51 protein-coding genes and 1 pseudogene (1 of these 52 running past the window's edge) are annotated in these 57671 nt (G+C 69.7%); 12 read left to right on the forward strand and 40 right to left on the reverse strand.

The window, feature by feature from the left end; genetic code table 11:
* Positions 1-94, forward strand: a pseudogene (locus tag BO64_RS13770) (IS5/IS1182 family transposase); the annotation flags it as partial.
* Here the strand turns inward: BO64_RS13770 and BO64_RS13775 are convergent.
* The 21 genes from BO64_RS13775 to BO64_RS13875 form a co-directional block, all read right to left on the reverse strand.
* On the reverse strand, positions 91-1320 hold the full coding sequence (locus tag BO64_RS13775; RefSeq protein ID WP_496403880.1) for a M24 family metallopeptidase: 1230 nt from the start codon (positions 1318-1320) through the stop codon (positions 91-93). The pseudogene BO64_RS13770 and the gene BO64_RS13775 overlap by 4 nt on opposite strands.
* A 53-nt stretch (positions 1321-1373) precedes the next feature.
* Positions 1374-1847, reverse strand: a complete 474-nt coding sequence (locus tag BO64_RS13780; protein WP_496403881.1) for a RidA family protein — start codon at positions 1845-1847, stop codon at positions 1374-1376.
* Between the two features lie 331 nt (positions 1848-2178).
* Positions 2179-3468 carry a nucleotide sugar dehydrogenase gene (locus BO64_RS13785; protein WP_496403882.1) on the reverse strand — a complete coding sequence of 430 codons (1290 nt, stop codon included), beginning with the start codon at positions 3466-3468 and terminating at the stop codon, positions 2179-2181.
* 79 nt (positions 3469-3547) lie between these two features.
* On the reverse strand, positions 3548-5701 hold the full coding sequence (locus BO64_RS13790) for an AGE family epimerase/isomerase (protein WP_496403883.1): 2154 nt from the start codon (positions 5699-5701) through the stop codon (positions 3548-3550).
* A 24-nt stretch (positions 5702-5725) separates the two neighbouring features.
* On the reverse strand, positions 5726-6514 hold the full coding sequence (locus BO64_RS13795) for a glycosyltransferase family 2 protein (RefSeq protein ID WP_496403884.1): 789 nt from the start codon (positions 6512-6514) through the stop codon (positions 5726-5728).
* Positions 6511-6864, reverse strand: a complete 354-nt coding sequence (locus tag BO64_RS13800) for a hypothetical protein (RefSeq protein ID WP_496403885.1) — start codon at positions 6862-6864, stop codon at positions 6511-6513. Before BO64_RS13800 ends, BO64_RS13795 begins: the two co-directional genes overlap by 4 nt.
* A complete protein-coding gene (locus BO64_RS13805; RefSeq protein ID WP_496403886.1) occupies positions 6861-7667 on the reverse strand; it encodes a sugar phosphate isomerase/epimerase family protein in 807 nt (268 codons plus the stop codon). The genes BO64_RS13800 and BO64_RS13805 overlap by 4 nt, the downstream gene beginning before the upstream one ends.
* Positions 7668-8450: a Rossmann-fold NAD(P)-binding domain-containing protein gene (locus BO64_RS13810; protein ID WP_496403887.1), complete on the reverse strand. Its 783-nt coding sequence runs from the start codon at positions 8448-8450 to the stop codon at positions 7668-7670.
* Complete coding sequence (locus BO64_RS13815; RefSeq protein ID WP_496403888.1) at positions 8450-9529, reverse strand: NAD(P)/FAD-dependent oxidoreductase; 1080 nt, start codon at positions 9527-9529, stop codon at positions 8450-8452. Before BO64_RS13815 ends, BO64_RS13810 begins: the two co-directional genes overlap by 1 nt.
* Positions 9526-10533 carry a glycosyltransferase gene (locus BO64_RS13820; protein ID WP_496403889.1) on the reverse strand — a complete coding sequence of 336 codons (1008 nt, stop codon included), beginning with the start codon at positions 10531-10533 and terminating at the stop codon, positions 9526-9528. The genes BO64_RS13815 and BO64_RS13820 overlap by 4 nt, the downstream gene beginning before the upstream one ends.
* Before the next feature lie 68 nt (positions 10534-10601).
* Positions 10602-11021, reverse strand: coding sequence for a DUF4112 domain-containing protein (locus tag BO64_RS13825; RefSeq protein ID WP_496403890.1), 420 nt, complete (start codon positions 11019-11021; stop codon positions 10602-10604).
* A 36-nt stretch (positions 11022-11057) separates the two neighbouring features.
* Entirely contained in the window at positions 11058-13652 is a 2595-nt protein-coding gene (locus BO64_RS13830) for a polar localization protein TipN (RefSeq protein WP_496403891.1), read from the reverse strand.
* Positions 13653-13775: 123 nt separating this feature from the next.
* Entirely contained in the window at positions 13776-14009 is a 234-nt protein-coding gene (locus BO64_RS13835; protein ID WP_496403892.1) for a hypothetical protein, read from the reverse strand.
* A 97-nt stretch (positions 14010-14106) separates the two neighbouring features.
* The gene (locus BO64_RS13840; RefSeq protein WP_496403893.1) at positions 14107-14649 is read right to left on the reverse strand and encodes a methylated-DNA--[protein]-cysteine S-methyltransferase; all 543 of its coding nucleotides are present in this window, start codon (positions 14647-14649) and stop codon (positions 14107-14109) included.
* On the reverse strand, positions 14621-16135 hold the full coding sequence (locus BO64_RS13845) for an AlkA N-terminal domain-containing protein (protein ID WP_496403894.1): 1515 nt from the start codon (positions 16133-16135) through the stop codon (positions 14621-14623). The genes BO64_RS13840 and BO64_RS13845 overlap by 29 nt, the downstream gene beginning before the upstream one ends.
* A gap of 96 nt (positions 16136-16231) precedes the next feature.
* A complete protein-coding gene (locus BO64_RS13850) occupies positions 16232-16414 on the reverse strand; it encodes a hypothetical protein (RefSeq protein ID WP_496403895.1) in 183 nt (60 codons plus the stop codon).
* 92 nt (positions 16415-16506) lie between these two features.
* Complete coding sequence (locus BO64_RS13855; RefSeq protein ID WP_496403896.1) at positions 16507-17811, reverse strand: spinster family MFS transporter; 1305 nt, start codon at positions 17809-17811, stop codon at positions 16507-16509.
* A gap of 115 nt (positions 17812-17926) precedes the next feature.
* Positions 17927-20374 (reverse strand): response regulator, encoded by a 2448-nt coding sequence (locus BO64_RS13860; RefSeq protein WP_496403897.1) that lies wholly within the window; start codon positions 20372-20374, stop codon positions 17927-17929.
* The gene (locus tag BO64_RS13865) at positions 20367-20816 is read right to left on the reverse strand and encodes a response regulator (RefSeq protein ID WP_496403898.1); all 450 of its coding nucleotides are present in this window, start codon (positions 20814-20816) and stop codon (positions 20367-20369) included. Before BO64_RS13865 ends, BO64_RS13860 begins: the two co-directional genes overlap by 8 nt.
* On the reverse strand, positions 20809-23019 hold the full coding sequence (locus BO64_RS13870; protein ID WP_496403899.1) for an ATP-binding protein: 2211 nt from the start codon (positions 23017-23019) through the stop codon (positions 20809-20811). Before BO64_RS13870 ends, BO64_RS13865 begins: the two co-directional genes overlap by 8 nt.
* Positions 23016-23609 carry a biliverdin-producing heme oxygenase gene (locus BO64_RS13875; protein WP_496403900.1) on the reverse strand — a complete coding sequence of 198 codons (594 nt, stop codon included), beginning with the start codon at positions 23607-23609 and terminating at the stop codon, positions 23016-23018. Before BO64_RS13875 ends, BO64_RS13870 begins: the two co-directional genes overlap by 4 nt.
* 232 nt (positions 23610-23841) lie before the next feature.
* Here BO64_RS13875 and cysD point away from each other — a divergent pair, with 232 nt between their 5' ends.
* Together cysD and cysN are read left to right on the forward strand one after the other, a co-directional pair.
* Positions 23842-24795, forward strand: coding sequence for a sulfate adenylyltransferase subunit CysD (cysD, locus tag BO64_RS13880; protein ID WP_496403901.1), 954 nt, complete (start codon positions 23842-23844; stop codon positions 24793-24795).
* A complete protein-coding gene (gene cysN, locus BO64_RS13885; protein ID WP_496403902.1) occupies positions 24795-26699 on the forward strand; it encodes a sulfate adenylyltransferase subunit CysN in 1905 nt (634 codons plus the stop codon). The genes cysD and cysN overlap by 1 nt, the downstream gene beginning before the upstream one ends.
* Here cysN and BO64_RS13890 read toward each other — a convergent pair.
* The 5 genes from BO64_RS13890 to BO64_RS13910 all read right to left on the reverse strand — a co-directional run bounded on the left by BO64_RS13890 (position 26696) and on the right by BO64_RS13910 (position 30829).
* Entirely contained in the window at positions 26696-27265 is a 570-nt protein-coding gene (locus tag BO64_RS13890; protein WP_496403903.1) for a TetR/AcrR family transcriptional regulator, read from the reverse strand. The two genes, cysN and BO64_RS13890, sit on opposite strands and share 4 nt — an antisense overlap.
* A complete protein-coding gene (locus BO64_RS13895; RefSeq protein WP_496403904.1) occupies positions 27262-27681 on the reverse strand; it encodes an ester cyclase in 420 nt (139 codons plus the stop codon). Before BO64_RS13895 ends, BO64_RS13890 begins: the two co-directional genes overlap by 4 nt.
* An 83-nt stretch (positions 27682-27764) precedes the next feature.
* On the reverse strand, positions 27765-28784 hold the full coding sequence (locus BO64_RS13900; RefSeq protein ID WP_496403905.1) for a zinc-dependent alcohol dehydrogenase family protein: 1020 nt from the start codon (positions 28782-28784) through the stop codon (positions 27765-27767).
* A 66-nt stretch (positions 28785-28850) separates the two neighbouring features.
* On the reverse strand, positions 28851-29609 hold the full coding sequence (locus tag BO64_RS13905) for an N-acyl homoserine lactonase family protein (protein WP_496403906.1): 759 nt from the start codon (positions 29607-29609) through the stop codon (positions 28851-28853).
* Positions 29610-29668: 59 nt separating this feature from the next.
* Complete coding sequence (locus tag BO64_RS13910; RefSeq protein WP_496403907.1) at positions 29669-30829, reverse strand: MFS transporter; 1161 nt, start codon at positions 30827-30829, stop codon at positions 29669-29671.
* A 79-nt stretch (positions 30830-30908) separates the two neighbouring features.
* On the opposite strand from BO64_RS13910, the gene BO64_RS13915 reads away from it, so the two are divergent.
* Genes BO64_RS13915 through BO64_RS13925 form a run of 3 tightly spaced genes read left to right on the forward strand, consistent with a single transcriptional unit; the run spans position 30909 to position 33949 of the window.
* Positions 30909-32186, forward strand: a complete 1278-nt coding sequence (locus BO64_RS13915; protein ID WP_496403908.1) for an aminotransferase class III-fold pyridoxal phosphate-dependent enzyme — start codon at positions 30909-30911, stop codon at positions 32184-32186.
* A complete protein-coding gene (locus BO64_RS13920) occupies positions 32187-33608 on the forward strand; it encodes an amidase (RefSeq protein WP_496403909.1) in 1422 nt (473 codons plus the stop codon). It abuts the gene before it with no gap.
* Positions 33608-33949, forward strand: coding sequence for a DUF423 domain-containing protein (locus BO64_RS13925; protein ID WP_496403910.1), 342 nt, complete (start codon positions 33608-33610; stop codon positions 33947-33949). The genes BO64_RS13920 and BO64_RS13925 overlap by 1 nt, the downstream gene beginning before the upstream one ends.
* Here BO64_RS13925 and BO64_RS13930 read toward each other — a convergent pair.
* A complete protein-coding gene (locus tag BO64_RS13930; RefSeq protein ID WP_496403911.1) occupies positions 33940-35166 on the reverse strand; it encodes a multidrug effflux MFS transporter in 1227 nt (408 codons plus the stop codon). The genes BO64_RS13925 and BO64_RS13930 overlap by 10 nt on opposite strands.
* Positions 35167-35275: 109 nt before the next feature.
* Here BO64_RS13930 and BO64_RS13935 point away from each other — a divergent pair, with 109 nt between their 5' ends.
* The 4 genes from BO64_RS13935 (at position 35276) to BO64_RS13950 (ending at position 39163) form a co-directional block, all read left to right on the forward strand.
* Positions 35276-36235: an alpha/beta fold hydrolase gene (locus BO64_RS13935; RefSeq protein ID WP_496404028.1), complete on the forward strand. Its 960-nt coding sequence runs from the start codon at positions 35276-35278 to the stop codon at positions 36233-36235.
* A gap of 9 nt (positions 36236-36244) precedes the next feature.
* Positions 36245-37237 carry a prolyl aminopeptidase gene (pip, locus tag BO64_RS13940; RefSeq protein ID WP_496403912.1) on the forward strand — a complete coding sequence of 331 codons (993 nt, stop codon included), beginning with the start codon at positions 36245-36247 and terminating at the stop codon, positions 37235-37237.
* A gap of 7 nt (positions 37238-37244) precedes the next feature.
* Positions 37245-37628, forward strand: a complete 384-nt coding sequence (locus tag BO64_RS13945) for a nuclear transport factor 2 family protein (protein ID WP_496403913.1) — start codon at positions 37245-37247, stop codon at positions 37626-37628.
* A gap of 101 nt (positions 37629-37729) precedes the next feature.
* Entirely contained in the window at positions 37730-39163 is a 1434-nt protein-coding gene (locus BO64_RS13950) for a spinster family MFS transporter (protein WP_496403914.1), read from the forward strand.
* 21 nt (positions 39164-39184) lie between these two features.
* Here BO64_RS13950 and rodA read toward each other — a convergent pair whose 3' ends face one another.
* From rodA to BO64_RS14005, 11 genes are all read right to left on the reverse strand, one after another.
* A complete protein-coding gene (gene rodA / locus BO64_RS13955) occupies positions 39185-40336 on the reverse strand; it encodes a rod shape-determining protein RodA (RefSeq protein WP_496403915.1) in 1152 nt (383 codons plus the stop codon).
* Entirely contained in the window at positions 40333-42339 is a 2007-nt protein-coding gene (gene mrdA, locus BO64_RS13960; RefSeq protein WP_496403916.1) for a penicillin-binding protein 2, read from the reverse strand. The genes rodA and mrdA overlap by 4 nt, the downstream gene beginning before the upstream one ends.
* A gap of 4 nt (positions 42340-42343) precedes the next feature.
* The gene (locus BO64_RS13965; RefSeq protein ID WP_496403917.1) at positions 42344-42856 is read right to left on the reverse strand and encodes a hypothetical protein; all 513 of its coding nucleotides are present in this window, start codon (positions 42854-42856) and stop codon (positions 42344-42346) included.
* Positions 42853-43902 (reverse strand): rod shape-determining protein MreC, encoded by a 1050-nt coding sequence (gene mreC / locus BO64_RS13970; protein ID WP_496403918.1) that lies wholly within the window; start codon positions 43900-43902, stop codon positions 42853-42855. Before mreC ends, BO64_RS13965 begins: the two co-directional genes overlap by 4 nt.
* A gap of 53 nt (positions 43903-43955) precedes the next feature.
* Complete coding sequence (locus BO64_RS13975; RefSeq protein WP_496403919.1) at positions 43956-44999, reverse strand: rod shape-determining protein; 1044 nt, start codon at positions 44997-44999, stop codon at positions 43956-43958.
* A 256-nt stretch (positions 45000-45255) separates the two neighbouring features.
* The gene (gene modB / locus BO64_RS13980; RefSeq protein ID WP_496403920.1) at positions 45256-45936 is read right to left on the reverse strand and encodes a molybdate ABC transporter permease subunit; all 681 of its coding nucleotides are present in this window, start codon (positions 45934-45936) and stop codon (positions 45256-45258) included.
* Positions 45933-46679 carry a molybdate ABC transporter substrate-binding protein gene (gene modA / locus BO64_RS13985; protein WP_496403921.1) on the reverse strand — a complete coding sequence of 249 codons (747 nt, stop codon included), beginning with the start codon at positions 46677-46679 and terminating at the stop codon, positions 45933-45935. Before modA ends, modB begins: the two co-directional genes overlap by 4 nt.
* Positions 46680-46788: 109 nt before the next feature.
* The gene (locus tag BO64_RS13990; RefSeq protein WP_496403922.1) at positions 46789-47772 is read right to left on the reverse strand and encodes a Kelch repeat-containing protein; all 984 of its coding nucleotides are present in this window, start codon (positions 47770-47772) and stop codon (positions 46789-46791) included.
* A gap of 16 nt (positions 47773-47788) precedes the next feature.
* Complete coding sequence (locus BO64_RS13995) at positions 47789-48670, reverse strand: DMT family transporter (RefSeq protein WP_496403923.1); 882 nt, start codon at positions 48668-48670, stop codon at positions 47789-47791.
* A gap of 30 nt (positions 48671-48700) precedes the next feature.
* Entirely contained in the window at positions 48701-50263 is a 1563-nt protein-coding gene (locus tag BO64_RS14000) for a 2-isopropylmalate synthase (protein WP_496403924.1), read from the reverse strand.
* 295 nt (positions 50264-50558) lie between these two features.
* Positions 50559-51404 (reverse strand): IclR family transcriptional regulator, encoded by an 846-nt coding sequence (locus BO64_RS14005; protein ID WP_496403925.1) that lies wholly within the window; start codon positions 51402-51404, stop codon positions 50559-50561.
* A 314-nt stretch (positions 51405-51718) separates the two neighbouring features.
* On the opposite strand from BO64_RS14005, the gene BO64_RS14010 reads away from it, so the two are divergent.
* Both BO64_RS14010 and BO64_RS14015 read left to right on the forward strand, forming a co-directional pair.
* Positions 51719-54523, forward strand: coding sequence for a M14 family metallopeptidase (locus BO64_RS14010; RefSeq protein ID WP_496403926.1), 2805 nt, complete (start codon positions 51719-51721; stop codon positions 54521-54523).
* Positions 54524-54662: 139 nt separating this feature from the next.
* Positions 54663-55895 (forward strand): pyridoxal phosphate-dependent aminotransferase, encoded by a 1233-nt coding sequence (locus tag BO64_RS14015; protein WP_496403927.1) that lies wholly within the window; start codon positions 54663-54665, stop codon positions 55893-55895.
* A gap of 1 nt (position 55896) precedes the next feature.
* On the opposite strand, the gene BO64_RS14020 is transcribed toward BO64_RS14015, so the two are convergent.
* On the reverse strand, positions 55897-57186 hold the full coding sequence (locus tag BO64_RS14020) for an OprO/OprP family phosphate-selective porin (RefSeq protein WP_496403928.1): 1290 nt from the start codon (positions 57184-57186) through the stop codon (positions 55897-55899).
* 196 nt (positions 57187-57382) lie between these two features.
* Positions 57383-57671 carry the 3' portion of a M14 family metallopeptidase gene (locus tag BO64_RS14025; protein WP_496403929.1) on the reverse strand. Its footprint extends 2471 nt past the window's final position, so 289 of the gene's 2760 nt are visible here — the last part of the coding sequence; the start codon falls outside the window, past its right edge; its stop codon occupies positions 57383-57385.

Raw genomic sequence — 57671 nt, forward strand, 5'->3', positions numbered from 1 at the left:
AACGCGCTTCGACAAGCTCGCCAGGAACTTCCTCGCCGCCGTCCTGCTCGCCTCAACCCGCCTGTGGCTCAGAGCTTATGAGTCCACGACCTAGACCGGCCGGTCGATCGAGTCCGGCGGTTGCGAGAACCACCGCGGCCCCTGCTCGGTGATGTAGAGGCAGTCCTCGAGGCGGATGCCGAACTCGCCCGGAATGTAGATGCCAGGCTCGTTCGACAGGCACATGCCGGGGGCAAGCCGGGTGCGCTCGCCCCGCACGAAGTTGATGGGCTCGTGGCCGTCCATGCCGATGCCGTGGCCTGTGCGGTGCGAGGTGCCGGGCAGGCGACAGTCCGGCCCATAGCCCAGCGAGGCATAGTAGGCGCGCACCGCATCATCCACCTTGCCGGCCTCGACGCCGAGTTGCGCGGTCTCGAAGGCGATCTGCTGGCCCTTCCGCATCTGGTCCCACACCGTCCGCTGCCGCTTGGTGGGCTCGCCGAACACCAGGGTGCGTGAGATATCCGACTGGTAGCCTTGGTAGGTGCAGCCGCAGTCCATCAGCACCACCTCGCCGTCGCGCACCGCCTGCGGCTTGCCGGAGCCGTGCGGATAGGCGCTGGCCTCGCCCAGCAGGATCAGGGCGAACTCAGGACTGCCGCCCAAGGCGCGCGTCGCCCCGTTCATGATCGCGCCGATATCCCCCGGCGTCATTCCGCGCTCTATGCGCGGAACCGTATGGCGATAGGCCGCCACCGTGATGTTCGCGGCATGCTGCATCAGGGCGATCTCGGCCGGCGACTTGATCATCCGGCAGCCGCGCACCACGCCCGCCCCGGAGCGCACGGTCGCGCCCGGCAGGTGCGCGCGCAGCCCGTCGATGGCGAAGAAGCGCACCGTCTCCTCGACGCCGATCGCCCCGGCGTCGAGCTTGCGTTCGCGCAGCCAGCCGGCCACCAGGGCCAGCGGGTCTTCGTGCTCCTCCCAGGTCCGAAGTTCGGCGGGGACCGCCAGGGTCTCGCGCACCGACGGCTCTTCAAAAAAGGGCGTGACGACCAGGATGTCGCCCTCGACCGGGATCGCCGCCGCGGTCAGGCGTTCGCTACGCCCCCAGCGGACGCCGGTGAAGTAGACCAGGCTGGCGCCCGGCTCCACCAGCAGCGCCGAGAGGCCCTGCTCGCGCATCAGGCGCTGGGCCTTGGCCAGACGGGCGCGCCGCTCGGCCTCTCCGATCGGCGGCGGCGCGCCCGGGAGGGGCGATAGCTCGGGCGCGGCCCAGGCGGGCAGCGCGGTCGCGGCAAGGCTGCCGGCGGTCAGGGCGAGAAGGCGGCGACGGTCCATGGAGCCAAGCTGTCCCGACTTCCCGCCGCACTCAAGCCTGGACGGCTGAGGCCTCAGGGCTTCTTGGCGGCCTGGACCTCGATCTCGACAAACATGCCGGGCCGCACCAGGCTGGCCACCTGCGAGGTGATCCGCGCCGGCTTGTTCTTCAGCGGGCCGAACACCTGATTGTAGCCCTCCATCATCCCGGCGAAGTCCATGGTCCCGCCCTTGGCCGGGTCGCCCACCAGCAGGACGCGCATCATGACCACGTCCTCGAAACTGTATCCCTGGCCTTGCAGGATCGCGCCGATCTTGCCGAGGACGCTCAGCGTCTGGGTCTTGGTGTCGCCGAAGGGCGTGGCGGGCGGAGCGCCCGGGACGGCGTCAGGGGTGATCCCGCTCACATAAAGCGTCTCCGAGCCGGCGGGCACCTTCACCGCCTGGGAGATTGGGCTGTTCTGCGGATTGATGTGCAGGTTCTGGGCCTGGGCCGCGCCGACGGCAAGGAGGCTGAAGGCCAGGGCGGCGAGGACAGGTCGTTGCATGCGCTCTCCAGTGGATGACTGCCTGAGAAGAGCTGCAGGCTAAGCCATGCGGCCGGGATCCTGCGAGCGCCGGCTGCGGCTGCTTTGGTCGGTTCTGCTAACCGCCTGATTTTTGCGCGCCACGGCGATCCGCTGGCTGTGGAGCAGCCTCCAGAAAACAAAAGCCGCGCCTCTCGGCGCGGCCAGTCAAGGGAGGAAACGCCCCTAAGGGCAGGACCACCCTGTCCACGGGATGCGGCGAACGGAAGGCCCGATCGTGGCGACACTGCAGCTTGTTTGTGCAGCGCCCAAATCTTGGGCGCCCGCTAGTGTTTCAGGCGTCAGGCGCCTCTCAGAGACGCAGATCCGCCGCGGACGCCGGCAGGGCGGCCTTCACGTCGAACAGCACGGCCCCGGGCTTGCCCAGGGCTCGAACCTCGGCGGCCCCCAGCTCGATGAACTGCCGGTGGGCCACAGCCAGCACCACCCCGTCATAGGCGCCGCGCTCAGGTTGCCCCACGAGGTCGAGGCCATATTCGTGACGGGCGTCCGCCGGCGCGATCCATGGGTCCCAGACGTCCACCACCGCTCCGTAGTCGGCCAGCTCCTGGACGATGTCGATGACGCGGGTGTTGCGCAGATCCGGCGTGTTCTCCTTGAACGCCAGGCCCATGACCAGAACCCGGGCGCCTTTCACCATCACACCCCGGCGGATCATCTCCTTGACCAGCTCCCGGGCCACATAGCCGCCCATGCCGTCGTTGATCCGTCGCCCGGCCAGGATCACCTCGGGATGGTAGCCGAGCGATTCCGCCTTGTGGGTCAGGTAGTAGGGATCGACGCCGATGCAGTGGCCGCCCACCAGGCCTGGGCGGAAGTTGAGGAAGTTCCACTTCGTGCCGGCCGCCGCCAGCACCTCCTGCGTGTCGATGCCCAGGCGGTGGAAGATCAGGGCGAACTCGTTGATCAGGGCGATGTTCAGGTCGCGCTGGGTGTTCTCGATCACCTTGGCCGCCTCGGCGACCTTGATCGAACTGGCCCGGTGCACCCCCGCCGTCACCACCGAGGCGTAGAGCGCCTCCACGAAGTCGGCGGCCTCCGGAGTCGAGCCAGCCACGACCTTGACGATGTTCTCCAGCCGATGAACCGGATCGCCCGGGTTCGCCCGCTCGGGGCTGTAGCCGGCGAAGAAGTCGCGATTGAAGGTCAGGCCCGACACCTGCTCCACGATCGGGACGCAGTCCTCCTCGGTCGCGCCCGGATAGACGGTGGACTCGTAGATCACCACGCCGCCTTCGCTGATCGCCTCGCCGACAGTGCGGCTGGCGGCCTTCAAGGCCGAGAGGTCGGGGCGCTTGTGCGCGTCGATGGGCGTCGGCACCGTGACGACAAAGACGTTGCAGCCCTTCAAGGCGGCCGGGTCGGCGCTGAACGTCAGGCGGCGCGCAGCCCTCAGCGCCTCGCCCGGCACCTCCAGGGTGCGGTCCTCGCCGGCCTTCAGCTCGGCGATCCGGCCGGCGTCGATGTCGAAGGCGACGACGTCATGGTCCCGCGCGAAGGCCACGGCCAGCGGAAGGCCCACATAGCCCAAGCCGATGACGGCGATCTTCGCCGGCGCGGCGATGAAGGGGTTCTGCACCATCGCGCCTGCCCTAGCACGGTTCGCGCCTCAGCGGTGAAGCCCGGCGTCCCGAGAGCGGCCCAGGACACCGGGCAGCGGCCTAGCGGCGCGCCCGCAACTCCATCACGGCGCCCATCAGGTGATACAGCGACGTGGCCGGGGCCGGCTCGTCCACGAAGCCGCCGTCGGGCCGCATCTTGTCCCGCCAGGCGCCCCGGGCGGGCGTCTGGAGGTAGCGGGCGAGGCCCCGCGCCGCGGAAACCGCGTCCTCGTCCTCTCCGAGGATCAGCGCGGCCTTGAGCCGCTCGGTCTGCGGCCACAGGCGGGCCATGCCGTCGCGAACGCTGAGGTCGTCCCACAGGGCGTTCATCGCCACCTCGCGGGCCTGGTCGACGCCGCGGCGCCCCACCTCGTACAGCCGCCGGGCAGTGGCCGGGCCGCGCGGATCGCCCCGCAACGTGCCCCAGCGCTGCAGCAGCCAGGCCCATTCGAACTGATGACCGGGCTCCACGAGGCCCGCCTCGCCCTCCAGGGCCTCCCAGCGATCGTCGAAGAATTCGCGCAGCACGCCCGTCTCCGGATTGATGAACCGCGCCAGGGCCAGTTCCGCCACCTCGTCGGCCACCGCCGCCCAGGCCGCGCCGCCTCCCGCTTCCTCCCAGGCCAGGGCGGCCTCGAAGAGATGCATGTGGGCGTTGGCCTGGAACGGCTGGTCGCCCACCTCGCGATAGCCGCCGGCCGGGTGCCGCAGCCCCTCGAGGGCCTTGCGAAGAGCCTCGCCCTCCTCCAGCCAGCGCGCTTCGCCCGGCAACGCCCGGTGCAATGCGCTGGCGGCCAGCATCAGGAAGGCGTGTTCGTAGAGATGGCCTTCGCCGTCCACCACCTCGCCTTGCGGGGTGAAGGCGGCGACGAACAGCCCGTCCGGTCGACGCCCGCGCTGGGTCAGGAAATCGAAGCCGCGCACGGCCAGCGGCGTCCAGGGCCCCGCCACGCCCTCGGCGGCGGCGGTGGCGAACACATAGCTCTGGCGCGCGACGCTGCGCGTGCGGCGACGCGGCTCGTGCGGTTCACCCCGCACCGTGAGCGCCTCCCGGAAGCCGCCATTGCCGAGGTCGGCGCCCACCGTGCCCCACAACGGCAGAGCCGCAGTGCGGAACCACAGGTCGTACCAGTCCCGGGCCTCGGCCACGGAACGGAAGCGCGGCCCCGCACCACCAGGCGGGGCGCCGCCCGCGGCGTCCTTCACCGCCTGGCAGGCGTCCAGGCCGCACACCAGGACCGCGTCCGGCTCGACCACCACCGCCACATCGGAGACGCCCACAACCGCCACATGGACGTCGGCGCTCGAGCGGACCAGCACGTTCGTCGCCTTCACGGCCTGGACATCGCCCTGCAGGCTGCATCCCTGCGCGTCCCGCGCCGAGGCGCGCAGCACCGCGTCCCAGGCGCCCACGTCCGACCAGGCGAAGCTCACCGGCAGCACGGCGGCGCGGGCGGTCTTCTCCATCACCGCGTAGTCGATCGAGATCCTGGGCGCCCGCCGGAACGGCCGGCCGAGCACCCAGGCGCTCCCGTCGGCCTCGAGATCAGCCACCGCCGCCCGGGCGGCCTCGGCCACACCCGGCGCATGGATGGCCAGTTCCTCCATCAGCGTACGGGCGGTGGCGACGAAGTTGCCGCTGTTCCAGAGGAATCCCTGCTGAAGATAGGCTTCGGCCCGCTGGGCGTCGGGTTTCTCTACGAAGGCCGCCACGGGCTTGACCGCGCCCTCGCTTTCCGCCGGCCGAATGTAGCCGTAGGAGGTGGCCGGCTCGGTGGGCTTCACGCCGAGGGTCACAATCGAGCCCCCCCGGGCCGCTCCAACCGTCTCGCGCACCGCGGCGCGGAAGGCTTCGGCGTCGGGAATGTCATGGTCGGCCGAGACGATGACGGCCACCGCCTCGGGCTCGCGCGCCTCGATCCAGGCGCAGGCCGCCGCGATGGCGGCCGCCGAATCCCGCGGCTCGGGCTCGAGCAGCACGACGCCTTCGACGGCCAGTTCGGCGAGCTGGGTCTCCACCAGGGCTTTGTGCGCGGCCCCGGCCACCACCAGCAGCCGGCCGCCGTCGGCCAGCGGGGCTACCCGCTCCACCGCTTCCTGGAAGCTGGAACGCGGCGCGGTGAGCGGGATGAACTGCTTCGGCAGCCACGGGCGCGACGCCGGCCATAGCCGGGTCCCCGAGCCGCCGCACATGATCACCGGATAGATGCTCAAGACTTCCCCCCTCGGTCGCTCGGCCTAACCGCCCCCCGGCGGATTGAATCGACCAAGGCAGACCGCCGCCAGAGTCTTAAGCAGGGCCAGTTCCCCTCGGAAAGGCTTGATCTTCGTCGGGGCCGGCTCGCCCTTGGGATAGCGGCGGGCCGTAGGCAGTTCGCGACAGCGGAAGCCCAGTCGCGGGGCGCGATAGTTCATGTAGGCCAGGAGTTCATAGTCGCGGAACTCGGGCCGGAAGATCGCCATCCGGGGATCTTCGAGCAGCCGGCGGCTGTAGGCGCGGAAGCCTTGGGTAGTGTCCGTCCACCAGAACCCCGAGGCTAGGCTGAGCGCCGGGGCGTGGATCAGCCGGATGGCGAGGTTCCGCTGCCAGGGCGTGTTCTCGCCGACGCCGCCCGGCAGGTAGCGCGAAGCCTGAACAAAGTCGCAGCCGCCCTCCAGGGCCTTGATGAAGGCCGGGATGGCGTCCGGATCGTCCTTGTCGTTGCCGTCGATGGTGACCACGCCCTCATAGCCCTGGTCGAGGGCGAAGGCGTAGGCGCAGAGCAGCTGAGCGCTGAGCTTGCCCGGGCCGATCTTGCGGATCAGCCCCGCGACCTCGCCGGCGTCCAGCTTCTCCGGCGTCAGCGAGCCATCCGTGGAGCCGCCGTCGACGATCAGGATGTCGGCCACGCCGGCGATCCCCAGGGCCTTCATGCGGGCCAGGAGGCGGCCGATCCGCTCGCCTTCGTTGATCACCGGGATCACGACGCAGTGGGCGCGGCGGCGGCCCGCCCATCGCTCGACGACATGCTCGGGAACGTATCTCACGCCGACGCCCGGGTCAGGGCCAGCACCACGATGCCCGCGAGCAGCAGGCCGTAGCCTACCCAGTGTTGCACGGTGAACGCTTCACGCACCAGGAGGGCCGAGCAGAGACCAACCAGCACGATGGCTCCGGCCGTGGCGACCGGATGGGCCACGTTCAGCGGCAGCCGGGTGACCGCCGCCGCATAGGCCAGGAAGGCGACGCCGTAGCTAAGCGCCGCCAGCCACAGCCGCCCGTTCGTCGCCAGCGCCATGGGGTTCGACAGGTCCAGCGGCCCGTCGGAGCTCAGCTTCACCAGGACACTCGCGGCGGCGTTGGCAAGCACCCCCACCAGAATCAGCAGCCAGGTCATGCCTCATCTCCATAGGCCGCCTTGGCCGCCGCCACGGCGCGGGCGACCGCCGCCAGGCCGTCGGGCTGGGTCGCCATCTCCACCGCCACGATCAGGTCGGGGCGCAGGCGTCGGATGGCCGCCGCCGCCGCCGTGTGCGGCGCGCCAGCCTCGCCCACGGTCGCAAGGCCCGGCTCGCTGGCATGGGCATGGGCGAAGAGGGGCGCATGAGCCGCGATCGTCGCCTCGGCGTCCTCGCCGTTCACCCCCATCGTGCCGACATCCAGCTGCAGGCCGATGGCCGGATGGTCCACCGCCCGCACCACCGCCGCCGCCTCATCGGTGCGCATCATGAAGTTGCAGCCGTACATGGCCGGATTGGCCTCCAGGCAGACCCGCACGCCCTCGGCGGCGGCGGCGTCGCCCAGACGACGGAAGAAGTCGACCGCGATGCGGCGGGTCTCCGCCTCGTCAAAGCTGCTGCGATCCCGCTGCTTCGGCGAGCCGAACACCAGCGCCTGCGCCCCGAGCAGCCGTCCGATCCGGCACTGCTGGGACAGACGCTGCAGCATCGTGCCATCGTCGGTGAAGAGGTTCAGGCCGGTCGTCCCGAACAGCAGGGCCTGCATGCCGACGATCTCGAAGCCGCGGTCGGCCCACCAGCGCCGCACCCGTTCGCCCTCGGCCTCGCTCACGGCGGCTGGGTCGGGGAAGTACTTCCCCGGGGCCACGTCCACGCAGCCGACGCCGGCCTGCGCCAGGAGGTCCGCCGCCGCAGGCTCGTCGGCGATGTCCCAGGCGATGTTGGAGACCGAGAGGCGCATCTAGGCCATCGCCTTCGAAGCGGGTTCGGACTGGGCGTAGGCGCGGATCGCCATGAGGCTTTCACGCCGCGTGTACTGATAGGCGCCCCGCCCGCCGAACAGGGCCGCATGGCGCGTGCGCAGGTCGTACCGGGCAGGCTCGCGCCCCTCGATCCGGTTGTTGAAGGCGCGGCCGAAACCGTCCTGGGCCACCTCGGCCACCGAAACCGGCTGGGCGGTGAGGTGCAACGTGCGTAGTCCCGCCGCCAGAGCCGTCTGCAGATCGGCCCAGAGGTTCACCATCGGATAGAACTGATAGACCCCGCGGGCGTCGATGGCCGAAAGGTTGTTGTCGTTGCGCAGGTCGAAGACCGCGTTCTTGCGCAACCCCGGCCCGACAAGTCCGGGCAGGCGCACGATCAGAGCCCCAGGAAAGCGCTCTTTCACCCAGCGCTCCAGCCAGCGGCGATTGCGGCCGTAGGGCCCGGGCGTCTGGGCGTCTGGATCGCTGTCCTCGTCCATCCCGCGGCTGTCGGCGAAGACGTCGACTGTGCTGATCAGCACGAACCGCCGGGCCTTCACCTGGTCCAGATGTGACGCCAGAGCCTCGAGCCTCGCCCGGTCCGCATCGGGCTCGCGGTCGGCGATCCACTTCTGGGCGGGCGCTCCGGCGCAGACGAGAAGGTCCACCTCACGCCCGCGAATGGTCTCGATGTCGATGGACCGGTACTTCAGATCGAAGTCCCGCTGCCGCAGGAGGGTCTGGCCTACGAAGCCGCTCCAGCCGACCAGGGCGTCAGGCATCAGCACAGCTCCTCCTGGTCCAGGCGTTCAAGTACGTCGAACACATTGTCGATCTTGCCGCCCAGTACGTTCACCAGCCGGCCGCCCGGCCCGCGCCGCTCGAACAGGATCGGTCGCCCGTCGTCGCCCTCGTTCCGGGCCAGCACCGTCTTCACCGTGAACAGCGAGCCCTCATAGGCGGCGTCGGCCATGACGGGCAGGTAGCGCGCCGCATCCCGCAACATGCGGTCGGCCCGGGTGTCCTTAGGATAGGCGTCCAGGACCGCGTAGGGATCGCGGTCGCCGACCTCGGTCCAGCTCATATGCGGCGTATAGCGGACATGGCTCAGGGAGTGCAGGCCCCCGGCCGGGAACGGCATGCAGGAGAAGAACGGCCCGTCCATGACCGTCACTCCGAGCCCCTGCAGCGCGGGCGGGGGGCGCACCAGCGCCAGCTCCGTCAGCTCGTGCTTGAGGCCGGGGGCCTCGCCGCCGGCCAGGGCTGCAAGGCGACTGTAGGTGCAGTTGAAGACCAGATCGGCCCGGTGGTCCTCGCCCGCCGCCGTCACCGTCACGCCGTCCAGATCGGCCGCTACATGCGTCACTTCGCTGTTCAGCCGCACCTCGACCCTGGCCTTGGCCAGCACCCGCGCCGCCGCTTGCGCCAGGACTTCGGCGTCGAAGGCTGCTTCCTCAGCGAGATAGGCCTGGGCCACCGTCCGCGGGTTGAACAGGCGCGTTATCGCCTCGGGCGCGGGCGTCAGGTCAGCGCCGATGTCGGCGCAGAACCGCTCCATCTGCCGCGTCGTGACCTTGGAATTGCGCGCCGCCAGGGCGTAGATCGCCTGAAACCGGCGCACCGCCTCGCCGAATTCCGCCAGGAACCGGGGATAGTTCACCCGACTGCGGTAGGCGGTCGTGAAGCTGCGCGGGTAGTGATAGCCGTTGTGGACGCGGGCCTGGTTCACGAACGAGGCGCGGCCAAGGAGCCGCGGCCCAGCCTCCAGCAGCCGCACTGTCTCGACGTCCCGCCGCGTCCGCAGGTGGGCGGCGATGGCTGCGCCGTAGAAGCCGCCGCCGACGACGATGGCGGTCGTCATCGGGCCTGCGTGGGCCCAGGCGCCTGCCCAGCCTCGACATTCAACCGCGCCCGGCGGGTCAGGACCGCGCTCGTGTGCTCCCCGGCGAGGTAGTAGGACGGCCCTTCCAGCGTCCAGGCCAGCATCTGGGCCACATATTCCACGAGGATGAACAGGACGAGCGACAGCAGCAGGAACATCCCCGACTGCTGCAGCGAGAGCGTCGTCCAGCCTGGCATGACGTCGGCCTTGATCAGCCGGATCAGGATCACATAGCCCGAATAGAGGACGTTCAACGTCGCCCCGGCGAGGGCCAGGGCCGAAGCAATCCGCAAGGGCAGCATGGTCTGGGCGAACAGCAGATTGAGCCCGCGCCGCGCTTTCGAACGGAGACCGCCGCGGTCCGGGGCCGCGCGCGGTCCTACGTAATCCAGGCAGGCCTTCGGAAAGCCCGCCAGGGCCGGGAGCGTCCGGTAGCGAAGCGCCGGCTTCGGCTGTTCCAGGAGGAAGCTCACCACCCGCTTGCTGATCAGCCGGCAGTTGGCCCCTTCCCCGGCAAGATCCACCCCCACCAGCCGGCGATAGGTCGCCAGGAACGTCCGTTCGAGCAAGCGCTCAAGGCCCGACACCGGCTTGGCGGTCGTGTTGCGGATACTGACGAGATCGGCCCCTTCGGCGATCTTCTCCAGGGCCCGCGGCAGGAAACTGATGTCCTCGTTCAGCGGATCCAGCACCAGCACATAGTCGCCGAGCGCGTTCTCCACGCCCGCCCAGACGGCGACCTCGAAATCGACTTCGCGGATCAGGCGGTAGATCTGCAGATTGGGCAGGCCGCCCTCGCCGGCCAGGGCGGCGTACTCATGGGCCGAGCCGTCGGTGGAGCCATTGTCCACCACCACCAGCTCGAAATCCTCCACCTGCTCGGAAAGCGCCGCCACCAACGGTTCCAGCAGGGCGCGCACGCGCCCACCCGCATTGCGTAGCGGCACAACGACCGACAGCAGGATCGGATAGGGCTGGCCCAAGCTTACTCTTCCCCGGCGACGCCTACCGATGCCGCCTCGCCGCCTGTTCGGCAAGCGGCAGCTTGAGCTTAGCGGGCCGCCCGCACTCCGGCGCTCCGCATCCGGGGCATTCGCGGCTTTGGGTCATCGAAGGTCGCGGGACGGCCGTGGCGATGTTCGATGTCCTTCTGCAGCGCCTTGGCCGCCATGGCGTGGCCGGGGAAAAGGGTGTCCACCGCCCAGCCGGCCAGGGGCACGCCTGAACTGATCGCATCGAGGCCCAGGAAACCGGCCATCTTGAGCAGGGTCGCCCGCGATGCGCCGCCCTTCACCGCCTCCCAGAGGAGAAGGCCTCCGGCGCCCACCGAATAGACTGTGCCCGCCACCGGGACCCAGGCCAGCACGCCGTCGATCCCAAGGCCGAACGGCCCCACGCCGATCAGCCGGTCCGAGAGCACCCGGATGCGGTCGGCCCGTCGCCAGGCGGTATGGGCGCGAAGCTGGTCCATAGAAGCCTAACGCCCTCCGCCGCGCACCGGGTTCCGCTAGAGCATTCCGCCCGCGGCGGCGTCGAGCAGAAGATAGAGCCGCCCCGCTTCGCCAGAGAGCAATTCGCCCATCAGCCGTCCCCCAGGGTCGCGCACCGCCGCATCATCGATCAGGGTCTTGTAGCGGCGCAGATAGATCTCGGTCTGGCGCTTGACCTCTTCGTCGGTGAAGAGCCGCCGGGCGATCCGGCGGGTGGCCGCCGGAGCCAGCTTCTTCACCACCTGGCGGGCGCCGTCCTCATCGCCGGCCTGCACGACCGCGGCGATCTCCTCGATCCGCCCTTTGGGCAGGAGCTTGGCCGGATCGACGCCCATGCGCGTCAGTTCCGCGCCCAGCGTGACCTCCAGCCGCTCCCCTTCGCCGTCGGCGCCGTCCAGGGAGGCCAGCAGGTCCTTCCAAGTCCAGGTCTCGGCTTCGGCAGGCTCGGCCTCGGCTTCGGGCTCCACAGGCTCGGCGCCCATCTCCGTAGGCGGCGCGCGGCCGCTGGCGGCGGCGAACACCGCGGAGAATTCCCGATCGGTAGCAGTCGGGGTCAGCTTCAGCCGCGCCCGCAGGCCAAGCTGCTGCGCCAGGGCGTCGCCCGGCGTCGCAGGCTCCAGCGTGGCCGATCCGAGCGGCTCCTCCAGTTCCAGGGGCTCGTCATCCTCCGAGACGGCCTCCGCCGGCGGGCGGGGCGCGACCGCGTCGGCCCCAGGGGGCGTCTTCGGGGCCGGAGGCGCGGCAGTCAGCGCCGCCGAAGCCAGGGGCGTCGGCGCCGCGGCGGCCACGGTTCCCATCAGCCGGACGGCCTCGGACAGCATGTCGAAATTGCGCCGGACGCGGTCCTGGAACGCCGCGTCGATGGCCTGGGCCTCCTCGGCCGTGCGCCGGGCCTGGGCCATCAGCTCGTCCATGCCCTGGGCCACGGCCGCCTTGACCTTCTCGGCCTGGGTGCGGGCCACGGCGGGCATCTTGGCGGTGCGCTCCTCCAGCTCGGACAGCATGGCGGCCAGTTCCGCCAGGGTGGCGCGGGCCGCGGCGGCCCCCTCGTCCAGCTTGCGGGCCGTGGCCGCGCCGGCCTCCTCGACCATCTTCGAGGATTGCTCGACGAGGGCCTTGGCCTCCTCCAGCCGGGCCTCAAACACCTGATTGGCGCGCTGGCCGGCGGTGAAGGCGGCTTCCGAAAGCTGCTCCACCTGCTCGCGGGCGGTGGCGGCATGGCGGGCGGCGGCGTCCCGGGTCTGGTCAGCGGCGGCGGACAGCGCCTCGATCGCCGCCCGGGTCTGGGCCTCCATCTTGGCGCGCTGTTCGGCGGCGGCCGCCGAGACCGCCTCCAGGGCGTGCAGGGTGGACTGGCCGAACTCCTCGCGCTCGGCCTTGGCGGTCTCGGCGAGATCGCGGAACTGCAAAGCCGCGTCCGCCATGAGCTGCCGCAGGGCCTCCCCGCCCCTGGTGGCCCGGTCGCTCATCTCGGCGGCCGACAGGCGGGCCTGGGCGATAAACTCCGCCAGGCGGGCGGCATGAGCCTCGGCTTCGGCGGAGAAGCTCTCGTGATCCGAGCGCAGGGCCGCGGCCAGGGTGATGAGCGCCGCCCGCTGTTCGGAGAGGCCGGCCTCCACCGCCCGCGCCTGTTCCGAGACGCCCACGCCGGCGGTCTCCAGGCGCGCGATGTGGCGCGTCAGGTCCTCGCCGGCGGTCCGGGCGGCGTCACTCGCCTCCCCGGCGGCGGCGGCCAGATCGGCGGCCCGGGCGGCCAGCGCCGTCTCGGCCTCGCGGATCTGGGTCTCCGCGAGGTCCGCGGCCTCGGCCACCATCTTGGCCTGCTGGGTGATGGCGTCGGCCACGCGGAGGGCCTGGGCGTCGAGGGTGTGGGCAAGACCGCCCATCTCGGTCCGCTCGCGGCTGAGCGCGCCGGCCAGCTCCTGGGTCGTGCGGACGGACTGGGCCGTGGCGTCCGCCAGCTTCTCGGTCTCGAGCGCCAGGGCTTCGCGCAGGGCCAGCAGGGTCTCGCGGGCGTCCTCGGCGGCGGCTCCGGCGCGGGCGACCTCGTCGCGCACCGACTGGGCGACCTGGCCGGCCCGGGCGGCGGCCACCACCGCAGGGGTCAGCATGTCCTCGGCCATGGCCTTGGCCCGGCGGGCCTCGAAGGCCAGCTTCTGCCCCTGGCGGATCATGAAGGCCGCGCCCCAGACGAAGGCCGCCGGGCCAATGGCCAGCAGGGCGAAGACCGCCAGGGCGAAACCGTCGTTCTGCAGCGGGGCGACGCCGCTCCGGTAGCCCACCGCGAAGGCGATCGGCGCAAGCGCCCACAGCGCCGAGACCGCCAGGGCGGCGACCCAGATCGGCCACCCGGGCGGCGGCGCCAGTTCCTCCAGGACCGCAGGCTCATAGGCCGGTTCAGGCTGGTATTCAGGGCGCGGCGCCGGGGTGCGAGCCTCTTGGGCTGGCACCGGCGCGACGGCCGCGCGCGGCTCCATCGGCGGCAGCGGTGAGGCCTCAGGCGCGGGGGTCTCGGGCGCAACAGGCGGGGCGGCCGGCTCGACGGTCGGCTCAGCTTCGAGACGCGGCCCCGCGCCGAAGTCCATCCGTTGTCGCCGCTTGGAGAATTTCATACGCGGCAATCCCCTTCCCGCTCACCCACGGGAAAGGATTACCCGCCCCGAAGGCAGACGCAAACAGCCGCCGCGAATCAGCGTGTGGATCAGCTCGGATGGTCGAGGGAGTTTCGGAGCCGGTCAGGCCCGGACGACGGCGGCCCGGCGTTGGTCCGGGCAGTCCTCGACCGGCTTGGCCACACGGTCGGAAATCCGCTGGGCGGCCTTGCGGGGCGAACGCGCCACGACGCGCTGCTCGGCGGCGGGCGCCGGGCGTTCGACGGCCGGGGCGTCCAGGGTGACGCCGAAATGCGAGAAGGCGACAGCGGACGAATGCACGACGACCGCGGCCACAACTTCCGTCAATGTCGCCATCGGCTCTCTCCCGATCCCAGCGCGACTCCGCCGAGCGGCGTTATACGGCAGGACAAGCTGCGCCGCACCCGGCGCCGCACCTTAAATTTCAGCAATGTTACGCAGCGAGGCGCTCCTTGAACGCCGCGCCCTCGTGAGTCAGCAGCCAGCGCTTGCGGGCCAGCCCGCCGGCATAGCCCGTCAGCGCACCGTCCGAACCGATCACCCGATGGCACGGCGCAACCAGGGCGACCGGATTGGCGCCATTGGCCAGGCCCACGGCCCGCACGGCGGTTGGCTGCCCCACGGCCCGGGCAAGCCGGGCATAGGTCCAGGTCTCGCCCACGGGAATGTCGCACAGGGCGCTCCAGACACGCCTCTGGAACGCGGTGCCCGCCCCGTTCCAAGGGACAGCGGACAAGGCATTGATATCGCCTGCGAAATAGGCTTCGAAGGCCGTACGAGCAGAGGTCTTCGCCTCGACCAGGGCCGAGGTCGGATAGCGCCGGGCGATCCAGGCCCGGAGGTGCGCCTCATAGTCGGCCCAGTTGACCGCCCTGAGCACGCCGGCGTCGTCAGCGACCAGCAGGGCGACGCCGATCGGCGTCTCCACCCGGTCCAGGATCAGGGTTTCAGGCGGCCTGGCGGTCTGAAGCAGCATCGGTCTTGGTCCTCTTGGTCTCGGACTGGGCCGCGTCATGGGCCCAGAGATGTTGGGCGGCGTAGGCACGCCAGGGACGCCAGCGCTCGGCGCGGGCCAGCAGGGCTTCGGGCGTCGGACGCTGGCCTGTCTCGTCGGCCATGGCCCGCAACAGAGCGATGTCCGCCCCCGGGAAGGCGTCCGGCTCGCGCAGTTCGCGCAGGGCGATGTACTGGGCCGTCCACTCCCCGACGCCGGGCAGGGCTTTCAGGGCGGCGATGGCGCTGGCGAGATCGGCCCTCGGCGTGAAGATGGCCGGGTCCTCGGCCACGGTGCGGGCCAGCGCCTCGAGCGCCGCGCCGCGCGCCCGCGGCATGCCCAGGGCGGCGATGTCCTGGCCCACCAGCCGATCTGCGCGGGGGAACACGCGGGTGAGCCCCAGGGCTGAGGCGGCCGGGTCGTCGATCGGCTCGCCATAGGCTTCGGTCAGCTTGCCGGCCAGCGCCCGGGCCGCGCCCACGGTGATCTGCTGGCCAAGCACCGCCCGGACGGCGAGTTCGAAGCCGTCCCAGGCGCCAGGCGCACGGAGGCCGGGACGGGCCGCGACCAGCGGCGCGAGCGCCCGGTCCTGCCCCAGGTGGTCGGCGATCAGGCCCGGATCGGCGGTCAGGTCGAACACCCGGCGCACCCGGGCGATCACGGCCGGCAGCGCCTTCAGCTTCGGGAAGCGGATCTCCGCGCTCAGGGCATCGTCGTCCGGCCGAGGCGTGACGATCACCACGCCGCGGACGCCGTCCACCTCCAGGGTGCGGGCGTAGCGCTGAGGCTCCACCCGTTCCACGCCGGGTATGGCCCGGTCCGCCAGGAAGCGGATGATGGCGCCCCAGTCATAGGGCGGTCGGTACGGCAGGCGCACGACGATGCCCTCCGCCGCCGGAATGTCCGCCTGCCGCGACCGGCGCAACTCGCCGGGCGGGCGGCCGAACAGTTGCTGAAACGTCTCGTTGAAGCGCCGCACGCTGCCGAACCCGGCAGCCAGGGCGACCTCGCCCATCGGCAGCCGTGTTTCCTGGATCAGCTGCTTGGCGAGCAGCACCCGCCGGGTCTGGGCCACCGAGATCGGCGAGGCCCCTAGGTGCTGGCGAAACAGCCGGCGCAGCTGCCGCTCGCCGACACCGAGGCGCGCCGCCAGGCTGTCGACGTCTCCGGTGTCGAGCGCTCCGCCCTCGATCAGCGCCAGCGCCCGGGAGACTGTGTTGGAGGTGCCGCGCCAGGCCCCGAGGTCCGGCGACGCCTCTGGGCGGCAGCGCAGACATGGCCTGTAGCCGGCCTCCTGGGCCGCGGCCGCGCTCGGGAAGAACCGCATGTTCTCGGGCTTCGGCGTCCGCGCCGGGCAGATCGGCCGACAATAGATGCCTGTCGTCTTCACCGCTCCGAAGATGCGGCCGTCAAACCGCGGGTCGCGGGTGACGAAGGCGCGCCGGCAGGCTTCGAAATCCATGTCCATGACCGGGAGGATGCGCCCCGGACGAGTTCAAGTCTCGCGGTTTTCGGACACAGATCAGACGCCGTTCGCGGCTTTCGGACGGCGGAAATCGCCCCGTCAGCCGGCCCGCACAGGCCTGCGGGTGACGACCCTCGGCGGATTGACCGCGCTCGGGCTGTCCGACGTCGGTCGCTGCCAGCGCCATTCATAGGGACTGAGCCACACCCAGCCGCCGTCGGTCAGCCGCCGGGGCGTCAGCGCATAGCTGCGGATCCACAGCGGGTCGGTATTGTCACGCACGGCGTTCGTACCTGGAATCAGAAGTCCCCCGCCGTGAGGATAGACGGCGCGCAGTCGCCGCGGGATGCGGCGTTCGCGTCCATCCACAGTTGTTAGCCGATGGCGGCGGCCAGGCGCTTGTCCCGGCCGATGGACCAGGCCGAAGCCAGATGGGCGATGATCGTCACGACCACCACGGGCACCAGGGCCAGGAAGGCGATCGACAGCGAATTGTCGCCATGCTCAGGCTTGGCCATGTCGGAGATGCGGCCCACGTAGACCGGCCCCGCGCCTAGGCCGATCAGGTTGAGCACGAACAGCAGCACCGCCCCGGAGATGGTGCGCCGGTTGGGCGGCACCGCGTTCTGGACCACCGCCAGGGCGGGCGCCAGGTAACAGTTGTTCAGCAGGGCCGGCACGGAGATGCACAGCAGGGCGATCTGCCAGGTCGGCGCATAGACGATGCCGAACCAGAACGGGATGGTGATCAGGAAGGCGATGGCCGGGATCCAGGCGAACCAGCGACGGTCCTTGGCGCCCAGCTTGTCGGCGATCCAGCCGGCGGCGAAGGTCCCGATCATGCCGGTGATGCCGAGCACCAGGCTATAGTAGGCGGCGACCTGTTCCAGGCGCATGCCCTTCACCCGCATCAGGAACGGCGGGTTCCAGGTGAGCGCCGCATAGCCCACGAAGGCCGAGAGGCCCGCGGCCAGGGCGGTCAGCACCAGAGTGCGGTTCGAGAAGAAGCCGCCGATCGCCGTCCAGATCGGCGGCGCCTTGGCATGTTCGGTCTGCCCATCAAGCAGCTTGTCCAGGCCGCCGCGCCGGGGCTCGCGCACCACCAGCAGCAGGACGAGGGCGAGGACGATGCCGGGCACGCCCATGACGAAGAAGGCCGTCCGCCAGCCATGTTCGGCGGCGATCCAGCCGCCCAGGGCCGAACCGAACATGGAGCCGGCGGGCACGCCCAGGGAGTAGATGGCCAGGGCGGTGCCGCGCTCCTCCGCCTTGAAGTAGTCCGAGATCAGCGAATAGGACGGCGGCGAACCGCCCGCTTCCCCGATGCCGACGCCCATCCGGTAGAAGGCCAGCTGGACGAAATTCGTCGCCGTGCCGCAGAGGGCGGTGAACAGACTCCAGAGCGCGCAGGCGCCGGAGATGATCCAGACGCGCCGCACGCGGTCGGCCAGCCAGCCCACGGGAATGCCGAAGCCCGTATAGAAAATGGCGAACACGATCCCGCCCAGCATGCCGAGCTGGGTGTCGTCGAGGTTGAGGTCCTTGCGGATCGGTTCGGCCAGGATCGAGACGATCTGCCGGTCGAGGAAGTTGAGCGTGTAGACGACCGCCAGCAGCCAGACGACCAGATAGCGGTAGCTGCCCGAAGCCTTGGGCGCATCAACGGCGTCGACGCTCATCGTTTCTCCCCCTGGTCACCCGCAAGGTCGGCGTTCCGACTCGAAAAACGGGTATGCGTTTCCCGCGCCCTTCTCGCAGGAACCTGGGCGTGCGCCAAGCCGGTTTTCGGGCGTCTCAGCGCCTGAGCGGAACCACCTTGCCGACGGCGCCGGGGGCCGCGCCGACGATGGCGGCCACCTTGCGCGCGAGCTCGTCTTCTCGGAACGGCTTCTGGATGATGCGCTCCTCGCCCACCTCGCGCAGAGCCGCGAGGTCCGCGAAACCGGTGATGAACAGCGCGCGCAGGCCGGGCCGCAGGGCCTGAGCCTCCCGCACCGTCTCGACGCCGTTCATGCCCGGCATGGCGTAATCCGCCAACAGCAGGTCCACCGCGGCGCCGCCGCGCAGGAGGTCGAGCGCGGCGTTGCCGCTGCCGGCCTCGATGACCCCATAGCCGAACTCGCGCAGCAGCGAGGCGGTCACCTCCCGCACGGCGCTGTCGTCGTCCACCAGCAAAATCGTCACGCCCGAGGGCACGGCCGGAGACTCCGCCACGGGATCGGATGTCTGCAGCGCCGGCGCGGTCTCCGCCCGGGGCAGGTAGACGCTGACTGTGGTGCCCTCGCCCACGCGCGTGCGGATGCTGACGCCGCCGCCCGACTGCTTGGCGAAGCCGTACACCTGGGCCAGCCCCAGGCCAGATCCGCGGCCGACGCCCTTGGTGGTGAAGAACGGCTCGAACGCCTTGGCGAGGACCTCGTCAGTCATGCCGTGGCCGGTGTCGCTCACCGCCAGCACCACATAATCTCCGGGGCCGGGTTCTTCGGGACGGTTGGGCGGCGCGGTCACCGTCACGTTCGCGGTCTCCACCGTCAGGCTGCCGCCCACTTCCATGGCGTCCCGGGCGTTGATGGCGAGGTTCAGGATGATCAGTTCGATCTGGGTCGGGTCCACCAGGGCCGACCAGAGGTTCGGCTTGAGCACCGTTTCCAGACGCACCGTCCCGCCCATGGTGCTCTGAAGCAGCTCACGCATGCTCTCGACCGTCTCGTTCAGATCGACGGCCTTGGGCTCCAGCTTCTGGCGGCGCGAAAAGGCCAGCATCTGGGCGGTCAGCTTGGCGCCGCGCTCCGCCGCCGAACGCATGTATCCGATCCGCTCCATCAGCTCGCCGTTCATCCCCTCGCGGGCGGCCGCCCGCTCGATGAAGCGGATGTTGCCGAGGATGACCGTCAGCAGATTGTTGAAGTCGTGGGCGACGCCCGAGGTGAGCTGGCCCACCGCCTCTAGGCGCTGCATTTGCCGCAGCTCCTTCTCCACCTGCTCGCGCTCGGCCATCTGAGCGGCGAGCTCGGCGTTGCGCTCGGCCAGGGCGGCGGCAGCGGCCTTTTCCTCGGTGATGTCGCGGCCGACGGCATAGAAGGCGTCGTCCTCCGGCGCGGCGGTCCAGGAGATCCAGCGCCAGGAGCCGTCCACGTGCCGCAGCCGGTTCTCGAAGCGCGGCGGCACGAAGCCGGCGGCCAGCGTCTTAACGGCCCGTTCGGCCTCGGCGGCATCGTCGGGATGGACAAGCAGGGTGAAATCACTGCCGACCAGGGTCGCCGGGTCATAGCCCAGAACCGTGCGCCAAGCCGGGTTCACCCGGCGCAGCCGCCCGTCGGTGGCGGCGGCCAGGAACAGGTCGCGGCTGAGCCGCCAGATGCGGTCGCGCTCTGCCGTGCGCTCGGTGACCTGCTGCTCCAGGTTGGCCGCCAGGCTCTCCAGCTCGCGCTTGGCCAGCCGCTCGGCGGTGACGTCCCGCAGGACGCCCGCGAGCCGGGTGCAGATTTCCCCGTCGAACTGGGCCTGGGCGCGAAGCTCCAGCCACTGCTCGGGGCCGCCCGACGGCAGGGTGCGGAACTCCTCCAACAGGCTCCCGCCCCCCTTGTAGCTCCAGGTGGAGGCGGCCGTCACCGCCTCGTCCAGGCGCGGGCGATCCGAGGGATGGACCATCGTCAGGAAGCGCCGATAGTCGACCTCCGCCTCGTCGTGCAGCCGGAGCAGCCGGCGGCAGCGCTCGTCCCACTCCAGCCGCCCGGAGCGCGGGTCGAGGTCCCATGCCCCAAGCTGGGCGCCCTCCATGGCGAGGCTCGCGCGCATCTGCACCCGAGCGAGCTCAGCCTCCGCCCGGCGGCGTTCCTCGCGCTCCTGCGCCTGCTCCAGCGCCCGTTCGATGGCGGTGGCGAGACGGGTCAGGTTGCGCTTGAGCACATAGTCCGCGGCGCCGCGCTTCAGGGCGTTGGTGGCGAACTCCTCCCCGACGACGCCCGAGACGAAGATGAACGGCACGTCGGGCCGCAGGGCCCGGGCGATGGTCAGGGCCGAGAGACCGTCGAAATCCGGCAGGGAATAGTCGGCCAGGATGATCTGGCAGGCCTCTTCCTCCAGCGCATGCACGAACTCCCGCCGGTTGGCGGCGCGGTGGACGCTGAACTTGAGGCCGGCCTTGTGCAGATGCGCGAGCAGCAGCTCGGCATCGATGTCGCTGTCCTCCAGAAAGAGGATGCGAACCGCCTGGCGCCGCGGACGGGACGCGTCAGCCATGGCTCCCCTTCGGCGGCGGCTCGTTGAGTATGGCCCAGAACATGCCGAGGTCCTGGATCGCTTCGAAGAAGGCGTTGAAATCCACTGGCTTCACCACGAAGGCGTTCACCCCCAGCTCGTAGCTGCGCAGCAGGTCACGTTCCTCGCGCGAGGAGGTGAGCATGACCACCGGGATCTGCCGCTGCACGGGGTTGGTCTTCACTTGCTCCAGCACCTCGAGACCGTCCACCTTCGGCAGCTTGAGGTCGAGAAGGATGACGGCGGGATCGCCCGGCTGCCTGTCGGCGTAGGCGCCGCGGGCGTTCAGATAGTCCAGGGCCTCGGCGCCGTCGCGCGCGACGATGATGTCATTGGCGAGCTGGCACCTGGCCAGGGCCGCCAGGGTCAGCTCGAGGTCGCGGGGACTGTCTTCGACAAGCAGGATGGGCCGCAGGTCAGCCAAGTTCGGTTGCTCCGTGGTTCTCCGCCGACTGACGCTTCGGCACGGTGAAAGTGAAGGACGCGCCTTCGCCGGGGACGGCTTCGGCCGTGACGGTCCCGCCGTGCCGGTCGATGACCCGCTTTACGAGCGCAAGGCCAATGCCCGTCCCCTCGAACTCTTCCGAGCGGTGCAGGCGCTGGAACACGCCGAACAGCTTGTGGGCGTAGGCCGGGTCGAAGCCCACGCCGTTGTCCGAGATGGTGTAGGCGGAAGCGTCCGGCCGGTCCTCGCCGGAAATGGCGATGACTGCGGGCTCGCGTCCGGCGGAGTATTTCAGGGCGTTATCGATCAGGTTCTGCAACACCTGACGCAGCATGGCCGGATCGGCCCAGGCGTCGGGCAGGTCGTTCACCCGCCATTCGATGGGCCGGCCCGCAAGCTCTGGCTCCATTGAGCGGCGGATTTCGGCCACCAGCTTCGCCACGTCCACGCGCGAGAGCTTAAGCCCTGAACGGCCGAGCTGCGAGAAGTTCAGGAGATCGTCCACCAGCCGCCCGGCCGACAGGGCCGCATCGGTGATGCTCCGCAGATAGCGCCGGGAGGTCTCGTCGAGATTGTCGCCGACCCGGTCGGACAGCAGTTCGGCGAAGCCCACCACGTGCCGGAACGGCGCGCGCAGGTCGTGCGAGATCGAATAGGAGAAGCTTTCCAGTTCGCGGTTGATCTCCACCAGCCGGTTGGTCAGCTCGGCCCTTTCCTCGGCCCTGCGCAGGACGAAGTTCTGGACCGAGACGCGGAAGCTGCGCGCGCTTTCCACCTCCACCGGCGTCCAGGGCGTGGCCCGCAGGCGCACCTGCTCCTTCCAGAGCGCGAACGACTTGCGCGGATGCAGGCGGTCGCCCAGTTCGCGCGGCTTCTGCGGCTCTCCGGCCCATTCCACCGTCCGCACCACCTCGGGCCGGAACCACATCAGCCAGTTGGCGTGCAACTGGGAGATGGAGACGGCCAGCAGGCCGCTGGCCTGGGCGGCGAAGGCTTCGGCCTCGGGCCAGCGGGCCGCCATGCTGTCAATGGCGATCTCGTCTCGGCCTTCCTCGGCCAGCCAAGCCGCGATCCGACGAATCTCGTCGTCCGAGGGCGTAGAGCCCACGGACAGGACGCCCTCCTCGGTGACCACCGCGGCCCCCGCGGCGCCCGTCACCTGCTTCCAGAGGTCGGCGGCGCTGGCGAGGCCGGCCTGATAGTTCTGCGCCTCGGACAGCAGCGAGACGAGCTCGCTCTCCACCTGCTTCAGGGCCAGGCGACCGGCGGTCCGCAGGGCCTGCTCGCGGGCCTCCACCTGCAACGACAGCATCTGGCCCAGCACGCCGCAGGCGGTGCGGATCTGGGCGTCCACCCGGCGGGGCTCGCGGCTGTGCCCCGAGATCAGCCCCCAAAGCTCACCCTCGACCAGGATCGAGATCGACATGGACGAGCCGGTGCCCATGTTGCGCATGTATTCGAGGTGCACCGGCGAGACGCTGCGCAGCGCCGCGAAGCTCAGGTCGAGGGGCCGGCCGTCCACGGGGCTCAGGGCCGGTTCGATCGGGACCGGCTCATAGGTGGCGTTGGGGATCAGCCGCAGACGGTTCAGCTTGTACAGCTCCCGCGCCTGGGCGGGGATGTCCGCCGCCGGGAAGCGCAGGTTGAGATAGGACGGCAGCACGTCGTTGCCGTCCTCGGCCAGGACGGTGCCGACGCCTTCGGAATCGAAGCTGTAGAGCAGCACCCGGTCGAAACCGGTCAGCGCCCGCACCTCCCGCACCGCCAGGTCGGCCACGGCGACGATGTCGCCGGCCTCGCCGACCGCGTCCAGGAACCGCCGAAGCCGCGGATAGAGCCCCTCGCGCACCTCGGCGTCGGCCGCCGAGGGGACTTCGAACTCGACGATGACGCCCTGGGCCGTGCGATGGGCCGAGACCTGCAGGATGCGGTCCCCGAGGGTCAGGGTGCGCATGAGCGACGGCTCGGCGGCCACGTCCCAGGCCCGCAGCTCGGCCGCGAGCGCCTCAGGCAGCGCCCTCACAAAGCCGGTCACCTCGGGCAGGTTCACGCTGGCCTGCAGAACCTCCAGAGTGTCCGGGGCCACGACCACCAGGGCGCCGTGCGGCTGGATGCCGCCCGGAATGCGGATCGGCTCTGCGGCGCAGGCGTCCAGGTCGATCGTCGCTGTGGCGTCGTTCATGCGATCCAGGCCTCCAGCACCTCGAAGGTGCGCCGCGCTCCCACGATCGCAGTTCCATGCGTCGCCTCGGGCAGGCGGGCCTCGGCGAAGGCATGAAACGCCCGCCACATGGCCCCGGTTTCACGCCCGTAGGGGTTGAAGTACGTCAGCCCGCCCTCCGGCGTCCAGTCGGCCTCGGCCAACGCTCGGGAGATCAGCTGTCCTCCGAGGGTGGAGCCTTCCATCACATAGAGCGAGCCCAGGGCCGCCGCCTCGCAGCCCGCCAGGTCCGCAGCCGCCAGGCAGGCCGGAAGATGCTCCATCTCATCCAGAGACGCCCCGAGGGCGGCGAGGTCCCGTCGCAGGTGCGGCAGGCGCGTGCGCTCCTCCAGGAAAGCGCGCAGGCCCGGGTGGCGGCGGACGGTGCCTTCCCAGACCACATGGAACCCGTGGAACCGCTCCAGCACATGGCGGAACCGCTCCTGCTGGAGCGGCGCGCGCAGCAGGTCCAGCGCCGCCTCCAGGCGAGCGTGCGCGTCCGCCGTCTCCCGTCTCAGGCGGAGGGCCAGGGCGCCACTGGCGCGGTCAGGAGTTCGGGCAGCCGAAATCACGGGCGGAAACACTCCAGTTTCGCGCCCCTCCCCGACGCTGGGAACTTGAAGCGGAAGGCGCTGCCGGAGGCAAGTCGGCTGCGGCGTCAACACAACTGCGGGCGCGTGGAGAAATCCTGAGCCGCCCTCGCCTTGCCCGCCGCAAGGCGGTCATCTAACTCACCGCCCAGGGCCAGCCTGCTCGCCACCCCGGCGAACAGGAATCTTCAATCCTTGCTGTAAGGTCCGCTTCATGGACGCCCGCGTCCTCGCCCGTTCAACGAACCCCGAAGGCGCCTTGTCCCGCCAGACGCTCACCCACCTGCAACGGCTCGAAGCCGAGAGCATCCACATCATGCGCGAGGTGGTGGCCGAATGCGAGCGGCCGGTGATGCTCTATTCCATCGGCAAGGACTCGGCCGTCATGCTGCATCTGGCGGCCAAGGCGTTCTATCCCTCCAAGCCGCCGTTCCCGCTACTGCACGTGGACACCACCTGGAAGTTCCGGGCGATGTACGAGATGCGCGAGCGGATGGCCCGCGAACTGGGCTTCGAACTCCTGGTCCACAAGAACCCCGAAGCCGTGGCCCGGAACATCAATCCGTTCACCCACGGCAGCGCTCTGCACACCGACATCTGGAAAACCGAGGGCCTGAAGCAGGCGCTCGACAAGTACGGCTTCGACGCCGCGTTTGGCGGCGCCCGGCGGGACGAGGAGAAGTCCCGGGCCAAGGAGCGCATCTTCTCGTTCCGCTCGGCGGGCCACCGGTGGGACCCGAAGAACCAGCGCCCCGAGCTCTGGCGGCTCTACAACACCCGGAAGAACCCCGGCGAGAGCATCCGGGTGTTTCCGATCTCCAATTGGACCGAGCTCGACATCTGGCAGTACATCTTCCTCGAGAACATCCCGATCGTGCCGCTCTATTACGCGGCCGAACGGCCGGTGGTTGAGCGTGACGGTACGCTCATCATGGTGGACGACGAGCGCTTCCCGCTGCGCGAGGGCGAAATCCCGCAGATGAAGTCGGTGCGCTTCCGCACCCTGGGCTGCTACCCGCTCACCGGCGCGGTAGAGAGCACTGCGTCCACCCTGCCCGAGATCATCCAGGAGATGCTGCTCACCACCACGAGCGAGCGCCAGGGCCGCATGATCGATCACGATCAGGCCGCCTCCATGGAGAAGAAAAAGCAGGAGGGCTACTTCTGATGGCCCACCAGTCCGCCCTCATCGCCGAGGACATCGAGGCGTATCTGAAGCAGCACGAGGTGAAGAGCCTGCTGCGCTTCATCACCTGCGGCTCAGTGGACGACGGCAAGTCGACCCTGATCGGCCGCCTGCTCTACGACTCCAAGATGATCTTCGAGGACCAGCTCGCGGCCCTCGAAGCCGACTCCCGGCGCGTAGGCACGCAAGGGGGCGATATCGACTTCGCCCTGCTGGTGGACGGCCTCGCCGCCGAGCGCGAACAAGGCATCACCATCGACGTCGCCTACCGGTTCTTCTCAACCGACAAGCGAAAGTTCATCGTCGCCGACACGCCCGGCCACGAACAATACACCCGCAACATGGTCACCGGCGCCTCCACCGCGGACGCCGCCGTGATCCTCATCGACGCCCGCAAGGGCGTCCTCACCCAGACCCGGCGACACAGCTTCCTGGTCAGCCTGCTGGGCATCCGCCACGTGGTCCTGGCCATCAACAAGATGGACCTCGTGGGCTGGAGCCAGGAGGTGTTCGACACCATCGTTGCCGAGTACCACGACTTCGCGGCCCAGATCGGCATCCGCGAGTTCACCGCCATCCCCATGTCGGCGCTCAAGGGTGACAACATCACCGCCCCCTCGGCCAACACGCCTTGGTACGCCGGGCCGCCGCTGATGCGCTGGCTGGAAGACGCGCCGGTCGAGGACGACCTGCAGGAAAAGCCGTTCCGGATGCCGGTGCAGTGGGTGAACCGGCCCAACCTCGACTTCCGGGGCTTCTCCGGCCAGATCGCTTCGGGCGTCATCGCCCCGGGCGACAGGGTGAAGGTCCTGCCCTCCGGGCGGGAAAGCATCGTCGAGCGGATCGTCACCCTGCGCGGGGACCTGGACCGGGCGGTCACGGGCCAGTCGGTGACCCTGACCCTGGCCGACGAGATCGACATCAGCCGCGGCGATGTTCTGGCGGCGGCCGGCGCTCCGCCGGAGGTAGCCGACCAGTTCGAGAGCACCATCGTCTGGTTCGACGACGAGCCGCTGCTGCCCGGCCGGCCCTACCTGCTGAAGCTCGGGACGCGGACGGTCACCGCCCAGATCACCGAGCCCAAGCACAAGGTGAACGTGAACACGCTTGAAAAGCTGGCGGCCTCGCGGCTGGAACTGAACGAGATCGGCGTGTGCAACCTGGCGCTTTCCGCGCCCATCGCCTTCGATCCCTATGCCGAGAACAAGGACCTCGGCGGCTTCATCCTCATCGACCGGTTGTCCAACCGCACGGTGGGCGCGGGGATGCTGAGCTTCGCCCTGCGGCGCAGCCAGAACATCCACTGGCAGGCCCTCGACGTGGACAAGCAGGCCCGCTCGGCCCTCAAGGGGCAGAAGGCCCGGGTCGTGTGGTTCACCGGCCTGTCCGGCGCCGGCAAGTCGACCATCGCCAACCTGGTCGAGAAACGCCTGCACGCCGAGGGGCGGCACACCTACCTGCTCGACGGCGACAACGTCCGGCACGGCCTGAACAAGGACCTGGGCTTCACCGAGGAAGACCGCGTCGAGAACATCCGCCGGGTGGCCGAGGTCGCCAAGCTGATGGTTGACGCCGGCCTGATCGTGCTGGTCAGCTTTATCTCGCCCTTCCGAGCCGAACGGCAGATGGCCCGCGAGCTCATGGGCGAGCGCGAGTTCGTCGAGGTGTTCGTCGACACGCCCCTGGCCGAGGCCGAGAAGCGGGACGTCAAGGGCCTCTACAAGAAGGCCCGGGCGGGCGAGCTGAAGAACTTCACCGGCATCGACAGCCCCTACGAGCCGCCGGAGAATCCGGAGATCCGCATCGACACGACCCGGACCTCCCCCGAGGAGGCGGCCCAGGCGATCTTCGACTGGCTGGAAGGCGGCTTCGATCCGGGGATCTAGCGACGAGCCGCGTCCACCAGGGCGCGGATCGCCCAACGCTTCACGTCCCGCGCCTCGGCCGGGCCGAGCTGCAGCACGTCCTTGAACACCACCATGGCCTCGGTGCCGATCAGCACCGCCAGGGCCCGGGCAAGGCGCGTCCTGGCCGGGGGCGAAAAGTCGGCCCCATCCAGCGCGGCCTCGATCAGCGGCGTGCGCCGGTTCTGACGCCGGGGCGAGGCCTCGCCGTCCAGGGCCTGGGCCATGGAGTTGGCCAGCATCATCCGGAACTGCGGCTCGTGCGCGTCGAGCAGCTCGTCCAGGGCCGCGTCCAGCCGCTCCAGCCGCGCCACCGGATCGGGGCCGACGCCCTGGTACAGCGCGTCCGGCTCGGGCATGGCCACGTCCAGCGAGGCCTCCACCAACAGCGCCTCGATGCTCGGGAAGTAGCGGTAGGCGGTCGCCCGCGAGACCAGCGCCGCTTCAGCCACCTCCTCCAGGCTGGGCCTGCGTCCTTCCTTCGTCATCCGCGCGGCGGCGTCCAGGAGCGCTTGGCGCGTGCGCCGCCGCTGGTTCTCGCGGCTCACTGCGGAAGCTGCTGGTGGATGGCGGCGAGGTCCAGCCAGACGTTCTCGCGCCGGATGTCGCCGTTCTCGGCGAATTCGATCACGTGCAGCAGGCGGAACTCCAGCGGCCGCCCGCGCCCCTCAAGGCCGAACGGCCGGCCTACGGCCCGGCCCCGCCACAGGGATTCGTCGACGAGGAAGTCCTCGCCGTAGAGCCGTCGCAGGCATTCGATCCGGCCGTCGGCCAGATCGGCGAACAGGGCCTCATAGAAGGGCCGTGCGCCCTCCCGACCGTGGGTCGGCCCCGTCGGCCAGCCCACGATGTCGTGTTCGGCGTCGGCGTGCATCGTGGCCAGCACGCCCTCCACATCGTCCGCCTGTTCGAAGGCGAAATGCTCGTCGATCTTCCGATCCATCTGCGCGCGCGTGAGCGCCATCTCCCAACCCTCCAATCCGATTGAGGGCGAGATAGCGAGACAATTGTCTCACGTCAAGACGCTCGTCTCAGGCGAGCTCGCGATCAGAACTCCAGCACGATCTTCCCGAAGTGCTCGCCCGCCCCCATGGCTGCGATCGCCGACTTCGCTTCGGTCCAGGGATAGACCTTGTCCACCACAGGCCGGATGCCGTGCAGCTCGATGAAGCGGCACATGGCTTCGAACATGTCCCGGGAGCCTACCGACAGACCCTGCAGCCGGGCTGAATTGCCGATCAGGGCGGCCGGATTGAACGGCTCGCCGGCGCCGGCGACGATGCCGATGACCGCGATGTGGCCGCCGATCCGGATGGCCTTCATGCTCTCCTGGATGGTGCCGCCGCCGCCGACCTCCATGATGAAGTCGGCCCCCACGCCGCCTGTGACCTCCCGCACGGCCTTCGACCACTCGGGGGTGGTCTTGTAGTTGACGAGATGATGCGCCCCGAGCGCCTTGGCGCGCTCGAGTTTGGCGTCCGAGGACGAAGTGATCAGCGTCCGCAGGCCGGCCCGGGCGGCGAACTGCAGGCCGAAGATCGAGACCCCGCCGGTCCCTTGCAGCACCACCGTATCGCCCGGCTCCAGCCGGGCGTCGTAGAAGAGGCCGCGCCAGGCAGTGAGCGCCGCGCACGGCAGGGTCGCCACTTCATGGTCGGTGAGGAAATCGGGGACCTTCGCAAGGCCCTCCTGACTGAACACCTGCAGTTCAGCGCCTGCGCCGGGGATCGGAAAGCCCAGGGCGCTCGTCAGCTTCTCCAGGGTCGGCGGCCCCGAGATCCAGTTCTGGAAGAACAGGGTGGAGACGCGGTCGCCCGGCTTGAAGCGCGTCACACCCGGGCCGATCGCCTCCACATAGCCGCAGCCGTCCGAGAAGGGCGTGATGACGTCATTGGCGCTGGCCGCCGCCCGCCCGTACATGCCGTGGATCATCAGGAAGTCGCGGTAGTTCAGCGAGCACGCCTTCATCCGCACCAGCACCTGGCCGTGGCCGGGCGTCGGATCGGGCGCTTCCACGACCTTGATGGCGTCCGGCCCCCAAGGGGCGGTCACTTGCAACGCACGCATTCTGGTTTCCTCCGCTTGGAGGCATCATGGGGAGGCCCCCGCGGCCTCCGCAACCGTGTCGCAACGTCAGCCGCGCGCCGAGGGCAGGACCGGCGCCTTCCCCCATTGGGCGGGGTCGTGGCCGAACACCATCACCGTGCCGGGCTCGCGCAGGGCCAACAGGGCGTCCAGCGAGCGCCCCATGGCCGCATGGTCGGCGCCGGCCGGGAACGCCCGGGTCTGCACCACCTCGCCATGGTAGCAGGCGTCCGCCACCAGGATGTGGTCGCCCTCTGCGCTCCGCACCCGCATCGACTGATGGCCAGGCGTATGGCCGAAGGTGGGAAGCAGGGTGACCGTTCCGTCGCCGAACAGGTCATGCTCCCCGTCAACCAGCTTCACATCGTGGCCGAGGTCGAAGAACCGCTTGGGCATGGCGTAACGGCGACGCATCTCCGCGTCGGCCCCCGCCGCCCATTCCCGGGCCTGGACCACCACCGTGGCGTTCGGCAGGGCGTGCAGGCCGCCGGCGTGGTCGAAATGCAGGTGCGAGAGCGCCACGTAGCGGACCCTGGCCGGGTCGATGTCCAGCCGCTCCAGGGCGGGACCGACCAACTGGTCCGGCTGGACGGTGGCGTCGAGGCCGTAGTTCCGCAAACCCTGGAGATAGGGGTCCTCGCGGTCGCACAGCTCCGCATGCAGACCGCAGTCGAAGAGGGCCACGCCGTCAGGATGTTCGATCACATAGAACGGGATCGGCACAGCCACCCGCTCGGCCTTCATGCCGAGGCCGGAACCGGGACTGTGAAACTGACCGCACACGCAACCGAACAGCCGGATCGTCATCGCCCGCCTCCCTCAGGGCGCGAGCCTAGGCCGCCGCGCCGGCCAAGGTCCAGAGCCGGTCAGCGGTCCAGCCGGCCGATGGCGTAGAGCCTCAGCGCCCCCGCCGTCCCCGCAAGGCACATGGCCGCCATCAGGAGGTAACCCTTGGCGCCGAAGTGGTCGAACAGCGGGCCGGAGGCCAGGGTCGCAAGGCCCATGAGCACGCCCGAGGACAGGGCCGAGTTGACGGTCTGGGCGGCCGATGCGTTGCGGGACGTCGACAGTCGCTCGGTGAGCTGGAGGGCCGCCAGGAACGTCGCCGCATAGGTCAGGGCGTGCAGGGCCTGCAGCGGGAACAGCAGCCACAGCGGCGGCGAGAACGCATAGGCGCCCCAGCGCACGACCCCGGCCATACCCCCCAGAACCAGCAGCCGCCGGGCGCCCAGCCGGCGCCGCCACGGCTCCAGGAACCAGAAGAAGCCGATCTCGCCCGCGACGCCCACGGCCCAGAGCACCCCGGTGGTGCTCTCGGGAATGCCCTCGGCGCGCCAGGAGAGCGCCGAGAAGCTGTAGTAGAAGGCGTGGGCCGACTGGATGGCGCCGGCCGAAGCCACGGTCAGCATGAAGGCCGGATCGCGGATCAGCTCGCCAAGGCCTGCCCAGCGGTCTGCGAAAGCCGTGCGCTGTCCCGCCTCATGCACCGGGTCGGGCGGCAAGAGCGCCCGTGCCATGAGCCCGGCCAAGGCGGCGGCGGCGGTGATCCAGACCAGCACCACCTCGGCCGACCCGCGGGCAAGCAGCCAGCCGACCACCAGATTGGCCACGATGAAGGCCGCCGAGCCCATGCCGCGGGGCCAACCGTAGTTGAAGCCGTCCCGCCGGGCGCGGGAGAGCACGATGACGTCCGTGAGCGGCGAGATGGTGGAGAAGGTCGTCGAGGCCGCAAACCACAGAACCGCCCACCCCGCAAATCCCCACGGCAGAGCCATCAGACCATAGATGACCGCCACGGCGAGGCCCAGGAGTGCGAGCGCGGTCCGGCGCAGGGCGAAGCTGTCGGCCCACAGGGCGATGAGCGGCGCAGAGATCACCCGCACCATCATCGGCAGCGACAGGATCAGTCCGATCTGCGCGCCCGAGAGGCCCTGGTGGGCGAACCACACCGGCATGTAGGGCGAGGCGGCGCCGGTCCCGACGAAGACCGCCGCGTAGAACAGGCCCATCTTCATCGGCGGAGACATGCCGCGGGGATACACGGAGTCGCCTCCGCCCGCGCGGCGACGTAAGCTCCCGGCAAAGAACAGACAAAGGGAGGCGGCGATGGACCGGGCGGACAGCCAGGATCGGGCGCTGCGGGCGCGCGCGGAGGCGGTGATCCCCGGGGGCATGTACGGCCACCAGTCCACGGTCCTGCTGCCGGACGACTATCCGCAGTTCTTCGCCCGTGGCGAAGGCGCCCACATCTGGGACGAGGACGGGCGGCGCTACCTCGACCTCATGTGCGCCTACGGGCCCAATCTGTTCGGCTACGCCAATCCCGAGATAGACGCCGCCTTCGTCCGCCGGCTGGGTCTCGGCGATACGCTTACGGGGCCGACCGCCCTGATGGTCGAGCTGGCCGAGGCGCTCACCGCCCTGGTGAGCCACGCCGACTGGGCGATCTTCTGCAAGAACGGCACCGACGCCACCTCCATGGCGCTCTCGATCTCGCGGGCCCACACGGGAAGGCGGGTCGTGGTCCGGGCCAGGGGCGCCTATCACGGCGCCGCCGCCTGGTGCACGCCGCGGCCGGCGGGCGTCATCGACAGCGATCGGGCCCACCAGCTCTTCTGCGACTACAACGACGTGGCCAGCCTGGAGGCGGCGGTGGCGGAGGCGGGCGACGATCTGGCCTGCATCTTCGCCGCCCCGTTCCGCCACGACGCCTTCGTGGACCAGGCTGAGCCGGACCCGGCCTACGCCTGCCGCGCCCGCCAACTCTGCGACGAACGCGGCGCCCTGCTGGTGGTCGACGAGGTCCGCGCGGGCCTCAGGCTCGCCCGCGACTGCTCATGGAGCCGGCTGGGTGTCCAGCCGGACCTGTCCACCTGGGGCAAGTGCATCGCCAACGGCCACGCCCTGTCGGCCCTGCTGGGATCGGACAAGGCGAGGTCCGCCGCCGCCTCGGTCTATGCCACGGGCTCGTTCTGGTTCCAGGCGGCGCCCATGGCCGCGGCTCTGGAGACCCTGAGGCTGGTGCGCGAGACGGACTATCTGGAGCGGATCACGGCCCTGGGCGAGCGCCTGCGCGTCGGACTGGACGAACGGGCCCGAGCCGCCGGCTTCGGCTTCCGCCAGACGGGGCCTGCGACCCTGCCGCTGTTCCTGTTCGACGACGACCCAGACCTGCGGAAAGGCTTCTGCTTCGCCAGCGCCATGCTGGCCCGCGGGGTCTATGTGCATCCCTGGCACAACATGTTCATCTGCGCGGCCATGACCGAGGCCGACATCGATTCCGCCCTCGACGCCGCCGAGAGCGCCTTCGACGAGCTGAGGCGCAGAGCCGGCGCCCTGCCGCCCGTGGAGAAGCTCGCCTTTCTGACCGCTGGAGCTCGCTGAATGGACGATTATTCCGAGTACGACGGCCTGGGCCTGGCCGAGCTGGTGCGCAAGCGCGAGGTCACGCCCGCCGAGCTCACCGAAGCCGCCATCGCGCGTATCGAGCGGCACAACCCCACGCTCAACGCCGTCGTCCACAAGGCCTATGACGAGGCCCGCCAAACGGCCGCCTCCGACCTGCCGGACGGCCCGTTCCGCGGCGTGCCGTTCCTGATCAAAGACCTCGGCGCCCAGGTGAAAGGCTGGCCGCGCACCTCGGGCAGCAACTTCGCCCAGGTCGCCGCCGACGCCGCCGACAGCGAACTGATCCGCCGCTACCGCGCCGCCGGCGTGGTCCTGCTCGGCAAGACCAACACCCCCGAGTTCGGCATCCCGGGCGTCACCCACTCCGAACGGCTGGGCTCGTGTCGCAATCCGTGGAACCCCGACCACATCTCGGGCGGCTCCTCGGGCGGGGCGGCCTCGGCCACGGCGGCCGGCATCGTCCCCCTGGCCCATGCCAGCGACGGCCTCGGCTCCATCCGCATTCCCGCCGCCTGCTGCGGGCTGTTCGGCCTGAAGGTCACCCGCGACCGCACGCCCATCTGCGAGGTGACGGACGGGGCGCTGGGCTTCTCCGTGCACCATGTGGTCAGCCGCACCGTCCGCGACAGCGCCGCCATGCTGGACGCCACCGGCTACGCCCAGGCGGCCGATCCGTTCCAGGCGCCGGCCAAGGAGGGGCCCTATCTGGCCGAGATCGAAAAGAGCCCCGGCCGCCTTCGGATCGCCTGGTCCGCCGAGACGCCGAGCGGCCGACCGATCCCCGAAGAGATGCAGGCCGCCCTGCTCCGCACCGTGGACCTGCTGAAAGGCCTGGGCCACGAGGTGTTCGAACGCGGCCTCGGCGTCGACTACCGCGAGCTCTATCGCGCCCAGAGCCTGGCCAGCGCCTCCAACTTCTCGGCCAACATCCAGCGGTGGATCGACCACCTCGGCCGGGAGCCCGAGGAGCACGAGCTCGGCCCCCTCGCCCGCCGCGCCTATGAGGCCGGCAAGCGTCTGACCGGCCAGCAGGCCTTCTGGGGGTTCCAGCAGCTGCGGCTGATGAACCGTCAGATCCTCGCCGCCTTCGAGGACTTCGACGTCTATCTCTCCCCGGTGATGGCCACGCCCGCGCCCCGCGCCGACTGGCTCGACCCGCTGATGGACGACCTGCGCGAGTTCGACCGCCGGCAGGCGGCGACCTACCCCTACACGCCGCCGTTCAACTTCACCGGCCAGCCGTCCATGTCCGTGCCGCTGTGGGGATCGGCGGACGGCCTGCCCATCGGCATGATGTTCAGCGGCCGCTTCGCCGACGAGGCGACGCTGTTCCGCCTCGCCGCCCAGCTTGAGAAGGAAGTCCCCTGGAAGGACCGCCGGCCGGCGGTGTGGGGCTGATGCGCGCCATGTTTGTTCTCGCCGCCCTGCTGGGCCTCGCGTGTGTGGGCTTCGGCGCCTTCGGGGCCCACGGCGTCACCGATCCCAAGGCGCAGGAGTGGCTGCGCACGGGGGCGCTCTACGGCTTCGTTCATGTGTTGGCGGTGTTCGCCACCGCCCAGTTCGGCTCGCGTCTCGCGCCGCCGCTGTTCCTGGCCGGGGTCGTGGTGTTCTCCGGCTCGCTGTTCGCCATGGGCCTGGGTGCGCCGCGAATCCTTGGGGCGATCACCCCCATCGGGGGCGTCAGCTTCATGGCTGGCTGGGCCGCCGTCGCCTGGGCGGCGGCGCGCGGTCAGGCCTGAGACTTGGCCGCGGCCCTGGGCAAGGCCAGCTGTCGCAGCGCCAGCATCGATCCGCCCAGGGCTAGCAGCATGACGATGGCCATCGGCCGCGGCGTGCCGTCGTGGAAGACGCCGGCCAGGCTGGACGCAAGCGCCCCCGCCCCGAACGACAGTCCGCCCAGCAGGGCCGAGGTGGAGCCGGCGCGCCTGGGATCGACGCTGAGCGCCCCGGCGGTGGTGTTGCCGCCCATCAGGCCGTAGCTCGCCAGCACCAGGAACAGGAGCGGCAGCACCGTCCAGCGCTCGCCAAGGCCCGTGATCGCGAAGAAGGCCAGCGCCAGGGCGAAGGCCACCGCCAGGACGCTGACACGGGCCAGCACCTGATCCGGCGTGAGGGTGCGCAGCAGCCAGCGGTTCACTTGGTTGGCGCCGATGACCCCCGCCGCATTGACGCCGAACAGCCAGCCGAAAGCCTGGGGCGAAACCCCATAGGTCTCAATGAGCAGCTCGGGCGAGCTCGCGATGTAGGTGAAGAGCGTGGCCCCGTTCAGCGCCCCGGCCAGGGCGTAGCCAACCAGCCGCGGCTGGCGCAGGAGCGCCGCATAGGCCTTGAGCGGCGTCTCCGAGCGCGCCTGGAGGGTCGTCTCCTCGCTGCGGGATTCCTTCAGCCGCAACAGGGCCGCCACGCCGAGCACCACGCCGCAGAAGGCCATGAACCAGAAGTTTAGCCGCCAGCCCCCGAAGCTCAGCAGCACCCCGCCTAGCAGCGGCGCGAGGATCGGCGCGAGCCCCATGACTAGCATCAGCAGGCTCAGCACCCGCGCCGTGTCGCGATGGTCGAAAAGGTCCCGGACGATGGCCCGGGAGACCACGGCCCCCGCGCAGGCGCCCAGGGCCTGGATGAAGCGCCCCGTCAGGAGCTGCCCCGCCGAGGCGGCCAGGGCGCACCCCGCCGAGGCAAGGATGAAGATCGCGATGCCCACCAGCACGGCCGGGCGGCGACCGAAACGATCCGAGGCCGGCCCGTAGAAGAACTGGCCGATGGCCATACCGGCCAGGAAGGCCGCCACCGTCGCCTGGGTCTCGCCGGCGCTGGCCCTCAGGTCGGCGCCTATGGCCGGCAGGCTCGGCAGGTACATGTCGATGGCCAGCGGTCCGAGCCCGGTGAGGGCCCCCAGCATGATCACTAGGCCCCACGGAACCTTGGCCGGCGAAGAAGTATCCTTGGCGTACGTCACGACAGATGCCCTAGTGCGGATGGCGCCGCGGCCAAAGCCCATTCGTGGCGAAGCCTGTGGGCCACGACAGATTAGGAGGGGAAGCCAAGTGTCCGCGCTCGAAAACATGATGCCGGCGCCGAACCGCGTTCGGGTGAACGGGATCGAACTCGCCTACTACGAAGCCGGCCCCCGCGAGGGCGTTCCCATCGTCCTGTGCCACGGCTTCCCCGAACTGGCTTTCTCCTGGCGTCACCAGATCAAGGCCCTGGCCGACGCCGGCCGCTGGGTGATCGCGCCCGACCAGCGGGGCTACGGCTTGTCGGACAAGCCCACGGCCGTCACCGACTATGACCTTGAGCATCTGACCGGTGACCTCGTGGGTCTGCTGGACCATCTCGGTGTCGAGAAGGCGATCTTCTGCGGGCACGACTGGGGCGGGTTTGTCGTCTGGACCATGCCGCTCAAGCACCCCGACCGCGTGGCGGGCGTGATCGGCCTCAACACTCCGTTCCAGCCGCGGGCTCCCATTGATCCCATCGCCATCTTCCGGCGCCGCTTCGGGCCGGACATGTACATCGTCTGGTTCCAGACGCCCGACGAGCCCGAGGCCGTGCTGGGCGAGGACGTCGAACGGACCATGCGCTTCTTCATGCGCAAGCCGGCGGCCCTCCGGACCGTAGCCCAGCCCACCGAGGGCGGCTCGACCTTCGCCTTCCGTGATCTCATCCGCGCCTGGGACGGAAAGACCGGGGGCGATCCGTTCCTGACGCCCGAGGAACTGGCGGTCTTCGTGGAGGCTTTCCAGCGCGGCGGCTTCTTCGGCCCGGTGAGCTGGTACCGCAACTTCACCCGCAACTGGGAACGGGCTGAGGGCGATCCGATGCGCCTCGATGGCGTGCCCTGCCTGATGATCACCGCCGAGCTCGACGCCGTCCTGACGCCCGAGATGGCCGAGCCGATGAAGGGGCTGGTCGGCGATCTTGAGATGCACATGGTGGCCGGGTCCGGCCACTGGACCCAGCAGGAGAAGCCGGAAGAGGTGAACCGGCTCATCCTCGGCTGGTTGGACAAGCGGTTCCCGAAGTAGACTAGGCGCATGGAACGCAACACGCCCTCGCCCGCCGTCTCCGCCTCTCAGCACCGGCGGGGCCTCTTCCCCGAGAACGAGCCCTACGCCCAGGGCTGGCTGGCGACCGGCGGCCCGCATGAGATCTTCTACGAGGAGTGCGGCAATCCCGATGGCAAGCCTTGCGTGATCCTGCACGGCGGTCCGGGCGGGGCGATCAACCCGACCATGCGGCGGTTCTTCGATCCGATCAAATGGCGCATGGCGCTGTTCGACCAGCGCGGCTGTGGCCGCAGCCGGCCGAACGCCAGCCTCGAGGACAACACCACCTGGGCCCTGATCGAAGACATCGAGCGCCTGCGTGAGCACCTCGGCGTCGAAAAGTGGTGCGTGTTCGGCGGCTCGTGGGGCTCCACCCTCGCCCTCGCCTACGCCATCACCCACCCCGAACGGGTTGAGAGCCTGATCCTGCGCGGCGTCTTCCTGCTCACCGAGCGCGAGCTGCGCTGGTTCTACCAGGACGGGGCGTCGATGCTGTTCCCGGACGCCTGGGCCCGCTTCTGCGCGCCGATCCCCGAGTCCGAGCGGGGCGACATGATGGCCGCCTACCACAAGCGCCTGACCCATCCCGATCGGGCCATCCAGGCCGAGGCTGCGGCGGCTTGGAGCCAGTGGGAGGGCGACACCATCTCGATCCGCGGCCCGGAGGCCCGCCCGTCGAAGTTCAACGAGATCGACTTCGCCATCGCCTTCGCCCGGATCGAGTGCCACTTCTTCGTCAACGGCGGCTTCTTCCCCTCGAAGAACTGGATCCTCGAAAACCTCGACCGCATCCGCGACATCCCCGGCTGGATCATCCAGGGCCGTTTCGACGTGGTGACGCCCATGGAAAGCGCCTGGAAGCTGAAAGCCGGCTGGCCCGAGGCGCGCCTCGAGGTGGTCTGGGACGCGGGCCACGCCTCCACCGAGCCCGGGATCGTGGATGGCCTGGTGCGGGCCACCGACCAGGCGCTGAAGCTCTGATCCGCCCATGAGCCGGGCCGAGATCGTCCGAGCCTATCTCAAGACCATCGAGCGGCGCGGCGATTCCCTGGCCTTCTTCACCGAGGACGCCGTGCAGGAGGAGTTTCCGAACGCCCTCGTCCCGTCGGGTGCGCGGCGGACTCTCGCCGACCTGCGCGCGGCGAATGACCGCGGCCGGGGGGTGCTCAGCTCCGAGACCTACGAGATCGTAAACCTGGTCGAGAGTGGAGACCTGGTGGCCGCCGAGGTGCTCTGGCGCGGCGTGCTCGCCATGCCGCTCAGGTCCTTGAAACCGGGCGACGCCATGAAGGCCCGCTTTGCGGTCTTCTTCGAATTCCAGGGCGACAAGATCCGGCGGCAGCGCAATTACGACTGCTTCGAGCCCTTCTGAGTCCGTTCACCGAACGGCCGTACCGCAATTTCGGCTCTTTCCCCTGTTTCAAACGCTCGTTAGGTTCCCCTACGACAGCTATGCGAGGGGAAACGGTCAATATGAGCGCGATCAGTAATGCGCCGGCCGAGGATGGCCACATCCACGGCTTCGGCACCAAGGCGTACCGCAGCTATGTGCTTAATGCGCTCCTGCTGATCTACATTCTCAACTTTGTCGATCGCGGCCTGCTTTCCGTGGTGGCGCCGCAGATGAAGCCGGAGCTGGGTATCTCGGACACGGCTTTCGGCCTGCTCACCGGCTTCGGCTTCGCCCTGCTCTACACCGTCGTCGGCATCCCCCTCGCCCAGTTCGCCGAGACCCGGCACCGGGTCTGGATCATGACCGTCTGCGTCGCCCTCTGGTCGCTGATGACGGCGCTGTGCGGCCTCGCCGCCCCGGTCACCATCGGCAGCCTGGCCATCGGCGGCTTCTGGATCCTCCTCGCCTGCCGCGTGGGCGTGGGCATCGGCGAAGCCGGCTGCACGCCGCCGGCCAATTCGCTGATCGCCGACTACTATCCGCCCAGCCGGCGCTCCACCGCCCTCGGCTACTACGCCATGGGCGTGACCCTGGGCGGCCTGCTGGCCAACGTCATCGGCGGCCCGATCACCGACGCCTACGGCTGGCGCATGGCCTTCTTCGTGGTCGGCCTTCCCGGCCTGCTCGTGGCCATCATCTTCAAGCTGACGGTGAAGGAGCCGCCGCGCGGCTACACCGACCCGCCCGGCACGGTGCGCAAGGCCAGGCCGCGTTTCGCCGACGGCATCAAGGAACTGATGGCCAAGCCGTCCTTCTGGTGGATGACGGCCGGGGCCACCATCGCCTCCTTCTGCGGCTACGGCATCGCCTCGTTCCAGTCGCTGTTCATCAACCGCAGCTTCGAACTCACGGCCGGCCAGGCCGCGATCTACATCAACGCCCCGGTGGCGGCGTCGGCGGCGGTCGGCACCCTGGCCACCGGCTGGCTGGCGGAGCGGATGGTGAAGCGCCATCCCAACGCCATCGGCTGGCTGCCGGGCGTTGGCCTGACGCTGAGCGTGCCGTTCTACTTCCTGGCCTTCACCACCCAGAACCTGGCCCTGTGCCTGTTCGGCCTGATCATCGGCGGCGGCGTGAAGTACGGCTATCTGGCCTCGCAGTACACGATCGGCCAGGGCGTGGTGAGCGCCCAGTTCCGCGCCGTGGCCACGGCCATCCTTCTGTTCGTGATCAACCTGCTGGGCTACGGCCTCGGCCCGCTGTTCATCGGCGCCCTGAGCGACCTGCTGTTCAAGGTGAAGGTCGCCAACCTGGGCGCGGCCGAACTGACCCGCCAGGCCTGCGAAGGCGCGGCGCGCAAGGCCCTGGGCGCCGCCGATCAGGCGGTCTGCGCCGTGGCCCACCCCGAAAGCCTGCAGCACTCCATGCTGATCACCTCGGCGCTCTACGCCGTGGCGGGCCTCTGCTTCTTCATGACCTGCCGCTGGCTGAAGCGGGACATGGTGGCCAAGTAAGGCCGCCAGGAGGGCTCGGGCCTAGAGCAGGCCCGAGCCCTTCGTCACCTCGGTGTAGCGGTGCACCCGGGCCGACTGGACGAGGCCGAAGCCGATCATCACCGTCAGCATCACGGTGCCGCCGTAGGACAGGAGGGGCATCGGCACGCCCACCACCGGCGCCAGCCCCATCACCATCGCGCCATTGATCAACACATAGAGCGTGAAGGTCGCCGTCACCCCCGCCGAGGCCAGACGCGCGAAATGCGAGTGGCTGACGTAGGACGTGCGCAGCGCCATGAAGATCAGCAGAGCGTAGAGCGTCAGCACCGACATGCAGCCGACAAAACCGAACTCCTCGGCCAGGGTCGCGAAGATGAAGTCGGTCTGCTTCTCGGGCAGGAAGTTGAGCTGGCTCTGCGAGCCGAGGCCATAGCCCTTGCCCAGCAGGCCGCCCGACCCCAGGGCGATCATCGACTGAAGGATGTGATAGCCCGAGCCCGACGGGTCGCTTTCCGGATTGAGGAAGGTGAGCACGCGCTGGCGCTGATAGTCGTGCATCACGAACATCACGAACGGCGGCACGATGGCCACGAAGGCGGCCACGCCCAGGGCGATGATCTTCCAGGACAAGCCGGCGAGCACGACGATGGCAGCCCCGGTCATGAGGATCAGCATGGCGGTGCCGAGGTCCGGCTGGTGGGCCACCAGAAGCACCGGCAGGGCGATCATCCCCGCCGGCGCCAGCAGCCACCAGGATAGCCTGGCGCGCTGCGCCGAGGCGCCGTGGTAGTAGCGGGCCAGCGCCAGCACGATGCCAAGCTTCATCACCTCCGAGGGCTGGAAGCTGAAACCGCCGACGGACAGCCACCGCTGGGCGCCCAGGCGCGTGTCCCCCACCAGCTCCACCGCCACGAGCAACAGAAGGCCCACGGCATAGAGCGGATAGGCGATGGCGAACCAGACCCGGATGTCGATCATCGCCAGGCCGATCATCATCGCCAGGCACAACGCAAACCGCAGCGTATGCTTTGCCGCCCAGGGATCCCAGGACGAGCCGGCGATGGAGAACAGCATCAGCACGCCGGCGCCGGTGATCAGGCTCAGCACCAGGACGAACAGCCAGTCCACCTCGGCCAGCTTGACGATCAGCCGGTCGCGTTCGCCGGGACGGGTGAGCGCCGAAACAGTCATGCAGGCCCTCGTGTGGGCGGAGTGAGCGGATCGCCCGAAGCGGGCATGGGGGCGTCGGGCGGCTCGCCGAAGACAGGATCGTCCGGCACCGTGTCGAGCTCGAGGTCGGGCTCGAAATGCGGCATGGGCACCGGCTTCTCGATCCGGGCGCGCAGCTCAGGATCCTTGAGCAGCGCCACCCGCATGATCTCCCGCGCCCGGGGCGCGGCCGCGGTGGAGCCGCCCATCCCGTGCTGGACGATGACCGCGAGGGCGTAGCGCGGTTCATCCAGCGGAGCGAAGGCGACGAACAGGCCATGGTCGCGCAGCCGCCAGGGGCCGCCCTTCCCTCGCGGTCCGCCGGCCCGGTAGGTGTAGACCTGAGCGGTGCCGGTCTTGCCGGCCATCAGGATGTCGCCGAGCCCCAACTGGCTGGCCACATAGGCGGTGCCGCCCGCCTCGGTCACCGCGGCCATGCCGGCCCGGACGTAGTCCAGATGTTCCTGGCTGAACGGCAGGTCCGGCACGTCGGCGCCGCTCGGCAGCTCCTTGCCTCCGATCGACTTGATCAGGCGCGGGTTGAGCGCCTTGCGGCCATTGGCCAGACGGGCGGTCATCACCGCCAGCTGCAGGCAGTTGGCCGTGAGCATCCCCTGGCCGATGCCGTAGCTGAGCGACTCCCCCGGATGCCACTTGGGGTCCTTGGGACGGTTCTTTCGCACCCATTCCGTCGAGGGGACGATGCCGCGCTTCTGGCCGGGGATGCCGATGTCGAAGATCTGGCCGAAGCCGAACTCCCGGGCCACCCGCGCGATCCGATCCGGCCCGATCCGGGCGGCCACAGCGTAGAAATAGACGTCGCACGAGTTCTTGATGGCGTCCCGCATGTTCTGCGGGCCGTGGCCGCCCTTCTTGTGGCAGCGGAAATAGCGGCCGCCGAAGTACATCCCGCCGCCGCAGTGCACCCGCTGTTCCGGATCGACGCCGGCGTCCAGCGCCGCCAGGGCGGTCATGGTCTTGAAGGTGGAGCCCGGCGGGTAGGTGCCGGACAGGCACTTGTCCAGCAGCGGCCGGCGCTCGTAGTTGGCCAGGGCCCGGTATTCGGCGCTGGTGAGGCCGCGGACGAACCGGTTCGCATCGAAGCTCGGCGCGGACATCATGCAGAGGATGTCCCCCGTGCGGCAGTCCATCATCACCGCCCCGCCGCTCTCGGCGCCGAACACCTCCAGGGCGCGGTTCTGGATATCCACGTCGAGGGTGAGTTGGACCTCCTTGCCCGGCACGGCGGGGATGTCGCCGGCCTCGTCGTGGCGCACCTCCCGGCCGTTGGCGTCCACCTCGACCTTCTTGGCGCCGGGCCGGCCCCGCAGCTCCAGGTCCAGGGCCTTTTCGATGCCCTGTTTGCCGATCCGGAAGCCCGGGTGGAACATGATCGGGTCGGAGTTGGGCCCGGTCTTCTGGATGTCCTCCCGGTTCACCTTGGCCACATAGCCGATCACATGGGCGAAGGCGCCGCCGTGCGGATAGACTCGCACCTCGCCCATGTCGGCGGTGACGTTCGGCAGTTCGGCGGCGCGGACATTGATGGCCGAGAACTGCTCCCAGCTCATGTCCTCCAGCACCGAAACCGGCGCGCGCTTGGGGGCGCTGTTGATCTCACGCAGCAGGCGCCGACGACGACTCTCGTCCAGCGGCACGAAGTTGGCCAGGGTCTGCAGCGTGGCCTCGGTGTCAGTGTCCTTGTCCCGGGCCACCAGCAGGCGAAAGTTCGGGCGGTTGGCCGCCAGGACCGCCCCGTTGCGGTCGACGATCAGGCCCCGCGGCGCGGGCACCAGCTTGAAGTTGAACTGGTTCGACGTGGCCAGCTTCTCGTAGCGCTGGGTCTCGAGGATCTGGAGATAGGCCAGGCGCGCACCCAGGGCCGAAATACCCAGGCCCGCCAGGCCGCCCAGCAGGATGGTCCGGCGGTGGAAGACGCTCTGCCGCTCGTTGACCTCCTCGAAGAAGATTGCGGGTTCGGCCATCGCGCTAACGGAACCTCACGTCGGCGTCCTCGAACCGCTCGATCAGGCGGTCGGCCAGGGGATAGAGCACGACTGTGGCGAGGAATTGCCAGAAGACCGACAGCGGGCTCGGCATGCCCCGCACGTCCAGCATAACGAACAGGAAGCCCGCGCCCATGGCCACGGCCGTGAGCAGGCCATACCAGCCCCACATCGCGCCCCGCCCCTGCCCGGCCATCAGCGCCCGGCCGGCCAGCGCCCCGCCATAGGCGATCAGCAGGCAGACGGCCCACAGTCCCAGCGGGCCGCCCCACAGCAGATCGAGGAAAAAGCCCAGCAGCGCCACGCAGAAGGGCGCCAGCATCGAGGGGCGGATCACCGCCCAGGCGAAGGCCAACGGCAGGGCGAACACCGGTTCCGGCAGCCCCAGGCCCCAGATGCGGATCGGCATGGCGAAGAGCAGGGTGGCGATGATCACCTGCAGCATAGGGATGCCAAGCCAGCGCCACGGCTCAAGCGTCCGGGCGCCGCCGGTCATCGCGCAGCTCCGTTCGGGCTGGCGGGCGCCGCTGGCTGGGTCGCGCCCGAAGCCATCCCCTGCGAGGCGGGTGGCGAGGCCGTCCTGGGCGCCGGCGCGACGGTCTTGGGTGTGGGCGTTGCAGGGGCCGGCGGCGGCAGGGTCGTGGCGCCCGGCGTGGGCGGAGGCGCCGAGGTGCGGTTCAGCTCGGCCCGATTGGCGAGTTGGGTGAAGTCCTCGAACAGCAGGATGCGGACATAGTCGACCGGAGCGCGGTCCGAGGCCAGCACCACGCGCCAGCGACCATCCAGCCCCTTCACGGCCCGTCCCACCGGCAGGCCGCGCGGGAAGAGCCCGCCGTCCCCGGAGGTGAGCACCCGGTCGCCGTCCCGCACCGGATCCTGGCCGCGCAGATACTCAAGCCGCGGGTTCGGCCCGCCGTCGCCCGTGAGGATGGCGCGGGCGTTCGTGCGGTCGATCATCACCGGCGTGCGCGAGGCCACGTCGGTCAGCAGCAGCACCCGGCTAACCCCATCGGTGACGCCCACGACCCGACCAACCAGGCCGTTCTCGCTCATCACGGGATGGCCGATCTTCACCCCGGCTTCCTTGCCGATATTGGCGAGGCGCGAATTGGCGAAGGGGCCGCGGCTGTCGGTGACGATCCGCGCCGCCACCATCGGGATCGGCGGGTCGGTCTTGAGGCCCAGGAGCGCCCGGTAGCGCTCGTTGTTGTCGCGCAGGGCGATGGCCACGTCCCGCCACTGGCGCATCTCCTTGAGCTCGGCCTTGAGCCGGCGGTTCTCGGAGACCGCGAAGAAGTAGCCGCGAATGGCCTCGACGCCTGCGCCGGTCCAGCGGCCCGGGGCCGACAGGACCTCGCCCACCGGCTCGAGCGCCTTGTCCGTGGCGGTGCGCGTGCGCCCGTAGGCGTCCGTCTCGAACGCCTCACGCCGGTCGGACAGCAGGATCGCGCCCGAGGCGATGAGGACGACGAGGAAGACGATCCCCGCCGTCCAGGTGAGCGGGACCTTCAGTTCACCGAGCGGATTGTCCCGCAAGGACATCGACGTTCACGCCCCCAACAGCGGCCCGGCCGCGCTCCGTCCCGGCGGCAATCCTACGCCAGGGTCGACTCCAGCACGCCCTTCATCCACTTCGGATGCTCGAGCACCTTGCCGCAGCCCAGGGCGACGCACGACAGCGGGTCGTCGGCGACCGTCACCGGCAGGCCGGTATGATCGCGGATCTCGGCGTCCAGGCCGCGCAGCAGCGCGCCGCCGCCGGTGAGCATGATGCCCTTGTCGGCGATGTCCGAGGCGAGTTCCGGCGGGGTGGCTTCCAGGGCCATCTTCACCGCTTCGACGATCTGACCCACGGGCTCGGACAGGGCGTCCGAGGCCTGCTTCTCGCTGATGCGCACCTCCCGCGGCACGCCCTGCATCAGGTCTCGGCCCTTCACCTCGATCGAGAGCCCCTCGCCGTCGGCCGGAGCCCGGGCGGTGCCGATTTCCTTCTTGATGCGCTCGGCGGTGGTCTCGCCAATCAGCAGGTTATGGTTGCGGCGCATGTAGCTGATGATCGCTTCGTCCATCTTGTCGCCGCCCACGCGGACGCTGCGCGAATAGACGATGCCGGAGAGCGAAAGAACGGCCACCTCGGTGGTGCCGCCGCCGATATCGACCACCATCGAGCCGGTGGGCTCGTGGATCGGCAGGCCAGCCCCTATGGCCGCAGCCATGGGCTCATCGATCAGGCCCACCCGGCGGCCGCCGGCGTTGAGGCAGGAATCGTTGATGGCCCTGCGCTCCACCGCCGTCGCGCCCGACGGCACGCAGACGATCACCTTCGGGTTCACGAAGCCCTTCCGGTTGTGAACCTTCCGGATGAAGTACTTGATCATCTCCTCGGCGACTTCGAAGTCGGCGATGACCCCGTCGCGCATCGGGCGGATGGCTTCCATGTGACCGGGAGTACGGCCCAGCATCTGCTTGGCCTCGATGCCCACGGCATGGACCACCTTGCGGCCGCCCACATTGCGGAGCGCGACCACTGAGGGCTCGTTCAACACGATCCCCTTGCCCTTCATGTAGATGAGCGTGTTGGCGGTGCCGAGGTCGATGGCGATGTCGTTCGAGATCGCGCCGAAGAGGGATGAGATCATGCAGGGCCCTGGTCGATGGGGGCTTGGGGTTTGCGCGCCAGACGCCCGTTCGCGGCCCGACTGACGCGAACACCATGCGTCGAGTCGCTACGATCTGTCTGGCAGGCTTCACGTCCCTCTGCCCTGCCCCATTAGCCATTTCAAGGCTTAAAGAGCGGTGTGCGCCTTCGCGTCGCGCGCGAGTTCCGGCCACGCTGTTTCGCCTTAACCGCGCCATGAATCCGGGGTAGCCGCCAGCGCCCCTTGCGACCTGGGATCAGGCCTCGTCCGCGGGCCGGGAAACGCGCCGGTCGAGCAGCAGCAGGGACAGCACCACAAGGAAGCCGAAGGCCGCCAGCAGGCCCGAGAGCGCATGCGCCCGCTCCCACTCCAGCGCCTCCACCAGACGCCAGATCTCGATGGAGACCACCTCGGTGCGGCCGGGGATGCCGCCGCCGATCATCAGCACCACCCCGAACTCCCCGATCGTGTGGGCGAAGCTGAGAACGGCGGCCACGGCGTAGCCCGGGGCGGCCAGCGGCAGCGCCACCCGCCGGAACGTGTCCCAGCCTGACGCGCCGAGGGTGGCGGCGGCGTCCAGGTGATCACGGCTGATGGCCCGGAAGGCGTTGCGCAGCGGCTGGACCGCGAAAGGCAGCGAATAGATCACCGAGCCGATCACCAGGCCGGTGAAGGTGAAGGCCAGGGTGCGGACGCCCAGGGCCTGAAGCGGCGCCATGAGCAGGCTGTCAGGTCCCAGCGCCACCAGCAGATAGAAGCCCAGTACGGTGGGCGGCAGCACCACCGGCATGGCCACCAGGGCGCCCACGGCCTCGCTCCACCAGGCCCGGCTGCGGGCCAGCCACCAGGCCAGCGGCGTGCCGATGGCGAGCAGGATAAGGGTGGTGAGGGCGGCGAGCTTGACCGTCAGCCACAGGATAGGAACGAGGCTGCTCACGGGACCTCGTAGCCATGTTTGCGGATCACCGCCTTCGCGTCGGACGATTTCAGGAAGGCGACGAAGGCCGCCGCCGCCGGATTTCGGGCGCCCGTCTTCAGGACCACCGCCTGCTGCGCAATGGGCGCGTGCAGCCGCGCCGGGACCAGCCAGCGCGAACCGCCCCTCTCGGCGACCACCTGGGACAGGGCGACGAAGCTTACCTCGGCCGCGCCTGTGGCCGCGAACTGATAGGCCTGGGTGACGGACGCGCCCTGGACGATCTTGGGGCGAAGGCGCTCATGGAGCCCCAGGGCGCGGAGGGTCTCCACTGCGGCAAGGCCATAGGGGGCGACCTGGGGATCGGCGATCGCCAGCCTGTGGAACCGGCCTGCGGACAACACCTCTCCACGCGGATCGACCCGCTTCGGATCGCGGCTCCACAGCACCAGCCGCCCGGTGGCGTAGGTGAACCGCGAGGCTCGCTCGGTCAGGCCGCCCGCCTCCAGCTTCCGCGGCCGCTCGGCGTCGGCCGAGAGAAAGACCTCGAACGGCGCCCCATTGGCGATCTGGGCGGCCAACTGCCCGGACGCGCCGTAGCTGAGGACGGCGCGATGTCCCGTGCGCTGCTGGAAGCGTGCGGCGATTTCCTTCGCGGGCTCTGCGAAGTTCGCGGCCACGGCCACCTGCACCTGGGCCGCACAGGCCAGGCCCGGCGCCAGCAGGATCACCGCCGTTAGCAGCAGGCGGACCAGTCGCCTCATCTCCCGGCCGCCCGGTCGGGCAGCGGCCGCCGCCCGCCGAAGACAAGGGCGACGGCGGCGATGGGAGCGGCCGTGCGGATCATGCGGACAGCTTAGCCGATCTTTCGCCCTACGGGATCAGCGCCTCGACGATGGCCGTGACCTGGCCGCCCGAGGCCTTGGCCCCGCCGCCCACCGCATAGATTTTCCCGCCCACGGCCGCAGCGGCCAGACCATGGCGCGGCGTGCGCATGGCCGGCTCGGCCCGCCACTCATCGGTCCTGGGGTCATAGGACCAGGCTTCCGGGATAACGCCCGGATTCTCGCCGCCGAAGACGTAGAGCCGACCGTTCAGCGCCGCTCCCGCCAGGCCGCCTGAAGCGCGCGGCATCGGCCGCAGGGTTTCCCAGCGGTCGGTCTTGGGATCGTAGCGATCGAGGCGAGCCGAGTTGCCCTCGCCCACGCGCCGGCCGCCCGCGAGGTAGAACATCCCATCGATCACCGCTCCCGTGGCGCTGTTGCGCGCCTCCGGACAAGGCGCGGCGGTAGTCCAGCGGTTCGTGGCCGGGTCGAAGACCTGGTGCAGGTCGATGTCGCCTTGGTCGTTCCAGTCGCGGTTGCTCTCACCCTTCGGCGCGCGGCCCGAGGCGATGTGAATGCGCCCGTCCAGGGACACGGCCACGGTCTCGCACTGAAGACGCGGCATCGGGGCCATGGGTCGCCAAGCCTCGCCATCAAGGACCAGGGCGTCGGGAATGGCGATCCAGCCGCCCTCGTCGCCGACCCGGAAGCCGCCGAAGGCGTAGGCCTTACCGCCCGCGGCGGCGAGGACCGGGTGGTGACGGGCGAACGGCAGCCGCGGCCCTTCGCTCCAGCGATCGGCGGCCGGGTCATAGACGCCCGTGCGGTCCAGCGGATTGATGCCGCCGCCCAAGCCGCCGGGTCCCGGCGACATGCCGCCGGCGATGATCAGCCGGTCACTCAGCTCAGTTCCATAGACCTCCTGCACGGTCCAGGGGACATCGGCGCGGGCCTCCCACCGGGCGGCGGCGCGGGCCAGGCCGGGGACGACGATCAGGGCTGCGGCGGTGAGGATGGAACGGCGGTCGATCATTCCGCCATGGAAACGCTCAGCCCAGCGCGGTCAAGGCCACGCCGAGAGTTGTCAGCGCGCCGCCCGTCACCTGCCGCAGGCCGAGCCGCTCGCGGAACAGCCGACGTCCCACGGCGGCGGCGATCGGAGTCTCGATCAGCGCCACCGCGCGCACCGGTCCCGCCGGCGCCAGGGCCAGGGCTCCGAACCAGCAGGCCGAGGCGGCGGAGCCGAAGAAGCCGGCCCCCAGCGACTGGCGCCAGGAGCCTAGCACCGCGGCGATGGCCTGGGGTCGGGTCAGGGCCAGCAGCACGCCGAGCGTGAGGCTCTGCATCAGCTGGGCGATGACCACGGCGGCCACGGCCGAATAGATCGGATGCGCCGGTTCGAAGGCGAGGCCCGCCTGCCGATAGCCGTTGAAGGCCACCGCAAAGGCGGCCCCCGCCGCAAGACCGAGCAGGCCGCCGGTAAAGACGTCCCGCGCCTGATCCCGCCTTGGCCACGACAGGATCGCGAGGCCGGCTGTGGCGACGGCGACGCCGATCCAGGCCCGGGGCGAAAGGCGATCCCCCAGCGCCAGCCAGCCCATCAGCGCCGCCAGGGGCAGCGAGGACTGTTGCAGGACGGTGGCCACGGCGAAGCCGGCCCGGTGCATGGCCATGAGCAGGAAGCCCGTGGCGGCCACCTGGGCCACGGCGCCCGCGACCGCTCCGGCCCAGAAGCGCAGGGACGGATCGGGAGCCGCGTCCGGCGTCGCCAGCGCGACGGCCAGGAAGATCAGCAGCGAGAACGGCAGGCCGAACAGGAAGCGGACGAGGGTTGCGCCCCACGGCCCGGCGTCGCCCACCAGGCCGCGCTGCGCCGCATTCCGCGCCACCTGCAGCGGCGCGGCCGCGAGGGTCAGGAAAATCCAGAGCATCCGATGGCGTCCTCCCCTGCGGGAGGGGGCTCAGAACCCGCTGGCCACGCGGCCGGGGGCGCTCTTCTCCTTGCGCGCGACGAGATTGTTCAGCGCGTTGACATAGGCCTTGGCCGAGGCCGTCAGGGTATCGGTGTCCGCGGCCTGGCCGGTGGCGATGTGGCCATCCTCCTCCAGACGGACCGACACCTGCGCCTGGGCGTCCGTCCCCTCGGTCACCGCATGCACCTGGAACAGCCGCAGGACCGCCATGTGCGGATAGACCTCATGGATGGCGTTGAACACCGCATCCACGGGGCCATCACCGGTGGCGTTGGCCGACTTCTCGACGCCCTCGATGGTGACCGTCAGGAAGGCCTCCTGCGGCCCCTCGGTGCCGGCGATGACGCGCAGGTGCTTCACCTGGATCTTGTCAGCCTGGCTGGCCAGGGCGTCATCGACCAGGGCGACGATGTCGTCGTCGAAGACATGCTTCTTCTTGTCGGCCAGATCCTTGAAGCGCTGGAAGGCCTCGTTCAGGGCGTTCTGGCCCAGCTCGTAGCCCAGGTCCTTGAGCTTTTCGCGGAACGCGTGCCGTCCCGAGTGCTTGCCCATGACCAGGTTCGACTCGATCTGGCCCACGTCCTCGGGCTTCATGATCTCGTAGGTCTCGGCGTTCTTCAGCATCCCGTCCTGGTGGATGCCGCTCTCGTGGGCGAAGGCGTTCTTGCCCACGATCGCCTTGTTGAACTGCACCGGGAACCCGGTGATGGCCGAAACGTAGCGGCTGGCGCGCGTGATGTGCTGCGGCTCGACGCCGGTCACATAGGGCAACCGGTCGCCGCGGACCCGCAGGGCCATGACGATCTCTTCCAGCGCCGCATTGCCGGCCCGCTCGCCGATGCCGTTGATGGCGCATTCGATCTGGCGCGCGCCGCCCTGGACCCCGGCGATGGAGTTGGCGACCGCCAGCCCCAGATCATTGTGGCAGTGGGTGGAGAAGATGACCTTGTCCGCGCCGGGCACGTTTTCGATCACGTCCCGGAACAGGTCGGCGTACTCGGTGGGATAGGTGTAGCCCACCGTGTCGGGCAGGTTGATGGTGGTGGCGCCCGCCCGGATGGCCGCCTCGACACAGCGCAGCAGGAAGTCACGCTCGGTGCGGGTGGCGTCCTCGGCCGACCACTCCACGTCGTCGCACAGGTTGCGCGCCAGGGACACCGACTTGGTGACCATCTCCAGCACCGCCTCGGGCTCCATCTGCAGCTTCCACTTCATGTGGACCGGGCTGGTGGAGATGAAGGTGTGGATCCGGCCGCGCTTGGCGGGGCGGATGGCCTCGGCGCAGCGCTCGATATCGGCCGCGCTCGCCCGGGCCAGACCGCAGATGACGCTCTCGGTGACGATCTGCGAGATCTGGCGGACCGCTTCGAAGTCGCCGTTCGAGGCGATCGGGAAGCCCGCCTCGATCACGTCGACCTTCATGTCCTCGAGGATCTTGGCCAGTTCCAGCTTCTCATCCAGCGACATGGACGCGCCGGGCGATTGCTCGCCGTCGCGCATGGTGGTGTCGAAGATGACGACGCGGTCGCGTTCGGAGGCGGAAAAAGTCATTTTGCTACGGGCTCTTCGCGAGAGTTTCGGTGTCGGGCGGAGGATCGAAAGCCCCTGAGCGCCCGGCCGCGAAGATGCGCGTGCCTAGAGGGTCGCCCAGGGGCGGCTAAGCCCCAGCGACAGAAGAAGAAGCGAGTTGTTCGCCTGCGTGCGCATCGAGGCGGCTTCTACCGAAAGGGGCCGTTACGCGCAACCTTCTTGCGCGATCGACGGCCCATTTGATCGCGAACGCAAGTTTATTTCCCACTCCGGCCGGGAGGTCGGCCTTGGACGCCCTCCGGCGGCGCAGGTCTGGTCAGGCGCAAAGCGGCGCCAGGTCGCGTGCGGCCTGCACAGCTTGGGTGTCGGCGCAGGGATCGAGGCTATCCAGACAGGGCGCGAGCCTCGGAAGCGGCGAGCGAAGGACCTGGAAGCCGTCCATCTCGGCGATGGCGTCGGCCAGGGCCTGACGCATCACCTCGCGGCGTTCCTCGGACATCCGCTCCACACGGTCCACCAGCGAGACGGCGGCGACCACCTGCCCGGCGGGATTACGCACCGGGACGGCGACGCATGAGAGGTGCGGATAGGCCTCGCCCCGGTCGATGGCGAAGCCGCTCTGGCGCACATGGGCGATCTCGCGCCGGAACAGCACCGGGTCGGTGATGGTCCAGTCGGTGAGCGCCACAAGGTCGCCGTCGCGCAGATAGGCCTCAAGCTCCTCGTCGGACAGGCCGGCGAGCAGCGCCTTCCCCACGGCCGAGCAGTAGGCCTCCTGCTGCGCGCCCACCCGCGTGGGCACGCAGGCGCCGCCCTCGGCGACCGCCTTGCCCAGATAGGTGACCATGCCACGCTCAAGGACGCCGTAGTGGACAGTGACGCCGAAGCGTGCGGCCAACCGGTCCAGCACGTCTTGGACGCGCCGGTTCACGCAGCGCTCGCCGGAATCTTCCTCGAGATCGAAGTTCCAGATCACCCGGGCGGTGTAGCGGCCGCGGGCGTCGCGGACGACGGCGCCGGCGGCCTCCAGGGTCTGGATCAGGCGGTAGCCCGACGCTTCCGGCAGGCCCGCCCGTCGGCTCAGCTCTGCGCTGGTCAGCGGCTTGTCAGGCCTCGTGAAGCCGCGCAGCAGGGCGAATGCTCTGAGAACAGATCTGTTCAAGGGTGTCGCCAAGGCCGCTTCCTCCGTCCGGTGTCTCTCGCCATGCGCCCGTTGAGGCAGACGCACGGCGTCCCTGTTTGATCATTCGCCGTCGAGCCGAAGCCGGCCGGCGGCGTGGCGCCTCAATGACCAAGACGTTGCGGAAAGCCGTCTCCTCATCAGTGGACTGTTCGGCGCGGGGGTAGCCGGGCCGCTCCGGCCGCAAGATTCCGGCCGCAAGATCGCGTCTGGCGCGTGCAGCTTTCCGATCGGCTGCGTCTACCCCCGTGGGGGAGCCGCGAGGGTTCCCGAAAAGTCACTGGGGGTTCGTTTCCATGCGCCACAAGCTGCTCGCCGCCACCGCCCTTGGGCTGGCCCTGTTGGTCCAAGGGCCAGGGACAGCGGCCCTGGCGCAGACGGCCGGCCAGACGGCGTCGGCCGCCTATCCGCGCCTGCCCGTGACCACCCCACGCGAGGCGTACGGCTTCGGCATCGGCGACGACTACCACCTCGCCAACTACAAGCAGCTGGTCGCCTACTGGAACAAGCTGGCCACTCAGTCCGAGCGGATGAAGCTGACCAGCATCGGCAAGACGACCGAAGGCCGCGATCAGCTGATGGCCATCGTCTCCACGCCGGAGAACCTGAAGAACCTCGACAGGTACCGCGACATCGCCCGGCGGCTGAGCCAGGCCGAGGGCCTCACTGACGAGCAGGCCCGCCAGCTCGCCCGCGAGGGCAAGGCGGTGGTCTGGATCGACGGCGGCCTGCACTCCACCGAGCAGGTCAGCACCCAGCAGCTGACCCAGACCCTCTATGAGATGGTGAGCGGCACCGATCCCGAAACGCTGCGGATCCTCGACAACACCATCATCCTGTTCGCCCACGCCAATCCGGACGGCAACGACCTCGTCGCGGACTGGTACATGCGCCACAAGGACCCGACGAAGCGCGAGTACGAGAGCCTGCCGCGCCTCTACAACTGGTACGTCGGCCACGACAACAACCGCGACTTCTTCATGTCGAACATGAAGGAGACGGTGAACATCAACCGGGTGCTGTACCGGGAGTGGTTCCCGCAGATCGTCTACAATCACCACCAGTCGGGCCCGCCCGGCACGGTGGTGTTCATCCCGCCGCACCGGAATCCCTACAACTACAACCTCAATCCGCTGGTGCTGACGGGCCTCGACCAGGTCGGCTCACGGATGCTGGACCGGCTGATTTCCGAGGGTAAGCCGGGCGGCGTGCGGCGCGACTACGCCCCCTACACCAACTGGGCCGGCACCACGCTGCGCGCCAACGCCCTGTTCCACAACTCCATCGGCGTGATCACCGAGATCATCGGCTCGCCCACCCCGGCCCAGCTCGAACTGGTGCCGCGCCAGCAACTGCCGACCAACGACAACCTGACCCCGATCGCCCCCCGGATCTTCCGGTTCCAGGATGGCATCGATTACTCGGTCGCCCTGAACCGAGGGATGCTCGACTACGCGGCCAGCAACCGCGAGCACCTGCTCTATTCGATCTACCGGATGGGCAAGGACAACATCGAGCGCGGCTCCCAGGATCACTGGAGCGTCGATCCCCGCCGCATCGCCGAGCTTGAGGCCGCCGCCAAGCAGAGCAGCTACAAGCAGGACATCCCGCGCTGGGGCATGGGCTTCGCCGCCGACGCCACCGATCCGTCACTGTACGACAAGATCGTCAAGGCCCCCGAAAAGCGTGATGCGCGCGGCTACATCCTCAGCGCCGACCAGGCCGACCTGCCGCGGGTCGTCGTGTTCATGAACGCGCTCATCAAGAGCGGCCTGAAGGTCGAGCGCGCCACTCAGCCCTTCACCGTGGGCGGCAAGACCTATCCCGCTGGCTCGTTCGTGGTGAAGACCGCCCAGGCCTACCGGGCCCAGGTGCTCGACATGTTCGAGCCGCAGTTCCACCCGGACAACATCCCGTATCCGGGCGCCCCGCCGATCCGTCCGCACAACGTCACCGGCTACACCCTCGCCTACCAGATGGGCGTGTCCTTCGACCGGATCCTGGACGGTTTCGAGGCGCCCACCCAGCTGGTCACCGAGGAGATGGCCCCGCCGCCCGGCAAGATCGTCGGCGCGGGCAAGGCCGGCTACGTCATCAGCCACGAGATCAACAACGCCTTCATCATCCAGAACCGCCTGCTCAAGGCCGGCAAGAAGGTGGAATGGCTGACGGCTGCGGTGGACGCGGGCGGCAAGTCCTTCGCGCCTGGCGCCCTGTGGGTGCCTGAGGCGCCGGGCGTCCGCGCGCTGCTCGAAAAGGCCGTCCAGCAGACCGGCGTCGACGCCTACGCCGTGGACGCCAAGCCGGCCTCCCCCGCCATGCCCATGAAGCCGATCCGCATCGGCCTCGTGGACACCTACGGCGGCAACATGCAGTCGGGCTGGAACCGCTGGATGTTCGAGAACTACGAGTTCCCGTTCGAGGTGGTGTTCCCCAAGCAGCTCGACGCCGGCAACCTGAAGGCCAAGTACGACGTGCTGGTCTTCGCCGACGAGACCGTGCCCGAGCCGCCGAACCCCGAGCGCCCGCGCCGCGGTCAGCCCAATCCGCAGGACATCCCGCCCGAATGGCGCGACAAGCTCGGCGAGGTCACCAAGGAGAAGACGGCTCCGCAGCTCGCCAATTTCGTGAAGGCCGGCGGGACGCTCGTAGCCGTCGGCAGCGCGACCCAGCTCGCCGAGCACCTGGGCCTGCCCGTCCACGACGCCCTGGTCACCACGGAGAACGGCCAGACCAAGCACCTGCCGTCGTCGAAATTCTTCGTCCCCGGCTCGGTCATGGTCAACAAGGTGGACAACACCCAGCCGCTGGCCTTCGGCCTGCCGTCCGAGGTGAACGTCTACTACTACAACAGCCCGGCCTTCAAAGCCGGCCCGGGCGCCAAGACCGTGGCCTGGTTCGACGGCCCCGACACCCTGCGCAGCGGCTGGGCCTGGGGTCAGCATCACCTCAACGGCGCCGCCTCGATCCTCGAGACGCAGCTCGGCAAGGGCAAGGTGTTCCTGATGGGCCCGGAGGTCACCCAACTCGGCCAGTCGCAGGGAACCTACAAGTTCCTGTTCAACGGCCTCTACTACGGCCCGGCGAGCGCCGGGCGCTAGCCCGGACCGCCCTCGTCCAGCCGTCCCCGCCGGCCTCTCCCCCAGCGTCTTCGGGGCCGGCGGGGCTTTCGGCCCTGCGCCGCGTCTCGGCCGCGACCAACCCGGCCGACACAGATCCAGCTCAAAAGTGGAGTTCCGCGTGAGTCCCTCCAGCCTGAGAACCGCCGCCCGCCTGTCGCGCGTGAAGGTCTCCCCGATCCTGGCCCTCTCGCAGCGCGCCCGGGACCTCGTGGCCGAGGGCCGCGACATCATCGACCTCACCGTCGGCGAGCCGGACTTCGACACCCCCGACGAGATTAAGGCCGCCGCCAAGGCCGCCATCGACCGGGGCGAGACCAAGTACACGGCCCTGAACGGCGACGCGCGCCTGCTGAGCGCCATCGCCCAGCGGATGGCCGAGCGCGGCGTCCTGGCCGACGACAGCGCGGTGATCGCCTGCGCTGGCGCCAAGCAGGTGATCAGCCACGCCCTTGAGGCCCTGCTGGAGCCCGACGAGGAAGTGCTGCTGCCGGCGCCCTACTGGACGTCCTACGCCGACATGGTGCGGCTCAAGGGCGGCGTGCCCGTCACCGCGGCCGGCCGCTACGATCCTGCCTTCGGCTGGCGGCTCGACGCCGCCTCCATCGAGGCGGCGATCACCCCGCACACCCGATGGCTGATCCTTAACACGCCCAACAACCCCACCGGGGCCGGCGCCACCGAGGCCGAGCTGGCCGCCGTGGCCGACGTCCTGCGGCGCAACCCGCACGTCTGGCTGCTGTGCGACGACATCTATGAGGACCTCGTCTACGAGGCGCCTCCCCGGCCGTTCCTGCGCCTTCACCCGGACCTGGCGGACCGCACCCTGATCGTGAGCGGCGCCTCCAAGGCCTACGCCATGACCGGATGGCGCATCGGCTGGGGCGTCGGCCCCAAGGCCCTGATCGCCGCCATGAGCTCGATCCAGAGCCAGACCACCTCGGCCCCCTGCTCCGTCAGCCAGGCCGCCGCCCTCGCCGCTCTCACCGGCCCACAGGCCGCGGTGGAGCGGATGCGCGAGACCTTCCAGGCCCGCCGCGACCTGCTGGTGGCCCTGCTGGACAAGATCCCCGGCATGAGCTGCCCGCTGCCCGATGGCGCGTTCTACGCCTTCCCGCGGATCACGGGCCTCCTGGGCGCACGCACCATGAAGGGCCAGGTCCTGGCCACCGACGTGGACGTCTCGACCTACCTGCTGGACAGCGCCGGCGTCGCCACCGTCCCCGGCTCGGTCTTCGGCGGGCCAGGGCACCTTCGCCTGTCGTTCGCGACCAAGACCGAGCTGCTCACTGAGTCCTGCGCCCGCATCGCCGCCGCCTGCGCGGCCGTTGTCGAGGCGCCCAGCCCCGCCTAGATCAGAAGCTGACCTGCAGTCGCCCGTTGAGCGCCTGGCCGGCATCCTTGCCGGCATAGGCGCCGGCGGGCGTTTCTGTACGCCACAGGGTCGCGTCCAGCATCAGGCGCAGCCATTCCTCGAGCTTCCAGTTGACGCCCAGGGTGACCTCTTCGCCCCGGCCGCCGAGCGGAATGTCCGTGTTGTCCAGACGCTGGAGACGGCCCACGAGCTCCACGGCGCCGATGCCGCCCTCCGACAGCGGCCGGTCGGGCGCGGTGCGCACCCAGGTGCCGGCGCGACGGCTGTAGCCGGGGCGGTCTCCGGTCAGGCTCCAGCCCGCCGAAAGCGTCCACGCCTCCACGGCTCCCGAGATCGGGCGGGCTTCGATCCGCCGGCGGCCATATTCCGCAAAGGCCCAGCCCGGGCCGCTCGTCGCGCCCAGCTCCAGCCCCCACGCGATGGACTCGGACGGATCGTCCAGACCGCCCATGGGCGTCATCAGATTGTCGTTGAAGTGGCCGCCGCCCCAGTAGCTGTTGCGGTTGGCCCGGGCGACGCCGCCGGAGAAGGCCTCGTGAAAGCTCCAGGCGGCCAAGTGCACGGCGCCCGTCTCTGTGCGCACCGGATTCCAGTGGCCGCGCACCATGGTCGTCACGGTGTCCCGGCTCGTGCCGGGATTGTTGTTGATGTCGTCCCCGGCCACCTGCGCCGCCAGATGCCAGCCGTCGCCGAACAGCTTGGCGCCCACGCCGAGGCTGTAGAGGCCCTTCTGCGGCGAGACGGCGAGCGCCACGGCGTTGCGCTCCATGAACGGCGTGCCCTCGGACGAGCTGGATCCTTCCAGGCCCTTCTCGTTGAGCCGGTTGCCCAGCGTGATCTCCACCTCGCCCACAGGCGTGCGGCTGCGCCAGGCGATATAGGCACTGCGGATCGCCGCCTCGCCGTTCGCCACGTCGACGCTGAGGATGTAGTTGAACCGGTCGATCTCGCCCTCGAAACCCATCCAGAGGGCGCGGGCCTCAGTGCCCGAGATGTTGCGGTCGGCGTGTTCCGAGCCGCCCGTCCATGAGCCGTCGAAATAGGCGCGGCCACGGGGCTTGAAGCGGAAGCGGCCGTCGGCGCTGACAAACTCCGGCGTCGGCTCCCAGTTCACCGTGACGTTCGGAGACGTGGGCTTGGCCGTCTGCGCGGTCTCCACAGGCAACTGGACGACCGGGGGGGCGGCGGGCGACGCGGCGCCGGCGGCCTTGGCCTCCAGGGCCTCCAGGCGCGCCTTCAGGAGGCGGATCTCGGCTGCCTGCGCCTCCACCAGCGCCCGCAGGTCCGACGCCTCGTCAGCGTGAGCGGGAACAGCGGCCAGGGCGACAAGCGCGGAGGTGGCCAGGGCCAGCCGGCGGCGGGAGCGGATGCTGGAAGCAGAAATGGCGAATACTCGATGACTGATAGTGAAAGGGCGGACCAGCCTCCGTCCGGTCCGCCCCTGTATGGCTCCTGTTTCTTTCCGCCTATTTGCCGGCGGTTGCGGGCCCGTAGAACAGCCCGTTGAACAGGAACTTGTAGGTGCCGTGAGATTGCCCGCGCTGGGTCACCTCAGGCCCCATCAGGAACACCTTGCCCTTGCCGAGGTCAGCCTCGACGATCGAGCTGGTGCCCGCGAGGCGCTCCTGGCCCCAGGCCCAGCCACTGAGCAGGGTCTTCGGCCCCGGGAAGGTGGCCACAGACCGCACGCCCGTGGCGCCCGGCTGCACCCGGAAGGACGGGCTGTTGTAGTAGTAGACCTTCACGTCCTCCTTC

It is taken from the genome of Phenylobacterium composti DSM 19425, from assembly GCF_059568645.1.

Excerpts from the sequence above, each read along its gene's own strand:
- BO64_RS13775 (WP_496403880.1), bottom strand. The coding sequence starts at position 1,320 with ATGGACCGTCGCCGCCTTCTCGCCCTGACCGCCGGCAGCCTTGCCGCG.
- BO64_RS13780 (WP_496403881.1), bottom strand. The coding sequence starts at position 1,847 with ATGCAACGACCTGTCCTCGCCGCCCTGGCCTTCAGCCTCCTTGCCGTC.
- BO64_RS13785 (WP_496403882.1), bottom strand. The coding sequence starts at position 3,468 with ATGGTGCAGAACCCCTTCATCGCCGCGCCGGCGAAGATCGCCGTCATC.
- BO64_RS13800 (WP_496403885.1), bottom strand. The coding sequence starts at position 6,864 with ATGACCTGGCTGCTGATTCTGGTGGGGGTGCTTGCCAACGCCGCCGCG.
- BO64_RS13805 (WP_496403886.1), bottom strand. The coding sequence starts at position 7,667 with ATGCGCCTCTCGGTCTCCAACATCGCCTGGGACATCGCCGACGAGCCT.
- BO64_RS13810 (WP_496403887.1), bottom strand. The coding sequence starts at position 8,450 with ATGCCTGACGCCCTGGTCGGCTGGAGCGGCTTCGTAGGCCAGACCCTC.
- BO64_RS13815 (WP_496403888.1), bottom strand. The coding sequence starts at position 9,529 with ATGACGACCGCCATCGTCGTCGGCGGCGGCTTCTACGGCGCAGCCATC.
- BO64_RS13825 (WP_496403890.1), bottom strand. The coding sequence starts at position 11,021 with ATGGACCAGCTTCGCGCCCATACCGCCTGGCGACGGGCCGACCGCATC.
- BO64_RS13830 (WP_496403891.1), bottom strand. The coding sequence starts at position 13,652 with ATGAAATTCTCCAAGCGGCGACAACGGATGGACTTCGGCGCGGGGCCG.
- BO64_RS13835 (WP_496403892.1), bottom strand. The coding sequence starts at position 14,009 with ATGGCGACATTGACGGAAGTTGTGGCCGCGGTCGTCGTGCATTCGTCC.
- BO64_RS13840 (WP_496403893.1), bottom strand. The coding sequence starts at position 14,649 with ATGCTGCTTCAGACCGCCAGGCCGCCTGAAACCCTGATCCTGGACCGG.
- BO64_RS13845 (WP_496403894.1), bottom strand. The coding sequence starts at position 16,135 with ATGGACATGGATTTCGAAGCCTGCCGGCGCGCCTTCGTCACCCGCGAC.
- BO64_RS13855 (WP_496403896.1), bottom strand. The coding sequence starts at position 17,811 with ATGAGCGTCGACGCCGTTGATGCGCCCAAGGCTTCGGGCAGCTACCGC.
- BO64_RS13860 (WP_496403897.1), bottom strand. The coding sequence starts at position 20,374 with ATGGCTGACGCGTCCCGTCCGCGGCGCCAGGCGGTTCGCATCCTCTTT.
- BO64_RS13870 (WP_496403899.1), bottom strand. The coding sequence starts at position 23,019 with ATGAACGACGCCACAGCGACGATCGACCTGGACGCCTGCGCCGCAGAG.
- cysD (WP_496403901.1), top strand. The coding sequence starts at position 23,842 with ATGGACGCCCGCGTCCTCGCCCGTTCAACGAACCCCGAAGGCGCCTTG.
- cysN (WP_496403902.1), top strand. The coding sequence starts at position 24,795 with ATGGCCCACCAGTCCGCCCTCATCGCCGAGGACATCGAGGCGTATCTG.
- BO64_RS13895 (WP_496403904.1), bottom strand. The coding sequence starts at position 27,681 with ATGGCGCTCACGCGCGCGCAGATGGATCGGAAGATCGACGAGCATTTC.
- BO64_RS13900 (WP_496403905.1), bottom strand. The coding sequence starts at position 28,784 with ATGCGTGCGTTGCAAGTGACCGCCCCTTGGGGGCCGGACGCCATCAAG.
- BO64_RS13905 (WP_496403906.1), bottom strand. The coding sequence starts at position 29,609 with ATGACGATCCGGCTGTTCGGTTGCGTGTGCGGTCAGTTTCACAGTCCC.
- BO64_RS13910 (WP_496403907.1), bottom strand. The coding sequence starts at position 30,829 with ATGTCTCCGCCGATGAAGATGGGCCTGTTCTACGCGGCGGTCTTCGTC.
- BO64_RS13915 (WP_496403908.1), top strand. The coding sequence starts at position 30,909 with ATGGACCGGGCGGACAGCCAGGATCGGGCGCTGCGGGCGCGCGCGGAG.
- BO64_RS13920 (WP_496403909.1), top strand. The coding sequence starts at position 32,187 with ATGGACGATTATTCCGAGTACGACGGCCTGGGCCTGGCCGAGCTGGTG.
- BO64_RS13925 (WP_496403910.1), top strand. The coding sequence starts at position 33,608 with ATGCGCGCCATGTTTGTTCTCGCCGCCCTGCTGGGCCTCGCGTGTGTG.
- BO64_RS13935 (WP_496404028.1), top strand. The coding sequence starts at position 35,276 with ATGCCGGCGCCGAACCGCGTTCGGGTGAACGGGATCGAACTCGCCTAC.
- pip (WP_496403912.1), top strand. The coding sequence starts at position 36,245 with ATGGAACGCAACACGCCCTCGCCCGCCGTCTCCGCCTCTCAGCACCGG.
- BO64_RS13945 (WP_496403913.1), top strand. The coding sequence starts at position 37,245 with ATGAGCCGGGCCGAGATCGTCCGAGCCTATCTCAAGACCATCGAGCGG.
- BO64_RS13950 (WP_496403914.1), top strand. The coding sequence starts at position 37,730 with ATGAGCGCGATCAGTAATGCGCCGGCCGAGGATGGCCACATCCACGGC.
- rodA (WP_496403915.1), bottom strand. The coding sequence starts at position 40,336 with ATGACTGTTTCGGCGCTCACCCGTCCCGGCGAACGCGACCGGCTGATC.
- mrdA (WP_496403916.1), bottom strand. The coding sequence starts at position 42,339 with ATGGCCGAACCCGCAATCTTCTTCGAGGAGGTCAACGAGCGGCAGAGC.
- BO64_RS13965 (WP_496403917.1), bottom strand. The coding sequence starts at position 42,856 with ATGACCGGCGGCGCCCGGACGCTTGAGCCGTGGCGCTGGCTTGGCATC.
- mreC (WP_496403918.1), bottom strand. The coding sequence starts at position 43,902 with ATGTCCTTGCGGGACAATCCGCTCGGTGAACTGAAGGTCCCGCTCACC.
- BO64_RS13975 (WP_496403919.1), bottom strand. The coding sequence starts at position 44,999 with ATGATCTCATCCCTCTTCGGCGCGATCTCGAACGACATCGCCATCGAC.
- modA (WP_496403921.1), bottom strand. The coding sequence starts at position 46,679 with ATGAGGCGACTGGTCCGCCTGCTGCTAACGGCGGTGATCCTGCTGGCG.
- BO64_RS13990 (WP_496403922.1), bottom strand. The coding sequence starts at position 47,772 with ATGATCGACCGCCGTTCCATCCTCACCGCCGCAGCCCTGATCGTCGTC.
- BO64_RS13995 (WP_496403923.1), bottom strand. The coding sequence starts at position 48,670 with ATGCTCTGGATTTTCCTGACCCTCGCGGCCGCGCCGCTGCAGGTGGCG.
- BO64_RS14000 (WP_496403924.1), bottom strand. The coding sequence starts at position 50,263 with ATGACTTTTTCCGCCTCCGAACGCGACCGCGTCGTCATCTTCGACACC.
- BO64_RS14010 (WP_496403926.1), top strand. The coding sequence starts at position 51,719 with ATGCGCCACAAGCTGCTCGCCGCCACCGCCCTTGGGCTGGCCCTGTTG.